This is a genomic window from Sutcliffiella horikoshii, from assembly GCF_020524325.1.
In the GTDB taxonomy this organism is placed as follows: domain Bacteria; phylum Bacillota; class Bacilli; order Bacillales; family Bacillaceae_I; genus Sutcliffiella_A; species Sutcliffiella_A horikoshii_D.
Map to the genome: position 1 here is coordinate 1 of NZ_JAIVKY010000011.1, position 57,671 is coordinate 57,671.

The following is a 57,671-nucleotide window of genomic DNA, read 5'->3' on the forward strand; positions in this document are numbered from 1 at the left end:
CGAGTTATGAAGACATCTCTGACTGTGAAAATCGAAAAGAGAAGTCTTCATCCGAGTTATGAAAACATCTATGACTGTGAAAATCGAAAAGAGAAGTCTTCATCGGTGTTATGAAGACATCTCTAACGTAAAAACTAAAAGGAGGAGGTCTTGAACCTCTCCAATGCCAGAACCTCCACGTTCCCTAAAGTTTGGTCATCTTAGTCATGAAATCCACTACACCGTGAAATCCAAAGGGAAATCTACCTCTTCCAAACTATTTGTTCCCTTCCAATCGACCCTCCAACCCCTCTAATAAAAAATCAGCAATATGAACGGCCCTCAGCACCCCGGTCAACCCTTCTCTTTCAATCCCAAGCTTCATCTGCAACAAGCATCCCGGATTTGCAGTCACAATGGTGGTTGCCATACTCTCAGCTACTTTCTCCATTTTATGGTCCAGTATCTGCATCGACATTTCGGACTCAACGATGTTGTAGATTCCCGCCGAGCCGCAGCAACGGTCGGCATCTTTCATCTCATAGAAGTCTGCACCAGCCACTGCCTGCAATAACATTCTTGGCTGAAGAAAGGTGCCCTGCACATTGCGAAGGTGGCAGGAGTCTTGATAAGTAACCCGTTGCGGTCGCACCGACAAATCTTTCTCGTGAAACTTCAATTCTACCAAAATAGCGGACATATCCTTGATTTTCTTTTTAAAAGCGACCGCCCTCATAAACCACTTGGGATCATCTTTCAACAGATGGTCGTAGTCCACAAGAAAGGCTCCGCATCCACCTGCGTTGGTGATGATATAATCCACTTCCAAGTCTTCAAACGCTGCTATATTCTGCTTTGCAAGCTCCTTGCCTTTATCCTTTTCCCCGCTATGACCGTGAAGCGCTCCACAGCAATTCTGCTGCTTTGGTATGACAATTTCACAACCTGCATGTTGAAGCAGTTTCATAGTGGCATCGTTTGTCTTAAGGAACATGGTATCCATCAGGCAACCGGAAAAGAATGCTACCCGTTTTTTCTGTGCTTGAAGCGCTGGTAGGTGAGAAGGGCGATTTTTCATTTCCTTCATAGTAGGAACTTTTGGCAGAACACGCTCCATGCTTGCCATACTATCCGGTAACAACCTTAGTAATCCAGAGTGATGAACGGCCTTTTGAAGTCCTGATCGCTGATAGATTCCCAGAAAGTTTGTTAAAACACGCATGCGACTTTGATGAGGGAATAGCCCGTCAAACGCAGTCTTCCTCAGTACCCTTACCGGAAGCGAGTGCTTTTTATTTTGATTGATGATGTCGCGCGCTTCCTCGAGCAGGTGGCCATATTTTACACCCGAAGGACAAACAGGCTCACAAGCTCTGCAGCCTAAGCAAAGGTCAAGGGTGCGTTCCACGTCTTCGTCTGGTTCGATGATGCCATCTACTACGGCTTTCATCAAAGCGATTCGTCCACGTGGGGAGTGGGATTCTTTGAAACCTGACTCTATATAGGTCGGACAGGAAGGAAGACAAAAGCCGCAACGCATACAGTTCAGCAGCTCATCTTCATCCATGCGACTTTTGAATTCGTTTTGAATGACTTGTTTTTCTTTAACCGAGGTCATCGTGACACCACCACCCGTTTTCTGGATTCCTTTGCAAAAACTTTACCGGGATTCATGATGTTGTTCGGATCGAAAGCCAATTTAATGGCCTTCATGGCCGCTATACCTTCTGCGCCTAACTTCCACTCCAGGTAAGGAGCTTTCATCATTCCGACACCGTGTTCTCCAGTGATGGTTCCGCCAAGATCGATAGCCTTAGCAAAAATGTCTTCGAATGCCGCTTCGACCCGTTCCATTTCTTCGTGGTCCCGAGCGTCTGTGGCTACTGTAGGGTGAAGATTGCCATCCCCTGCATGACCGAATGTACAGATTTTTACTTGGTGCTTAACAGCAATCTCATTGATAGCTTTAACCATCGTGGCAATTTCCGAGCGCGGGACTGTTGCGTCCTCAAGTATGGTTGTCGGCTTCAGTCTTGCCAGTGCAGATAAAGCGGATCGGCGGGCGGTCCGTAATGCTTCCGCTTCCAATTCAGATTGTGCGAGCTGAACGGAAACAGCCTTTTCTGCTAGACAAATCTCCTGTATTTTTTGCATATCCCTTGCGACCACTTCACGAGGGCCGTCTTGTTCGATGAGAAGTACTGCCTGCACATCTGTTGGGAGACCAATTTTAGCGAAATCCTCTACTACCTCAAGGGTTGGCTGATCTAAAAATTCAAGTGTAGCAGGAATGATTTTATTGGAAATGATGGTGGAAACCGTTTTGGCTGCGGCCTCGATATCTTGATAATGGGCAAGCATCGTTTGTTTTGTTTCAGGCATGGGCACAAGCTTCAACGTTGCTTCTGTGATGATGCAAAGCGTCCCTTCTGAACCGACGAACAGCCTAGTCAAATCATAACCGGCCACATCCTTGGCTAGTTTGCCGCCCGTCCGTATGATATCCCCATTCGGCATAACGGCTTCTAGTGCAAGAACATAGTCCCGCGTTACTCCGTATTTCAATCCGCGCAATCCACCTGAATTTTCATTAATGTTGCCGCCAATTGTAGATATTTTCATGGAGCTTGGATCTGGCGGATAAAATAAACCTTTCGCTTCTACAGCTTGAATCATGTCAAGGGTGATAAGACCAGGTTGAACGGTGACTGTTAAGTTCTCTTCATCCAACTCAAGGAGTTTGTTCATGTTGGTGAAAAGGAGGACGATACCGCCTTCTGTGGGACATGTCCCTGCACAGAGGTTGGTGCCAGAGCCTCTAGGGACGAGCGGAATGCCATACTCATTGCAAAGTTTGACGATTTGAGAGACTTCATCTGTGTTACTGGGAACAATGATAGCATCCGGCATAGATTGATAGTTTGGTGTGGCATCATAAGAATAGACAAGCTTTTCTGCCTTGCTATCCCGGTAATTTTCCGGTCCGACTATACTGATAAATTGCTTTTTTAAACGTTCACTTATCATAAAAAAACCTCCCAGTCTATAAAACATCTTATCTCTATTTTATAAAAAGGAAGGGAGGAACTCTATGTATATTTATCTAAAGTAGTTGCTGGTCTACTAGTGATTATTTGTAGAATCATCCAAAAGGATGCAGGCCAGATAAAGAGTAGTCAAATCATGTGGTTTTTTCAGTTCTAAGCCAGTCAACATTTCCACTTTACGCAAGCGGTAATGTAATGTATTTATATGAATGTGCATGGCTTTGGCCGTCTCTTTCAAGGATAGGTGGTGGGTAAAATAGATCTGAATCGTCTCAAATAATTCCTTCTCTGATATGACGGGAGATAGAAGACGTTGAGCAAACTCTTTTTTTACCTCAACAGGGATTGCTTGCAGAATCATTTCAAGGCGAAGGTCTTCTTCAAATGTAATTGGTTCATCCATAGAAGAGGCATTCAGTGCTCGTTCAGCCTCCAAATAGGACTCTTTTAACGAAGAGAAGTTGCCTGCTTTTCCAATTCCCATAAAAACAGGTGCACCGATATAGCTTTGAAGTTGGGATTGAAAATTTCTCAGCAACGTAAGGAGAGGTTCCCTACCCAAGCCTTTATAGATTGCCAGGAGTAATATCATTCTGTTCTGTCCCCATTGCACAAGAATATCTTCCTTCTTCAGTTCCATATCCAATTCGGAAAAACGCCATCTTTTTGTTTTCATGAGCGCTTCCTCACTCTGAAACTCAATTAAGATAACTTGTCGGCTCACTTCCATGTTTACACCTAGTACTTCCGCACGTTTTTGGATCGATGCGGATGGTCCATCCTTCAATAACCAATCAAACACAAACGTCTCAAGCGACCTTGCTTCCCATTCAAACTGATCCTGATAGTGATTTTCTTGGATCAGTAGCTCTGTCATTTTCTTGATCAATTCCCCGTAAGGAAGCACTTTTTCTGGTGTTCCAGTAATACCGATTACCCCCACAACCTTTTGCTGATGGAAAAGGGGAAGGGTGATACCGGCTTTTACACCCGATAGAGTCGTTTCATCTTGTTTAGATATCACACGCATTTGTTTATCCGCAGCTGCAAGATACGCCCCTTCATGAAAATTACCGAGTCTATCAGGGTCTGTACTTGCGATGATGATACCGGATGTATCCACCATAATTAAATCTTCTTCTATAAAATTCTTCACTTCTCGTATGATTTTTTTGGCAAGCGATGTTCGTAGCAAAGTGACACCTCCTATAAAAAAAGCGGCCTGTGAGGAAGGGCCGCTTTCTAGTCGTTATACTTAACTTACCATAAGTATAAGAAGGCTTCTACTACTGTTCCAACACTTCCGCTTCACTGCCGGCCTTCTCAAAATAGCGAATAACAGAAGGAGTCAATTTTAAAAGCAAATATTCCGGATCGTCTGGACTTTTAATCCATTCCGATAATTTTGCATCCCAGAATTTCTTTTTCAGTTCCGCATTATCCTCAAAGCTTGCTTCTGCCTCTATTTCTGCGTAAGGTTCCTTCCAACTTGTATCCTCCATCCCTAAAAGGATATGTACATGTGGGTTTGCTTTTATATCTTCAATTTTGTGGGTATGCTCATTTGTTGCACAATACAAGGTTAAATCTTCATTGAAAAATAACATAAAGCGGGAATATGGACGGTCGCCTCTAATGGTAGCAAGTGTTCCAATTTTATGGTTGCTGAACATCGAATTGATTTTGTTTTTTAAGTCAGAATTCATCGTTAGCCTCTACACCTTTCATTTAAAAAGTACTCTCCGTTAATGTGGCATATTTGATGAATTTTTAAACACTGTTGTCGTCAGGTTTTTACGATAAAAAGGAGTGGGCGGGGATATTATAATGGTAAATGTGGAAAGAGGGGGTAGGGCTGTACCTTTTTTATGGTGAATGAGGGTTTGGGAACGAACTCGGGTTGTTTTGGCATGAACTTGGCCCATTTTGGCACGAACTTGCTAGTTTTTCGCACGAACTCAGATGATTTTGGCACGAACTTTCGAAGTTATATAAAAAGACTCTGTGCGGTAGGCTGCACAGAGTCCCAAAGCATGTAGGGCTAACTCATCACATCTAAGTACCAAGGGGTTAAAGCTTTGAACTAAGGAATAAAAAGCTTTATATGTGCACTGTGTAGGTGTAAATCACTCCTTCACTCTAAGGTGACTGCGCTTTATTTCCCTCCTTCGTTTTAAGGTATTTCTAGTATATAAATTAAATGTTATAAATATTCTGATTTATTTAATCTTTTTTTATTTCTCATATTTTGATGATTCACGCTTACAATGATAAAGTAGGACAAGTGACAGTAAATTGTAGAGGAGTTATCAGATTGGTAATACGGACATTATATTATTTAATTGGCCTTTTTGTCTTATCCTTCGGGATCAGTTTAACGATAAAATCGGATTTGGGGGCCGGAGCGTGGGATGCACTTAATGTAGGACTTTCCACTACATTTGGACTGACAGTGGGAAGCTGGGTGTTTATTGTCGGGATCATCCTGATTGCCATCAACGCTTGGTTACATAAAAGCAAACCGGATTATCTGGCGGTCATTACGATTTTCCTTGTCGGAGTGTTTATCGATTTTTGGTTGATGCAGGTCTTTGGCACATGGATTCCAGTGGGGATGGTTTTACGTTTTGTTGTCCTTTTGGCTGGAATGGTCATCATGGCAGTGGGAATATCTGCATACCTGCAAGCAAAGTTCCCGGTTATTCCAATTGACAACTTGATGCTTGGGATTCAGAATCGATTCAAGGTGAAGATGATGACAGCAAAAACGATCGGGGAAGTGTTTGCCCTTATTTTTGCTCTAATTTTCAATGGGCCGATCGGGATCGGGACCTTTATCATCACATTTGGGATCGGACCATTAATTCAGATTTTCTACCCGCGTTTGGAAAACCTATATAAAAAATTACGACACGAGAGCTGAGATTAGCTTTCGTGTTTTTTAATTTGGTAAAAAGTTTCACCTTTCATGGATAATCTTAAATCGCTTCGAAAAAGATAACAGTACATAGATTTCAAGACGAATGAAAGGAGTAATTCACATCATGCGCATACTTCAAATTATGTTGGCAGTCTTTATTGCATTTGGTTTCACATTGAGCAGTGTTCAAGCTGAAGAGACAAAGGTGAAAGCCGCTAATAAAAAACTGGAGGTACCAAATTCTGTTTTAGACATTTCTAAAGACAACACGTATCCAAACCCGTCTCAGGACGTACCTTACCTGCAGCCAAGTGAGCTATCTCAAGAACTGATTGACTCTTCTAATGTGAAAATTGAAAACCCTAAGCTAATCAAGATACTAAATGAGTCGAACATATCTCCTTCACCAGTAGCAATAGGCTATCGTGCCACCATCTACCTTGGACAATGGCCGCTTTCTTACGAATCTACAGAAACGAGCGTAAACTGGGAATACCAAAAAATCAACACTAATTACACAGATAACCGTGGTGGAAAAGTCCCACAACAGCTTCACTATCGTCAGGAAGCACAAAAAAGTGTCAAAGGCGGCTTGACTTCTAAAGTGGAGGCTGCTGACGATGTGAAAGAAATGATGATGTTAAAAGCGATGTCTAAAACAAAGCTGCCTTTATCCTTCCAAACCATTGTTGGCGCAGGGACGAAAAAGGATCAGGTGTATAATATACCTGTGAAAAAATTAGGCTACCTGTATGCGTACTCCCCTGCTGTTAGTGAGAAAGGGAAAATTACGTACGGGGAGGTCTACCTTGTATTAAAAGGGAAAGAAATGAAGATTGTTGTGAAAAACGTGACTTCGCAAGGAATCGGGGCGTGGATTCCGGTTCAGGACCATGTGAGTTTCATTTTTGCAGCGTCCGATCGCCCGAGATAGTTCTTGTGCCTTACACCAGCCTAATTCTAAGGGCTGGTGTTTTCTTGTTGAAAGTTGTGATGATTTTACCAGTTTCGATTCTTTTATAAGCTGGGTAATAGAAGGTTACAGAACTTCCACTACCTTGTCGAACGAAAAGCAGCCGCAGACCGAAACTTTTTCCGCCTTCAAGCGTCTTAAAAAGTGAGAATAAAAAGGAGGTCATCAACACGATGATGCACCTGGTATTATTGGTCTTAAGTTTGTCTGTTTTGTTAGTTGTTGTTCGGACAATGGTCACAGTCGAATTGAGGCAAAAGCCATCTTATATAGAAAACGAAGATAAGCATCATGCGGTCTTACTGCTTTGGGGTATAGGGATTATTTTTCTATTATTGTTTATACCATATCAAGCATGGCAATTGGCAGGAAGCTCGCGCGGATGGGACGGAGCGTTAATTTTGGGTTCCAGCTTGATGGGGATTGTATTGATTAGTTTAGGGTTTTATTGCGGGGTAAAAGGCAAAAGACTTAAATCAAGAGTGCCAACCACGTGAGTTTCACACTAAAAGAAAGCCTGGGATTAGGTGTCCCAGGCTTTTGTTTATTTGGTCAATTTCGTTTGGCGCACAGTGAAATCCGTTGTAGGATAGTACGCATTCTTCACTAATATGTTAGGTCCAAGACAGGCAACAGCCGGACAATGGCAGTCTAATTCTTTTGCAATGGAGGTCTCTTTCCATTTCTCATAAGCCGTTGGCAAGTCTGTTGTTTGAATGTTTCCAAGAGGAGGCGTATCGCCAAAATCTGTGACAATGATATCTCCGTTAAAAATATTCACATTCAAACGAGAGCGACCGTCCGGGTCATTTCGAACCGTCACGTTCTTTGCCTCATATACACGTTTTAATAATTCGCGATCATCCGGATTATCACTGCAAGGATAGAACGGCAGCGTGCCAAACAGCATCCACGTATTTTCATCACGCATATCAAGTAGTCGATGAATCGCATCACGCATCTCATCAAGTGTCAGAACTTCCATACCACTAGCGAAATCGCTAGGATACATAGGGTGTACCTCGTGCCTTTGGCAGTTCATCTCCTCGACGATTTGCTTATGAATATGTTCAATATGAGGAAGCGTACGTTTGTTTAGCATCGTTTCAGCAGATACAATAACCCCAGCAGCAGTTAACGCCTTTGAATTTTCAATCATCCGCTCGAAATACTTTGCCCTCTGCTCATACGTCGGTTTGCGGTCCATCATCGCAAATCCGCCTTCCACAAAGTCATCCATCGTACCCCAGTTATGAGAAATATGTAACACATCCAGGTAAGGAATGATTTTCTCGTATCTGGCTAAATCTAACGTTAAGTTCGAATTGATCTGTGTACGCACACCGCGTTCATGCGCATACTTTAATAGCGGCACAACGTACTCGTTCACCGACTTCATGCTCATCATAGGCTCACCGCCAGTGATGCTGATTGAACGAAGTCGTGGGATTTCTTCCAGGCGTTGAATAAGCAATTCTATCGGCAAAGCTTTAGGGTCCTTTGGTTGTAACGTGTAACCGACGGCACAATGCTCACAACGCATATTGCAAAGTGTGGTTGTGGTAAACTCTACGTTCGTCAGTTCCATCTGGCCGTATTCTTTTACATCTAAATAAGCTTCCCATGGATCATAGGAAGGGGTGATTGGTGGTAGTATGGTTGTCTTCATCGTAAACTCCTTTATTAAAAAACCTTACCCTTCATTGTATCACGATTCATAGGATTACAGACCGGAAATTTCATGCCAAGGTTGCCGGAAGAGATTTAGTGCGGTAGTATAAAGAAAAACTTACAGGAATAACAGAAAGGTGCGATTTATAATGGGTAAAGCAACAGACAACAAAGATTCCCAAGTCGATTACTTGAAAAATAGATTGAATATGTTTTTAGAGGTCGTGGATTCCTTAGATCCGGAATCAACCGATGTGGAGGACATTGACCGTCTGATTCAGATGCTGGATGATTTGGAAGGGAAATATAATCAGTTTAAGAAGGATTGGTAAGAGGGATGGGACTTTTCTATGGAGAGATAAAGCCCTTTTGAAGGTTAGTGTGTGTGATGGTCTTCGTACAAGTTATGGAGGCCATTTTTTGTGAGAATATATGGAAAGAAGAGTTAATTGCGGTTATGAAGACACTTTGAATACCAAAAAGAAAGCGGAAAGGTCATCATAAGGTGTATGAAGACACTTTTGGGCTAAAAAGTTTTTACAGAAATGTCATCATAGGAGGCATGAAGACACTTTGGGACTTAAAAAACTTACAAAAGTGTCTTCATCGAATTACTCGACTTGCATTCCTCGAGAAATGCAGAATGGAATAAACCTTACTTTTTAACCATCCTATAAACCTCTAACAACTCCTCCACTGACACCCCATCAATTTTCATCCCAGAAATGTCGCAATCACTAATTTCCACATTGCCCATCTTACAATGGTTAAACCTCGTACCCATTAATTCACAGCGTTCAAAGCTAACTGGAGCATTTTCAATAGTGATATCGCGAAACTCCACACCACTCATTTCCACATGCTTCACCCTGCTCCCAGAAAAATTCAAGTCAGCAATCAACGTATCTCGAAAATTGATGTTCTGAAACTTAGAGCTGCTTAGATTTATATTGCTGAAATGTGCCCCTGCTAAAGTGCTATTACCGAAAGCGCTGTTTGCTAAATTTGTCTGATAAAAAGTCGCACCTTCCAAATTGCAGGATTCAAATTCATTCTCCACAGCGATTTCATTACCACGAAACCTTTTGATGTAACACACCTCATCCTCCGTTTCAAAGGTGCGTTTATAGCCCATTTTTTCATAAAAATGAAGGTTGCCCTTTTGCCTTGGGGAAGTTTCTAATTCCCAAGTCGTCACAGTTGGATGTGCTGTTTCCACTAATCTGATCACTTCAGAACCGAATCCCCGTCCTTGATATAAAGGAGCGATGAAAATACGATCAACCCGACCAAAGCGGCTACCGGTAAACGTCAAGATAATGCCACCAACAAGTTGCCCGTCCTCCATTATTTTATAGTATGTGTGCTCTTCTATCATGTAACGAGTTGTGTGCAAGGAATCGTAGCCTGGCGGTTGGATATTATAGTCCACGATATGTGAATCAACCCTACCAAGCCACGTTCGAGCTTCCTCATCAAAAGTTTTTTTCATTAATGAAGTCAATTGCTCTGCATCTTCTAGTTTTGCTTTTAAAAGTGTTATCTGTGCCATGTATGTTTCTCCCATCTCTAGTGTCTCTATTTTTCACTTTACCACAAAAATCCAACTAGCATTAGTGTTTTAGTGGAATCGGTTACAAAGTGCTTTATCCTTCTAATTAGAACAAGTATAATGAAGGATGTAAAAAAGAAACGTAGATAACTTTTCAACTGGGGATAGGAGAGGGAGTTAAAGATGAATAAATTATATGAGAGCATGTATGACTTGATCGTAGAAACCTCTACAAAACTGCCTAAAGATGTACGACGTGCGATTGCTAAAGCAAAGCTTAGCGAAAGTGCCGGCACACGTGCAGCAATGTCACTTGCTACAATTACCAATAATATTACGATGGCAGACGAAAAGGTGTCTCCAATTTGCCAAGACACAGGACTGCCTACTTTTAAAATAAAGACACCAGTTGGCGTAAACCAACTGGAAATAAAAAAGGTAATTAAAGAAGCAATTGTTCAGGCCACAAAGGATGGAAAACTGCGCCCGAATTCAGTGGATTCTTTAACTGGTGCAAACAGCGGGGACAACCTGGGCGATGGAGTACCTGTCATCAAATTTGAACAGTGGGATAAAGATTACATTGATGCTCGCCTTATTTTAAAAGGGGGCGGCTGTGAGAACAAGAATATTCAATATAGCTTGCCATGTGAGCTTGAAGGACTTGGCCGTGCGGGCCGTGACCTTGATGGAATCCGTAAATGTGTCATGCATTCTGTGTACCAGGCTCAAGGACAGGGCTGTAGTGCAGGCGTCATTGGGGTTGGAATCGGTGGCGACCGTACTTCTGGTTATGAGCTTGCGAAAGAACAGCTTTTCCGCAGTCTTGATGATGAGAACACAGTACCAGAGTTAAAAGAACTTGAAGAGTATGTGATGGAAAATGCAAATAAACTTGGTATCGGAACAATGGGCTTTGGTGGCGAAACAACATTGCTTGGCTGTAAGGTTGGTGTTGCACACCGTATTCCGGCAAGTTTCTTCGTCTCTGTTGCTTACAACTGTTGGGCATACCGCCGTTTAGGTGTGAAAATAAGTCCGGAAACCGGTGAGATTAACGAGTGGTTGTATCAAGAAGGAGAAATGATTGACTTCTTTAAAGAGTTGGCAGATCAGGAAGAAGTCGCAGCAACTTCTGAAGCGAGTGAAATTGTTTTGGAAGCACCGATTACAGAAGAGAAAATCCGTTCTTTAAAAGTGGGCGACGTGGTTCGCATCAACGGCAGAATGTACACAGGCCGTGACGCGATTCATAAACACTTAAGCGATAATGATGCGCCGGTTGATTTAGACGGCCAAATCATTTATCACTGTGGTCCGGTTATGCTGAAAGATGATGCAGGAAACTGGCATGTAAAAGCTGCCGGCCCAACGACAAGTATTCGCGAGGAGCCTTACCAAGGAGATATCATGAAGAAGTTCGGTATCCGCGCTGTCATGGGTAAGGGCGGAATGGGTGCGAAAACGTTAAAGGCATTGGAAGAGCACGGTGGCGTTTACTTGAATGCAATCGGTGGAGCGGCACAATATTATGCTGACTGTATCAAGGGTGTCGACGGTGTAGATTTGATGGAATTCGGTATTCCAGAAGCAATGTGGCATTTGAATGTAGAAGGTTTTACTGCGGTAGTAACGATGGATTCCCATGGGAACAGCTTGCATGCTGATGTAGAGAAATCTTCCTTAGAGAAGCTTGCACAGTTTAAGGATAGAGTGTTTAACTGATTTTTGAAGAGTTGGCGGTTCGGTGATCCAAAGGGTTGCCGAACTTTTTTTGCTTTAAGGGTGAGGAATCAAAAGGCTGGGGATGTGTCATTATTTCCCGGTAAATGTCGATTGGCATGTATTGAGGTTGTTTTGGACAGTATTTGGCAACTTTTCGCTTGTATTCATTGGTTTTCCGGTTGTATTTGCCTCAACTTGGACAGTATTTCTCCTTTTTTCGACAGTAAGCTAAATGGAACCTCCAATTGGAAAACAATACACCGTATCAATCCCTAAGTCCAAACGAAACATAATAGTAGCTAGAAATAATGGAAGGGAGGAAACATCATCATCATGCGAAAATTACTTAATATCCTAACCATAACTATTGTTGCACTATTCATCATTCCGCATTTAAGCCAAGCGGACACCTATTCGACTACCACCTTACATTGGGGGTTCAAAAAGAGTCAAAACCACGAGCCACCTGATGCAGGTCAAAAATACAAAGAACTTTTAAAGAAACATGATGCTTTTTATCTTGGAGATACAAGTAAAAAGGAAATTTACCTTACTTTTGATAATGGCTATGAAAATGGATACACCGAAAAAGTATTGGATGTTCTGAAGGAGAAAAAAGTACCTGCAGCTTTTTTTGTTACAGGGTATTACCTCAAAGATCAGCCTGAATTGGTCAAACGAATGGTCAACGAAGGTCATATTGTTGGCAATCACAGCTGGCACCATCCTGATATGACACAAGTAAACGATGTCCGTTTCAAGAAAGAGCTCGATATGATAAAAGAAGAATATAAAAACATCACCGGACTTGATAATATGACGTATTTACGGCCTCCGCGCGGTACGTTCAGTGACAGAACATTGGCACTTGCGAATCAAATGGGCTATCAGCACGTATTTTGGTCCTTGGCTTATGTTGACTGGTACACCGATCAGCAAAAAGGCTGGAGATATTCCTATGACAATATCATGGCTCAAATACATCCAGGAGCGATACTTTTACTGCACACTGTCTCCAAGGACAATGCAGAAGCGATGGAAAAGGTCATTGACGACCTTCGTAAACAAGGGTATGAATTCAAAAGTCTGGATGAAATTGCTGCACAACATACTATTCCCAATCCAATCTTGCTTATACAAGAAAACTGACTCCTTGCTTTTAAAGCAAAGGAGTTTTTCTGCATTTGGCAACACACCAGAAAGCCGTTATAATTGGGAAAGTATATGAAGGACGGTGGGGAAAGTGGTTAAGATAAAGATAAATGGACCATACGATTTTGACAGAGTGTTGCAACGGTTATCCATTGACCCTTTAATGGTCATCGATCAAAAAGAACGCACTGTGAAAGTCCCGATGTACCAACAAGATACACCGATTGTAGTTAAAGTAAATGCAACAGGTACAAAAGAGGAACCTTCATTCCAATTAACATGTACAGCAGAACTGTCAGAAACAGAACTCAATCAAATTAAAACCATTTTCCAATGGGACAAGCCGCTTCAAAACATCAGCAATCATTTTGCCAAAACTGATCTTGCCACGATATTCCAAGAGCACGAAGGAACGCCGCTCGTGCTCGATTTTGACCTGTATCACTGCTTAATGAAATGCATTATCCATCAGCAGGTCAACATGAAATTTGCACATACGTTGACAGAACGGTTTGTTCATACATTTGGTTTTGAAAAAGAGGGAGTATGGTTTTATCCAAAGCCCGAAGCTGTTGCTAAGCTTGATTATGAGCAGATTACAGAACTAAAAATGAGCCGCAGAAAAGCGGAATATATTTTAGACACCTCCCAACTGATTGCAAATGATGACTTGCCACTATACAGTTTGGACAGCCTGTCAGATGAAGAAATTCTGAAAAAGTTGATAAAAATAAGAGGGATTGGCCCTTGGACAGTCCAAAACCTGCTTCTGTTTGGACTCGGAAGGCCGAATCTTTTCCCTATCGCAGATATTGGCATCCAGAATGCCTTGAAAAAATTAAAAGGACTCGACCAAAAGCCTACTGTTTTACAAATGCAGGAGTGGGCGAAGGACTGGGAACCATATTTAAGCTATGCTTCCCTATACCTTTGGAGAAGTATCGAACCGCAAGCTGAGGAGTTAGTGAAATGAAAACGAAGAAACCATATAATAAGCAACAATCCAATATCGATATGAAAGTTGGCCAAACTTTTCCGTTAACGATTAAGCGTCTCGGAATCAACGGAGAAGGTGTGGGTTATTTTAAAAAGCAAGTTGTGTTTGTTCCGGGTGCACTGCCTGAAGAAGTAGTCGTAGCGGAAGTTACAGACGTGAAAAACAAGTTTGCGGAAGCGAAAATCAAAAAAATCCGTAGCAAATCCCCACATCGAACCACACCGCCATGCCCGATTTATGAGCAATGTGGGGGCTGTCAGCTGCAGCATCTTAAATACGATCAACAGCTGACCTTAAAGCGAGACATTGTCATTCAATCGTTGGAACGTCATACAAAGCTAAATGTGAGTAAACTCGACATTAAACCGACCATCGGTATGGAAGACCCGTGGTATTACCGAAATAAGAGTCAATTCCAAGTTGGCAAGCAAAAGGAAAAAGTGATCGCAGGCCTTTACGGTGCCAATTCGCACAAGCTAATTGATATCGATAATTGCATCGTCCAGCACAGTGCTACAACCGAAGTAACCAACACGGTTAAAAAAATTCTTCAAGACTTCAATATTCCTGTTCAGAATGAGAAAAAGGGGCAGCCTTCTGTTCGCACCATCATGACAAGAGTCGGTTTTTCCACAGGGGAAATTCAAGTGGTACTGATTACGACTGATGAGAAATTGCCGCGCAAACAGTTGGTAGTAGAAGAAATTCAAAAACGTTTGCCAAAGGTGAAAAGCATCATGCAAAACATAAACGGCAGAAAAACCTCTCTTATTTTCGGCGAAGAGACGATTCATTTAAGTGGAGAAAGAGTAATACAGGAAACGCTAGGAGATGTATCGTTTGAGCTGAGTGCACGTGCATTCTTTCAGCTCAACCCCGTACAAACTGTAAAATTGTATGATTTAGTGAAAGAAGCTGCACAATTGACCGGTAAAGAGAAAGTAGTAGACGCTTATTGCGGTGTCGGAACCATCGGACTTTGGCTGGCAGAAGGTGCCGGAGAAGTTCGCGGTATGGACACAATTGCAGAATCGATTGAGGACGCTAAAGAAAACGCCAATCGCCATGGCTATACCAACATGAAATATGTTGCAGGAAAAGCTGAAAAATGGCTTCCAAGATGGGTAAAAGAAGGCTGGAGACCGGATGCGATAGTTGTTGATCCACCACGTACGGGCTTGGACGAAACTTTCATGAAGACCGTTCTTGAGGTAGAACCGAAGAATTTTGTTTATGTTTCCTGTAATCCATCCACACTCGCTAAAGATATTCAGTTCTTAAGTAGGAAGTATAAAGTAGATTGGATCCAACCTGTGGATATGTTTCCACAAACAGCACACGTAGAAAGTGTTGTCCGGTTCATACGTAAATAAATGTAACTAACCTAAACAATTAAAGAAGTGATCGATTTAGTTCATCTAAAGTAAGTGGTTCCTTTTATATCACAGCCTGAATTCTTTAACGGGAATCAGGCTGTTTTCTATCATCCGTATGTTTTGGACATATCTCCTACTTCCCCACATAGATTGTAAAAAAGTGTATTGTGAGGGTGGGGATATGTGGTCGGAATTTAAAGAGTTTATCTCAAGAGGAAACGTTTTTGAGCTGGCGATTGCGGTGATCATTGGTGCGTCTTTTAATAATATTGTCAAATCCCTTGTAGAGGATATGATTATGCCTATTATCGGGATCATTGTCGGGGGAGTGAATCTCGAAGGCCTATATATCCGAGTTGGAGGGGCATTTGTCTTTTATGGGAAGTTCATCCAATCGATGATGGATTTTCTCCTGGTGTCGGTGGCTATCTTTACTGTCATTAAGATTTTTAATACATACCGGCGGAGAAAAGAGAAGAAAGAATACAAGGTTAAAGCCATCACAAATTTAGAATTGCTTACAGAGATCAGAGACATTTTAAAAAGTCAGGGGCAATTGGGGAAAGATGCAAAGCCTGAGGAGACTATTATACGACTTAGAAGAAAAGTGAAGTAATAATTGGAGGGGTGATTACACAAACCCAGTGGACTATATAGATAGTGTGAACTTTCATAATATATAAGCTTTAGTATTTCATATTGTGCAAAAGATCTTCCTCATGTTAAAGTGTCAAAATAAACTTCATACGAATTCCTTATATAAATATGGTGATATGGTCCATAAGTCTCTACCCGGCAGCCCTAAATTGCTGGACTATAAGGAAAGTCATTCTATGCATGAAAAGTGTATGGGGCTTTCTTTATTTTTTTGGAAGAAGGTCACATACGCTTTTTTATTTTTCTTTGGAGGAAGTCTGACATCATACGACGATATAGGAATTAAACATTCGTTGAAGAGAACACATCACTGGGAGGTATCTTGCATTGAGTTTTATTTACGGAGTTTTGTCTTTGATGGGGGTCCTGTTTTTGGCCTGGCTATATAGCAGCAAGCGTTCTGCGATTAATTGGCGCACGGTCATTGTTGGGATAATCCTTGAATTTTTGCTTGTATTGTTTGTTTTGAAGGTTCCTTTTGGACAAACCATTCTGAAGAAGGCTGCTATGGGTGTTCAAAAGGTCATCGATTATAGCACAGAAGGAATCATGTTCGTCTTCGGAGGTTTTTTTGGAGAAGGGACCAACATCACTTTCGTTTTTGCCATTAATGTCCTAGGCGCAATCATTTTTATTTCGGCACTCATATCTGCTCTCTACTATATGCGCATCATTCCCTTCTTTGTAAAATATATCGGGATTGGGCTTGGCAAGGTTTTAGGTACAACAAAGGTGGAATCGTTCAATGCGATCGGCAACTCCTTTTTGGGCTTGGCGGAAGCTCCGTTATTGATTAAGCCTTATCTAATCAAGCTTACCCGATCAGAGGTATTTGCTGTCATGGTTGGAGGAACCGCGTCGGCAAGCGGGGCGATACTAATAGGATATTCCTTAATGGGTATTGATATGAAGTTCCTGCTTCTTTCCGTTTTCAGTGTGCCAATCGTTTCCCTCGTTATTGCCAAAGTGATGGAGCCTGAAACAGAGGAATCGCAGACAAATGGCGATATTTCGCTAGGAAAGACTACGCATACCAATGTATTTGAAGCAATCGCAGATGGTGCATTGAATGGTACGAGGCTTGCCATCAATATTGGGGGACTCTTAATTGCTTTTATTGGTATTCTGGCACTGGTCAACGGCCTGCTTGGTCTGCTAGGCACAGAGCTTTCCACCGTTTTCGGCTATGTTTTCTATCCCTTAGCAGTGCTGATTGGCATTCCGATGGATGAAGCCTTCAGGGCAGCTTCCATTATAGGCACCAAGTTCTCTGTCAACGAGTTTGTCGCGTTCAACGAGCTTTCGGCAATCATGGATGACCTTTCACCAAAAACAGTGGCCATTTTATCTATTGCGCTTTGCAACTTTGCCAACCTGTCATCCATCGGACAACTGATTGTTGGATTAGGTTCCCTCGAGCCCACCCAACAAAAGACCGTATCCAAATTAAGCTTCAAGGCAATTGTGGCAGGAACCCTGGCAAGCTTTATTACAGCCATTATTGTTAGCATCTTTTTATAAAAATCATGACGATTGTGAACCTGCCCATATAACTTGCTACCGACTATAAGACGCCACTCATCTGAAAGAGTGGTGTCTTCTTTTATTCCCTCGTTCAATTGATGCAAGGATGGGCTTGTGATAGTGATTGAAAATTTATCCATGACATCATAATCATTCCTCTTTATAATTAAAATATAATATGTAGTTTAGAGGCTATTCAACTGGAGCGTCTCATCGGAAGGTTGTGCTGTGATGGATAAATATAAAAAGAAGTTAATCTCTACTATTTTAAATCAAATAGATCAGTGGGAAGTTCAGGCTAGCGATATTCCCCATGAAGAAGTTTATCGGTTTGTTCACTCTATTAAAGGAACTGCTAGGACAGTCGGGCTTGATGAGCTGGGAGATTTAACAGAAGCGCTATATGAACAGATAAGCGTGGTTGAAAAGAGTACGTGGCAGTTGGGAGAATGCCAATCCTTTTTGCAAGAAGTTATCGTCTATTGTAAAAAGAAAGACGCATCTACAGAGCAAACGAAAGATCAACCAAGGATCCTCATCGCAGATCGTGATCCAGCTTTACTTATAGAATGGAAAGAATACCTAGAGAGAAAGTCCTTGCATGTTTTGGTTAGTACAGATTTTGAAAAAACCATAGATACCTTCTATGACGTGAAACCGGATTGTCTAATAATGGACAAAGGGCTAAAAGATGATGAAGGGCTTTCGTTGTTAGAGAGACTTCAAGCAAGCGGTCAGCAAATGTTGACACCAGTTATGGTGATTGATGACAATCCAAACAGGGAAAGCCGATTAGACGCTTACCGCACGGGAGCAGATGATTTTATGTCCAAACCTTTGGACATAGAAGAGTTTGAAGTAAGGGTCTCAAGGCAAGTGGGAAGAAAAAAGCAATATGACGAATTGTTGTTGATGGATGAGCTCACAAAGGCTTATAACCGAAAGTACTTCCAGTCATATTTTTCGAAACAGCAGTCGATTCTTACAAGAGTAAAAGAGCCCTTTAGTGTAGGCGTCATTGATCTCGATTGTTTCAAACAGGTAAATGATACATATGGGCATGTGGTTGGGGACGAGGTATTGAAGCAGTTAGCATCCTTCATGAAGCAAAATATGCGATCTGGTGATGTTTTTGCCAGGTATGGAGGAGAAGAGTTTGCCTTGTTGCTGCCAAATACGACTATAGAACAGGCAAAAAAGCTGGTAGAACGGCTTCTGAATGGTTTTATGAAATTGAATTTCCAGGCAGATCAAGTATCTTTTAAATGTTCCTTTTCTGGAGGAGTTGTACAGGTAACAGATGGTGGCTTGGCATTGGAAACAGTAATGGAACGAGCAGACAAAGCTCTTTATGAAGCAAAAAAAGAAGGGAAAGCAAGAATTGAAGTATATGAGGGAGGCCAGGAGGTTGTTACTCAGAAGGTCAAAGTGGCAATTGTTGATGATGATGAAATTGTAAGAATGATGCTTTCTGAAGTGATTAGTAAGCTGCCTCTTCCTGCAAATAAGGTCATTGAAATTGAAACATTTTCAGATGGAAAAAGCTTTCTACATTCGGAGTGGCTACAAAGTGATGATCGGTATGTGGTCATTCTTGATGGGATGATGCCGAAAATGGATGGACTGGAAGTGTTACAGAGACTTCGCTCGGAAAGACGCCATGACCAGTTTAAAGTAATGATGTTAACTTCAAGGAAAAGCGAAAGGGACATACAAAAAGCGTTACAGCTTGGAGCGGATGACTATGTGACAAAGCCTTTTAAGCTCCTTGAGGTGGAAGCAAGACTTCAGCATCTGATAAAGCGGGGGATGTGACGTTGATAAGTAGTCTTGTATCTATTGTACTGGTAATCATTCTTTCTCTTTTTATTTTCCTCTCGGTGTTATTTATCTATATGCTTGTCACCAAATTGATGCAGAACAGCCTACGTCAAAAAATTAATCAACATAAAGAAGAATTAAGGACTAAAGTTTTTGAATACTTATACAGGCAAAACAAAGAGATTCTTGAACAGGATTGGAACGGAAAACAGGGCAAAGCAATGGAGGAACTGTTTAGTGATTTTGCAGATGTTGTCCAAGGGGATGAAGTGCAGGAGCGAATTACCCTTTTTGCAAACACTCATTTTTTGGAGAAGTATAAGCGGAACCTTCATCATCGTCGTTGGAGCATAAGGATGAATAGTCTGTATGCAATTGAGGATTTTCAACTAAAGAACATGGTTCCTTACCTTCTCAATACTTACGAAAAGAGAAGTCTTACTCAAGAAGAAAGAAGACAATTATTAAAAATATTAGTTCGATTTCAAACAAATCACTGGGAAGAATTAGTGAAAGAGCCAAAATGGCGACTTTCGGAATTTATGTACAGATCTTTATTTGGTGTGATGACAGAGAGTCAGTTTCAGGTGATGGTCTCAAACTTCGATGACTTTCCTGAATACATTCAACTTCCAGTGCTAGATATGATAGGAATTGAGGGGAAAAGGGAATTTTTGCCCTTTCTTGAGGACCTACTAAGTATTTCTTCTGGGGAAAAGAAAATAAGAATTCTAAAAGCAATGAATGAATTAGGATATTCAAGGATCCTGGAATGGATGGAACATGTAGATTTCAAAGAGAGCTCATGGGAAGAGCGATTAATGCTCAGTAAATTGCTTGGAAGAACTAACCGTAAGGAAAGCCTTCTTATTTTGACAGAGCTTTTAAGTGACACACATTATGATGTCAGAAATAACGCTGCCAAATCCATCTTATCCATTGAAAGTGGGACAGAACTTCTCCATCAAGTCCTTGAAACTTCAGAAGATCGCTTTGCAAGAGACATGGCGGAAGAATGGTTGCAGAGAGGAGGGCAAATCCGTGGACGGTAGTTTTATTTATTTGTTATTACAGGGAATTGGTTGGTTTGTTGTCGCTTATATGGGATTTGTCATTCTTTTTTATCTCTTTATGTTGCTGGTTTCCCTGTTCCAAGTTAGGAAAAACTTTCAATTGGACAATACAGAACCGTACGAGGACCTATTGGATGTGAGTTATTCTAAACCCTTATCTATATTGGTGCCGGCCTATAATGAATCACTTGGAATCGTTCCATCTGTTCGATCTCTACTTAGCATAGAGTACCCACAGTATGAAATCATTGTGATTAATGATGGATCTAAAGATGATACAATGGAAAAGCTCATTGAGGAATTTCAATTGAAAAAAATAAAGAAAATAGTGAAACAAAAGTTGAAGACAAAAGAAGTAAAAGGTATCTATCAGTCTTCTATTTATGACTATTTATATGTAATAGATAAGGAGAATGGCGGGAAATCGGATGCGTTAAACGTTGGAATCAACGTGTGCACTTATCCGTATTTCTGCTCAGTGGATGGCGATTCTATACTGGAAAGAGACGCTTTCTTAAAAGTAATGAAGCCTATCATAGATTCTGATGGAGACGTTATTGCCACAGGTGGAAGTGTAAGAATCGCTAACGGTTCTGCTATCGAAAACGGATCTATCATGAAGGTGGGCCTTTCCTCCAATCCACTGGTTATCATGCAGGTTATTGAATATTTGCGCGCATTTTTAGTGGGGAGAATCGGGTTAAGCAAGCACAATCTTTTATTGATTGTATCAGGTGCCTTTGGGGTTTTTTCTAAAAAGTGGGTAACGGATGCAGGGGGCTATTCTCATACCGTTGGAGAGGACATGGAATTAGTCGTAAGGTTGCACCGATTGATAAAGGAAAAGAAGTCAAACAAGAAAATTGTCTATGTTGCAGATCCTGTATGCTGGACAGAAGCTCCAGAAGAAATTACATTCTTAAAAAGACAGCGGAATCGTTGGCACAGGGGGCTATTTGAAAGTTTGTGGATGCACCGCTCTATGGCGTTCAATCCTAAATATGGATCTATTGGTATGGTATCCATGCCATATTTCATCTTAATAGAGTTTCTGGGGCCAGTGGTGGAATTAACAGGCTATTTATATATAATTCTCTCTTTTTTCCTTGGTGGGATGAATGAAGAAATAGCGCTGCTCCTATTCTTACTTTTCGTCATCTACGGTTCTATCTACTCCATGTTGGCCGTTTTGATGGAAGAGTGGAGCCTAAAACGATACCCTAAAGCAAGGCATATTGTTGTCTTATTCTTTTACTCCCTAACAGAAACCTTCTGGTACAGGCCTTTAACCATAATCTGGAGATGCCAAGGCATCTTAGATGTATTAAGGAAAAAGAGAGGTTGGGGAGAAATGCAACGAAAAGGTGTATCCCAATAATTTTCTAATCGAATGATAAATGGAGGAGTCAAAGATGGCAAATATATTACTTGCTGAGGACGAGAGTGTTCTTCGCATGCTCATAACAGATACACTAGAAGATGAAGGTCACCATGTTGTAGAGGCATGCAGCGGGAAAGAAGCGGTGGATATTTTGGAAGCGGGGAAAAGTTTTGATCTGGTGATCCTCGATTATATGATGCCTGTATACACAGGATTAGAGGTACTAACAAAGATGAATACAATGGGACTTAAGCCTGTGCCTCCTGTCCTAATGCTTACAGCAAAAAGTCAACAGTCCGTTCGTGATGAGGTCTTTGCCTCGGGTGCTTCAGGATTTATGTCCAAGCCGTTCAGTCCGATGGAGCTGGCAGAAAGAGTAGAGGCAATGCTGAATGAAGTGGAAAGATAGTATATCTACGAAATTTTTAACGATTAATGGAATCTTTTTTCTAGTTTTGGTCACAGGTATCGTAACACTGTTGGTTTACGAGTACTCCCTTTCTCAGGAGTTCAAGGAAAGGAATGAAGTACTTGAACAGAAAGAGGAAAAAATACAAAACATTGATGATAACATAAATAGCTCGTTCTTGAAGTATCGTGGATATGTAGCATTTTCCAATCGAGAGATGTTAAAAGAAGCAAAAGGATTTAAAGATAACATCAAAGATGATATTGAAAGTCTTGCTGAAATGGCTGAAAACAGGAACGACGAGCAGTTTGTGGATAAAGTAACAGATTTTCATACATTCTATTTCTCTATCTACCTTCCGAAAGTGGAGAATTTATATGAACAAGGGGATATGAATGCGCTTGAGGATTATCTGTTCAACCAGGGTACATCCGATGATATCTTTGATTTTATGGGTTACATGAAAGAATACCGGTATGAAGTAGATCGGGAAATAGAAAACAATGTGGATTTGATGTCAGATAAAATTCAAGCCAGTCAACTTTTGTTTTCCATGTACTTTCTGCTCGTGATTTCCCTACTGTTCATCATAACTTGGGTGCTTATTAAACAGGTGGGAAGACCGTTGCGTGAACTTTCAGAGGCTGCAGATAATATTACAAATGGAAAAATAACAGTACTGCCCTCTTATCAGAAAAGCTCGGATGAGATAGGTGTATTAACCAACGCTCTCCATACAATGGTTAATACCCTACAATACAAAGAAGAAGAGTTGATTGCTCAAAATGAAGAACTACTAGCGCAGCAGGACGAACTTCATGCACAACAGGACGAACTTCAAGCACAGCAAGTACAATTGGAAGAAAATATTTCGATAATAGAAGATAGTAATGAGCAACTTGAGGTAAGGAATAAGTTTATTCATGATATGGGAGAGACGTTAAGCAGAGAGCGTCTGTTAGAAAATGTTGTCCGTAATATGGGGAAAGTATTAGGGGCAGAAGTGGGTATCATGATGATGCTTAATGATAAAAAAACAGCTGCTTCAATTGGTCTGTCAAAGAACATGGTAGAACAGTTAAGGTCAGAAGAGAATAATGTATTTCTCCAACAATTATTGGATGTCCAAAAAGCATTTAAGGTGAATAGAAAATGCAGTCGCATGGAAGCAACCTACCATTCGGAAGATATGGCAGCCTTTGATTTATTCATACCCGTCCTTACATCTAACGGTATAATAGCGGCTTACATGCAGTTCACAAGATATGATGCCCCTTTTACTGAACGCGAAATTGAAACAGGGGAAGCGCTAGCGATGCAGGTCAGTATGGCTTTGGAAAAAGTTGATTTGTACGAGGATTCGGAAGAGAATCGCCTCTTTTACCAGGACATTCTAAACACCATACAAGAGGGTGTCCTATTAGTGGATGAAAGAGGTAGTGTACTTCAGGCCAATACCAAAATGAGTTCTTTATTGAACTTTCCAACGCCTAATCGATTGTTGCAATTATCGTTTGAAGAATGGACAACGGTTCTTGTTGAAATGGCAGTCGACAAAGAAAAACTGCGAACAGATCTACTCACTACTTTTAGTGAGAAAGAGTCTGCTGATGATGCCTTAATATTTGAGTTGTATCAAAGGCATGAGAGATGTGTCTTTAAAATGTATAAGGAAAAAGTCTCACGACAAGACCTTTCCTATGGCTACATCTTGGTGTTCCGTGATATGACAAAAGAGTATGAAGTAGACAGGATGAAATCGGAGTTTGTTAGTACCGTAAGTCATGAGCTAAGAACGCCATTAGCCAGTGTTCTAGGTTTTACAGAAAGAATGATTTACAAAGACTTGTCCGAAGAACGGAAAAAAACCTACCTGAAAACAATCTATCAGGAAGCAAAGCGTCTGACTGCGTTAATTAATGACTTTTTGGATGTGCAAAAAATGGAAGCAGGGAAGCAAATTTACCAGAAAAAAGCTGAAGATATCGTGGATATTATTCAGGAAGTAAGTGAGATTTTTCAGCATAACGCCACTACTCATCCAATTCTTCTTGAAGTAAAGACGGAACAGACAAAAGTGGAAGCGGACAGGGAGAAGCTGGCACAAGTAATAGCTAACTTGCTGAGCAACGCGATTAAATATTCTCCTGAGGGAGGTAAAATTCATATAGCAGTCACATCCGAGGCTGAGACGTTACAGGTAACAATAAGGGACCATGGTATTGGTATTCCAAAAGAAGCAATCCCTCATCTTTTTACAAAGTTTTATCGGGTTGACAACTCCGATCTGAGAAAAATTGGGGGAACAGGACTCGGCTTGTCCATTGTGAAAGAAATTGTCCACGCACATAATGGAGAAATCGGAATAACATCCGAGATGGAGGAAGGAACTGTCGTCACGATAGAGCTTCCCTTGTCAAAATAAATGCTAAAATTACTGGTAAATGGTAATAAATATAGGGAATGAGCAATACAAAAGGAGTTTATATATGACTAACAATGATATTCTAATCAGACTAAGATACGCACTAGATATTAAAGACAACGACATGGTCGAGATCTTCAAGCTTGGTGACATCGACGTGACGAAAGAAGAAGTCCAAATGATTCTCACCAAAGAGGTGGATAGCTATGACTATGACACCGAAGAAGAGTACGAGCAGGCGCTTGAGGAGGAAGAAATCCTTTCTATCAACAACAACAAGCTCGAATCGTTCCTAAACGGTTTGATTATTTTCAAAAGAGGCAGACAGGAACCAAAGCCCGGTCAGCCAGCAAAACCGCCATTTTCAAACGAACCGGCAAACAATATTCTTTTGAAAAAAGTTAAAATTGCCCTTACGTTAACAACCGAAGATATTATCGACATTATTGCAGAAGCCGGAGTGACAATAACGAAGGGTGAATTGGGAGCCTTTTTACGTAAGAAAGGGCACAAGAACTATAAAACATGCATGGATAAATACGCGAGAAACTTCTTAAAAGGTTTGGCGCTTAAATACCGTCATTAATAACCAATGTAAATCAGCACTTTCCTAAATAAAAGAGGAGAGTGCTGTTTTTTGTCGAAATGAAGAGAAAGACCAACTACTACATAAAAGGGGATTTGAATATGAAGAAAATAAGAGTAGGCATTATTGGTACAGGATTTGGAGCAAAAGTTCATGCACCTGTGATAAAAAGTCATCCAGGGTTTGAGGTAGTGTCAATTTCAAGTGTATCTCGTGGGAGACTGGATGATATTAAAGAGGAAACAGGAATTGAAAATGTTTATGGAAACTGGGAAGAAATGCTGGAAAAAGAAGATTTGGATTTGGTATCCGTTGCTTCTGCACCACTGTTACATCATGATATGGTGGTAAAGGCATTCGAGAGCGGCAAACACGTTCTATGTGAGAAACCTATGGCTTTTGATGCTCTTGAGGCAGAGAAGATGATACAGGCAAGAGATGCAGCTGGTAAAATGGGCTGGATTAATTTTGAGTATCGCTTTTTGCCGGCGAGACAAAAGATAAAGGAGATCATCTCAAGTGGGACAATTGGCAAGGTTTTGCATGTGAATTTCTCACTGAACATTGCAGGATACGAGAGATATGCTACAAGTAAACGTGGTTGGTTGAGCCAAAAGGATCAAGCAGGCGGAATGCTTGGAGCGGTGGGTTCTCATTTGATTGATTCTCTTCTTTGGTGGACAGATGCGAAGGTGGAATCAGTTTCAGGACAGCTGACCACTCATGTACCGGAATTTATTGATGAAAATGGTGAGAAGGAAGTCCGGACAGCGGATGATGCTTTCCAAGCGATGGGCAATTTTGTAGGTGGGGGCACTTTTAACATCGGCTCCAATATTGCTGTTCGTCATGCAGAAGGGTGGGAGCTAGAGGTTTACGGGACAGATGGTACAATCAAAATGTCTCAGGACAACAAAGTGCTTGTTGGAATTGGGAATGATCCTTTGGAAGAAGTGGAGCTAGAGGGCGCTTTGGAGATTCCGAAGGGAATGAATCCGGTTGCTGCTGGGTATTTCAATGCTTTTTATCGCTCGTTGGATGAGGTGTACAAATCTCTATTAGGAGACGAGGTTAACCCTGATTTACCTGTTTTAGAGGATGGGTTTAGAGTGCAGGTCGTTATGGATGCAATTCGCCGGTCAGCTGAAGAGAGAAGAACGGTAATAATTGATTAATAAATTTTTTGATTGGTGCAGCTACTGATTGGCGGCTGCACTTTTACATTTTATGGGTTCTATAAGACGTTAGGAGTTGTTTTGAAGTTGCTTCGGTCGTATAGAGGCGTTCTATAAGACGTTAGGAGCTGTTTTGAAGTTGCTTCGGTCGTATAGAGGCGTTCTATACGACATTTCGAGCTGAAAATGTGTTGCTTCGGGATTATAGAACCATTCTATAAGACATTAGAAGCTGAGTTGATGTTGCTTCGCTCATATAGACACAAAAAAACATGAAACCCCACCCAGGGATCTCATGTTTTTTCTTAATCATTCCTAATCAAAGTCCTCAACATTTCAACAAAGAAAATACCTTCATCAATTTCCGTCGCAATCCTGACGCAACCTGCACCTGTGCATTCTGGTACTCCCGGCCTGAAGTCTGCAATCGAAAGTCCCTCTGCATAACTTACCTTATATTCTACCTTTACCTCTTTACTTGTGTAGGTGAATAAACCAGGAATCTCTAGGCTAGCCATTACAGCTGCCATATCGTGTTGAGGTGTCCCGGCAATTCCAGGTTCTAGCTCTTGATAGGCTTCATAATAGAAATCAAGAATAGGTTTAATAATCTGCTGAAGGGGAGTAGTGGCAACACTATCAATAAAGTCCACAACTCTTGGGATAATGAGTGCTTTGCGAGTGACATTCAAAGGAATGATTGTGAGGTTAGGGGAATTTTGCGCAATGAAGTTTGCTGCAATAGGGTCTCCGAAAAAGTTGGCTTCTGCTACCTCCGTAACGTTTCCAGGCTCAATAAAAGCGCCTCCCATGATAAACGTTTCTTTTACCAATTCCATCACAGAAGGACTCAAGAACCAAGCCAAAGCAAGCGATGTACAACGGCCGACATTCACAATGGTTAGTTCATTCGGGTTCTCTTTAATGATACGGAATAAATGACTGAAATTTGTTCGATTCATAAAACGTTCTGCAGGGATAGGTGGTGCTATAGGGCCAAGTCCTTCTTCTCCATGAATTTCTGGGAAAAATTCCGGTAGCTCACCGCTTAATTTTCTTGTACTTCCATTAATGATGGGAATTCCCTCCTGACCCGCCAACTCTAATAGATACTCTGCATTTCTAGCACTTCGATCGCGATCCGTATTTCCGTATCCTGCAACAATCGCTTTCAACTCTACCTCAGGATTTTTCAATGCATAGATGACGGCAATCGCATCATCAATCCCCGTATCAGCAAACAAGATAATCTTTTTCATTTTATATCACCTCCTACTATTATTTATGAAAGATTAGTAGAAGGTGCTTGTATGAAAGTACTAGAGTTAGTAGAGAAATTACTTTCCTTCTGAAAATATTCCCAATTATTAAAAAAGTACAGACAATACCAAAAGAGTGCTAGTGATAACGCTTACACACCCCTGTCTGCCAGCCATATAATTAAGTTGTATTAAACGAAACAAGCCAAAACAAAGGGGGAGCAACAAATGAAGAAGACTTGGAAAGCTATGTCATTATTACTGGTTTTAATGCTTTTTACAGCTATGCTAGCAGCGTGTAACAGCAGTACAGGGGGAAGCGGCAGTGTAAGTGTAGGAATTGTTTTGCCAACAAAGGATGAGCCAAGATGGGTGCAGGATGAGCAACGCTTTAAAGATGCATTGAAGGACTCTGACTATACAACAGAAATCCTTTTTAGCCAAGGATCTTCCGCTAAGGAAAAAGAGAATGTTGAAACATTGATCAACAAAGGAATTGAAGTGCTAATCATTACTCCACAAGATGGAGATGCAGCAGCTGCAGCGGTGGAAGCGGCGAAAAAAGAAGGCATCACGGTTATCTCTTATGACCGTTTAATTACAAACACAGATGCAGTGGATTACTATGTAACATTTGATAGTGTGGCTGTAGGTGCTGCACAAGGGCAATATCTGATTGATAACGTTCAAGGTTCTGGTGTACCACTTTACCTATATGCAGGTGCTGCTTCTGACAATAACGCATTCTTGTTCTTTGAGGGAGCTTGGAAAACATTACAACCGAAAATTGCAGATGGTACGTTCAAGATTGCAAACTCCAGTGAAGCGGAAGCGTTAAAAGATACAGCGGAACTTACTCGTGATCAAATGAGTAAAATCCTAGGACAGGTAACAACAAACTGGGATCCAAACGAAGCAAAAAACAAAGCACAAACGCATCTGACAGCTGTTGGTGCAGATATGAAAGGTGATGTGGCAGTACTTGCTCCAAATGATGGTACAGCTCGTTCTATTGCAGATGTGTTCGCATCTGACGGAGAAGTTTCAAGTTTCTTGGTAACAGGTCAGGATGCCGAAAAAGCTTCCATCCAATACATTATCGATGGGCAGCAATCCATGACGGTATTCAAAGATGTGCGTACTTTAGTAAAGGATGCAATGGGAATCGCAGTAGAAATCCTAGATGGTAAAACTCCAAAAACAACAGGCTCTTACGATAATGGAGAAGTAGAAGTTAAAGCAAAACAAACAGATGTTATTGTAGTGGACGAAGAGAATGTTAAACAAGAACTAATCGACTCTGAATACTACCAAGCAAGCGAATTTACGGGATTATAATTTCTTTTCTAAAGAAACTTCGCGAAATAGTGATAGCAACCTTATCACTATTTCGCCATTGTCATTGCTTTTGTTAAGGGGGTAAAAGGATGAGCAGATTTATATTGGAGATGAACGACATCACCAAGGAATTTACAGGAGTCAAAGCGCTGAGTAATGTGAATTTCAAAGTAGAAGAAGGAGAAATTCACTGCTTAATCGGGGAGAATGGAGCAGGAAAATCCACGCTGATGAAGGTGCTGAGCGGAGTGTATCCTTATGGAACATACGATGGAGACATTGTATATGAAGGTCAGGTTCAGCAATTTAACAAAATCAGTGACAGTGTAAATACCGGCATCGCCATTATCTATCAGGAGCTGGCGTTGTTTCCAGATTTGACGGTGTATGAAAATATTTTTGCAGGAAATGAAATGAAGCTTGGGGGGGTAATCGATTGGAACAGGACAATTGTAGAAGCCAAGAGATTACTCCGGAAAGTGAAGCTTGACATAAATCCTGACACACTTGTAAAGGATTTGAGTGTGGGTAAACGCCAACTGGTGGAAATAGCAAAAGCATTAAGTAAAGAGGTTAAGCTCCTCATTTTGGATGAGCCGACTGCAGCACTTAACGAAGACGATAGCGAAAATTTGCTTTTGCTTTTGAAAGAACTGAAACAGCAGGGAATTACCTGCATTATGATTTCCCATAAGCTGAAAGAAGTAATTAGCATTGCTGACAAGGCAACCGTCATAAGGGATGGCAAGACGATTTGTACGCTCGAAGCTTCCAAAGGTGAAATCACAGAAAGTGTCATCATTAAAAACATGGTAGGTAGGGAAATTGAAGACATCTATCCGAAAAGAACAAAGAAAGTAGCGGGAGAAAACGTGCTGGAACTCCACAACTGGTCTGCCTACGATCCACAACTCGGAAGACAGGTAGTGAAGAATGTAAATCTTCATGTGAAAAAAGGAGAAATTGTTGGAATTGCCGGCCTTATGGGGTCAGGCAGAACAGAGCTTGCACTGAGCATTTTCGGCAATGCTAAATCCTATAAAATTGATGGCGATTTGATGTGGAATAACAACCTTACTACTCTTAAACATACAAGCGATGCGATTAAATCTGGAATCGCTTACGTGACGGAGGACCGAAAAGGGGATGGACTTTTCCTTTTGCAGGATATTAAAAGCAATATTTCTGCGGCGAACTTAAAAGGAATAGCTTCGCAAGGTGTTATAAACGACAATGAGGAAATCAAGGTCGCAGAACAATACAAACAATCTCTTCATATCAAAGCCTCCTCATTAGAACAACTTGTAGGGAATCTTAGTGGTGGAAACCAGCAGAAGGTGTCTATTGGAAAGTGGCTTTTTGTTGGTCCAAAGCTTCTCATATTAGACGAACCGACCCGCGGAATCGATGTTGGTGCCAAATTTGAGATTTACACCGTCATGAACAAGCTTATCGATGAGGGACTTAGTATCGTAATGATTTCTTCTGAACTTGGTGAGGTACTCGGCATGAGTGATAGGGTTTATGTCATGGCACAGGGAGAAATAAAAGGAGAATTGGAAATAAAAGAGGCCGACCAAGAAAAAATTATGGAGCTTGCTACGCAATAGGGGGTATTAGGATGAATGTTATACAAGAAGCCAGAGCACTGATACATGAAAACATCCGTGACTACGGAATGTATATTGCACTATTTGTAATCATATTAACTTTTACGTTTATGACAAACGGTTTGTTCATGTCATCCCGTAATATTAGTAATCTACTGGACTCTGCTGGTTATATCGCCGTGCTGGCAGTAGGGATGACGCTCGTTATCGTTATTCGTCACATTGATTTATCTGTTGGGTATGCTGCTGGGTTTCTTGGAGCGATTGCAGCTATCTTGCTTACACAAGCTGGGGTTTCTGTTTGGGTAACCATTCCGGTTATCTTGTTATTAGGTGTTGCTGTTGGGCTATTTAATGGAGTACTTATCGCCACGATTGGGATTCCCTCCTTTGTAGCCACTCTTGCCGGAATGCTTATTTTCCGTGGAGCTTTGCTACAGGTCACAGAAAAAACGGGTACTATCATCATCCAGGATGATGCTTTTAACGCAATTGGAAATGGCTATATCCCTTCACTTGTAGAAGTTAATGGTTTACATCTGCTATCCCTGTTAGTCGGGCTAGTTGGAATTTTGCTATACATCTTCAGTGAGATCTCGACCCGCAGGAATAAAATTAAGTATGATTTCGAAGTCGTATCAAAACCGATTTTTTCACTGAAGTTATTGTTTGTCTCCGCCATAATAGGTTATATTACTTGGATTCTCGCAGGTTATAATGGCTTCTCTTGGACTGTTATCATTATTTTATTAGTAGTTGTAGTCTATCATTTTCTGACAACTAAAACGGTTCTTGGCCGTCATATCTATGCGGTCGGAAGCAACCCGGAAGCGGCACATTTAAGCGGCATCAACGTGAAGAAGATTACTTATATTGTTTTCGGATCAATGGGGATGCTTGCTGCTCTTTCTGGAATCCTATTTACTGCACGCCTGCAATCTGCTACCACAACTGCTGGAACACTTTTTGAGCTTGATGCTATCGCTGCTGCATATGTAGGAGGAGTATCTTCTGCAGGTGGTGTGGGAAAAGTGACAGGCGCCATTATCGGTGCGGTTGTAATGGCATCCCTATCCAACGGGATGAACTTGCTTGGCGTAGGTATTTCCTATCAATATATGATTCGTGGAGGAGTCCTTGCCGGAGCCGTAATTTTTGATGTTATGACCCGTAAAAAAAGATAATGAATAAAAAAACTGCTATCCCTGTTGAGTCCCTTACTCAACAGGGATTGTACTATTTTCATTAGGTGCTATGATAAAAATAGTACACCTCAAGTTGGGGAGGGGGATATTAGTCTTGCGGAGAACAGGAATTCTAGCAATTTGCATCATTATTATTCTATTATGTCATCTTACTTTTTTATCCGCACAAAAAGTCTTCCAATCCGATTGGCAGTTGCCCCAAGCGCTAAGCTCGAGTAGAGAGGAACATCGTCTAGTTCTTATTACGCAGGATATGGAAACGCCGTTCTGGGACAAGGTGAGTGTTGGTGCCAGAAAACAAGCAGAACAAAGTGACATGAGCCTTGAAGTATGGGGCAGCTATGGTAAGAATCGAGAGGACTTTCTGAAAAATATAGAAATTGCCATTCAGTCTAAAGTGGATGGGATTATTATACAGGGACTGGATACAGAGGAATTCAAGGAATTGACGAAGGTGAAAGCCGCCTTTCACGGCATTCCCGTTATAACAGTAGCAAATGATGTGCCAATGGAGGAAAGTATCCGGCGTACTTATGTCGGTTCCGACCAGTATGAAGCAGGTAAAATGATTGCAAGACAACTATTGATTGATATGGGTAGAGTGGGGAATGTCGTACTCATGTATGATAAGAACCAGGAATACTATCAAAAGCGGCGGATGGAAGGGATTCAGGATATCTTGAAATTTTATGATACTATCCATATGATCCATGCCACTACGGAAGACACAAGAGAGCTAGTCATTGCAACTACACAAGATGTATTGAACAAAGAGCCAGATATTGACGCGTTCATCGCCATTAATGCTAATGTTGCCGGTGCGATGATTGGCGAGATAAGTAAGCGCTCTCAAGTGGAACCGTACCATATTTATTCTTTTGACGATGGAGCTGAGACATTAACTTTGTTAGAGCAAGGAAAGTTGGATGGGGTCATTGAACAATCTCCAGAAGAAATGGGTAGAAAAAGTGTCCAGCTCATGAAGGAATGGTTGACCGGAGAAACTGTCCCTCTTGATAAGGACGGGTATCTGACAGAAATCAGAATAAGGAAAGCAGCGGATATCCAATGACGAGCATCCAAAAGAAAATAATTGTTCTTACTACGGTAGTATTGGTGAGTATGTCAGCAATTTGGATAGCGCTTACATATTACAACCATAAAACTCATAAACAATATAACGATATTCTGCAACGGTATCTGAGCATGAATGAAGTGACAAAGGCAAGCCAACAGTTGATTACAGATTTGAATAACTATACCCTTGATCCAACTCAAGTCAGCCTTGACCAACTGACAGCAAGCAAGGAAAAGGTCCAGCAGGCAAAATATGGTGTTCATCATTTAAGAAACACGGAAAACGATTTTACTTTAACCAATTATATGAACTTGATTGATAGTTTGGTGGAAGCAACTGACAGGTCAATCATGTTTCAGTTGGAAAATGATACGGAGGCCTCCGCTCAGGAATTTGCAGAGGCCACGCGAATTACCACCTATATTTCTGAAATGACCTTAACCTTGATAGATACAGAATTGAATACATTTGACCGATTCTACAGGGGAATCATTGAACAATCAGGTGAAGTAATTAAGCTCGGAATTTGGAGCCTGCTGCTGATCACCTGTTTATTGATACTTGTCACCTACTGGTTCTCCCTTACGATTACTCGCCCTGTATTTCAGCTGACCAAAGCGGCCAATGAGCTGTCGAAAGGTAATTTTGATCAGCAAGTGAAAATAGAAACCAATGATGAAATCGCCTTTTTGGCAAGGACGTTCGATCGAATGCGAATCAATATAAACAACTTGATATCTGAGATTAAACAGAAGGCAGCGCTTGAGCGGGAGCTTCAGGAAAGTAAACTTCTTTTGCAAGAAAGCCAATTTCGAAGCCTGCAGAGTCAGATCAACCCGCATTTTCTTTTCAACACGCTAAATACCCTTTCAAAAAAAGCCTATTTGGAAGGGTCTGAAGAGACAAGCGATCTACTGGTTAGTGTTGCAGGGATATTGCGTTACAACTTAAAGCGTCAAGACCGAGCTGTAACCCTGCAAGATGAAATTCAAGTATTAAAGCAATATATGGACATACAGAAGGCACGTTTTACCGACCGGTTACAGTTGCACTGGGATATTGATGAATCTTGCCTTGACTTGAAGATTCCAGCCTTGACTCTTCAGCCAATTATTGAGAATGCTGTCATCCATGCGGTGGAGCCGAAGGAGGATGGAGGAAACATCTGGTTCCGAGTCAAAGTTGAAGATAGCCATGTAGTGATAGAAATTGAGGATGATGGCATGGGAATGCCAAAAGAAAAAATCCTGCAAATCCTAAACGAAGAATCCCCGCCACCTACAGAAGGTCATTCAACAGGTATCGGCTTCAGCAATGTTGTTAAACGACTCCGACTCTTTTACGGAAATGACGATGTTATTGATATAAAAGGAATACAACGCCAAGGAACAAAAGTTATTTTGAAAATAAATTACTGAATACAAAATCCACCTGTAGATTGTAGTGCAAGGTGTGAGACTCCTGCGGGGGATTAAAGATAGGTTGAGACCCCGCAGGCGAAGCCGAGGAGGCTCCAGCAGCGCCCCTAGGAAAGCGAAGCCTTTTTCGGAAATCAACAGCGGTGTTTATACAACATCTTAATTCATAGGCTTTTTCAGTGGCGTCGATGAAGCCGAGGAGGCTCAAGCACCGTCCTCTGGATAAGCGAACACCTGGAACGGAAATCTACAGGAGTTAAATAAGTTACCTAAATAATGAAAGGAGTCGAACTGAATGATCAAACTCCTCATTGTAGATGATGAACAAATTGAACGACAAGGCATGCAAACTATTCTAGAAAGAAACTATCCTGACCTACTAATTAAACAGGCCAAAAATGGAAAAATGGCAGTTGAGATGGCAGACAACTACACCCCTGACCTAATTTTGATGGACATCAAGATGCCAGGTTTGAATGGGCTAGAAGCTATTGAACAAATCAGTGCCAAGCATCCAAATACAAAATTCATCATGGTCACCGCCTACGATACATTCGGATATGTCAAACAGGCAATCAAACTCGGGGTCAAAGATTATATTTTAAAGCCAAGTAAAATAAGTGAAATTAAAACGACAGTCGGAAAAGTCCTAGACCAAATCGAGAATGAGAAAGCTCAGGAGGCCAAAAACAAGCTTCAGGAAGCGGCATTTGAAAAAACACTGACTCTTGTTGAGACAGATGTTGTGACACAACTCCTCTTCGATCACGTGCATGAAGTTCATATAGACATGTTGATGGAAATGCTTGATATCCCTTCCACGAATGAAATGTTTGCCATGATTGTACTATTACCTCCAGGATCCGAATCAAATTATTCTATGATCAAGGATAAGGTAAGACAGACCAAGAGCGGATGGGTAGGTGCACTATATGGAAATCAACTGCCAATTATCGTGTTCCGGCAACCAGATAAGACCTTCAGATCTCAAGCTAGTTCACTTGCACGAGATATTCTAGCAATCTCTAAAAAAGGACAAACTATCGATTGGTTTATTGGGATTGGGGAGGTTTGCAGCTCTCTGGAACAGGTTCGCCAATCCTATCAAGACGCTCTCGTGGCTACAATGGATACCAAGACTTTAACCAATTATCGTTTCTACACAGACATTCATACAAGTGTGGTTGCCCGCAATAGTAGCTTGGATAGGAATCAGCAACAGGAACTTGCTGATCTAATCCGACTTGGCCAGTGGGATGAGGTACAAATGTATGTCATGAACATTCTTCAATGCTATGAAAAAGAAGGAACCAATTTACTGCATACACAGCAACGGATGCTGGAGATCCTTTGGATTACTTCTCGAGTGATGAATGAATTAGGAGTGGAAAATAAAACTCCGCTCTATTCTGTACAAACTACAAATTATCGTCAGCTTCGTTCAGAAACAAAGCAGCTCCTTGAGGGGATGAAACAATCTTATGACGCCCACTGCAACCACTTGGAGGCAGACACCATGCAGCAAATAAAACAATACATCATGGAACATTCTCATCAAGATATATCGCTTGATATGCTGGCGGGAAAAGTGGGGTTAAGCCCCATTTATATCAGTAAAATGTTCAAGGAAAAGCAGGGCATCAACTTTATCGATTTCCTCACAGAATGCAGAATGGAGAAAGCGAAACGACTTATGAATGATTCAGAAAAGAGTATAAAGGAAATTACCTTTGAAGTGGGTTACCATGACCCAAATTATTTTAGTAAGGTATTCAAAAAAATGACTAACTTTTCTCCAAAAGAGTATCGTAAAACACTCTTACGAAATAAGGCGAACTAGGCAGAGAGGGTGGAGGAAATGGAGCTTAGAATGCGTAGATTATTAACTTGGTTTGTTATGCTGGCTCTGTTTTATGTAGCCTCTGGCTGTGAAAAGATGGATAATTCCCTTCAAAAGGAAGTGGAATCTGTAAAGAATACGCCCCTTTTGCAGAATGAAGAAGTGGCTTCTGAGGAGAAAAAAATAAAAATTGGTTTTTCTATGGACACGTTGGAGGAGGAAAGGTGGCTGAGAGACCGTGCTCTTTTTAAGTCAGCAGTTGAGACCTTGGGAGCGGAAGTTGAGATACTTGCAGCAAACGGGGATGACGCGTTGCAGGTTCTACAGGCGGAAACTCTAATTAGCCAAGGTGTTGATCTTCTTGTAGTAGTCCCGCATAACGCAGAAGCAGCAGCCACGATTGTGAAAAAAGCACATCTTGCGGGAATCAAGGTACTTTCTTATGACAGACTTATCAAAAATGCAAAAATCGATCTTTATGTTTCTTTTGACAACGAACGTGTGGGAGAGATGCAGGCAGAGGCAATTACAAAGATTGTCCCAAAAGGAAAATATGTTTATATTGGCGGAGCGGATACGGACAATAATGCCCACCTATTCAAAAAGGGAGTCTTCCATGTCCTACAACCACTGATTGATAAAGGGGATATCACTGTAGTTTATGATCAGTGGACGAAAAATTGGCTACCAAGCAATGCTTATGCAAACATGAAGGAAGCACTCATTGCAAATGGTGGAAAAATTGATGCTGTCATCGCAGCAAACGATGCAACAGCCGGGATGGCAATTGAAGCCCTTCAGGAAGTGGGACTAGCTGGAAAAATCCCTGTTGCAGGTCAGGACGCAGAACTAGCAGCCGCTCAGCGGATTGTGGTAGGTACTCAGACAATGACGGTGTACAAACCGATACCAACTCTTGCTGAAGAAGCGGCAAGACTAGCAGTGGCAATGGCCAGGGGAGAGTTTATTGACACGGGTCGCAAAGTGAACAATGGGAAAGTGGAAGTGCCTTCTGTGTTGTTGCCGCCAATTGCGGTGAACAAGTCGAATATGGATGAAACAGTCATTTCTGATGGATTTCATTCAAAGGAGGATGTGTATAAAGGGGATAAACAATAACTGGTGTGTTATAAAATCTCAGAGGAACTCTGTTTATTAGAGCATCTCTGAGATTTTTTATTCTGCATAATAGACCTTTTTTTCTAAAGCCTCCAAACAATACAAGCGTCCTCCATAAGCACAACCGCCATCAATCCCGATAATATTATTCTCACCGAAGTAAACCTCTGGCTTTTTATGAAGGTACTTTGTTGGCGTATGTCCAAAGACTACTATCTTCTCCCCTTGATATCCTTTATGAAATTCTTCTCTGATCCACACTAGGGTGTGAGGTTCCGTAAGTTCCAATGCTGTCTCAGGGTGTACTCCTGCATGGACGAAGATATGAGTATCTGTTTCATAATAGAAGGGGAGTGTTTTTAGAAAGTTTATATGAGGGCGAATTTGCTCATTGATGACAAGCGCTTTCGGTATCTCCTCTGTCGTGTACCAGTATTTCGCGTCGTCTTTTTCAATTTCGTATCCATAATTCTGTAGGGTTTTGATGCCTCCGTTATAATACCACCTTTTCAAGTGAAGGGGATCTTCAGTGTATTCAAACGCGTCAATCATCATCTTATCGTGATTTCCCATCAGGGCAATGGCCCCTTCAGCAGTCAATTCAATCACCTTGTCTAAAACCTGACGTGACTGTGGGCCGCGATCCACATAATCGCCAAGCAACACGAGCTGATCCTGCTTGCTGTCATAGTTAATTATCTCAAGTAGTCTATCAAATTTTTCTATATCGCCATGTATATCACTTACTGCAAGAATACGCCTCATTGTCACTCATTCCTTTACTAACAATTATTTTAATTTTATCACAATTTCCGAAAAGCGAAATATTCTATGCAATTTTCCATTATAATGATGGAAACGATAAGTCCGAAGGAAGGATGTTTTCCGTGAAAGCAATTTTAATCGGGGTAGTAGCCTCCATGTTCTTTGCTGTCACCTTTATACTAAACCGTTCCATGGAACTGTCTGGCGGTAGCTGGCTATGGAGTTCGTCCTTGCGCTTCTTTTTTATGGTGCCGTTTTTGCTTTTGATTGTATGGATGAGAGGAAACCTTGGACCTCTATTACGTGAAATGCGATTGGCCCCATTTTCTTGGTTTCTATGGAGTTTTACTGGGTTTGTACTTTTCTACGGACCAATAACATTTGCTGCCGCATATGGACCGGGCTGGCTTGTTGCCGGAACGTGGCAGCTGACCATCATCGCTGGTGTTCTTTTAGGTCCTTTCTTCTATAAAATAGTGCAGGGAGTAAAGGTGAGTGAGCGTATTCCCATGCGAGGGCTTCTTATTTCCATGGTCATTTTTGCAGGTGTACTGTTAATTCAGACTCAACAAGGAGGAGGTCTAACTGGATCAATGATTATATATGGAGTTCTTCCCGTAGCAGTCGCTTCCTTTGCCTATCCGCTTGGTAACCGGAAGATGATGGAGGTGTGCGGTGGTAGGCTGGATACGTTTCAAAGGGTGCTTGGAATGACTTTGTCCACTATACCTGTGTGGTTGCTTGTTGCTCTAACGGGATCTATAACAGTGGGTGCTCCAACGCAGGAACAGGTTCTCCAAACATTAATAGTCGCAATCAGTTCTGGCGTCATTGCAACTACCTTGTTTTTCATTGCAACAGATATGGTGAGAAACAGCCAGGAAAAACTCGCCGCAGTAGAAGCGACTCAATCAACCCAAGTTTTGTTTGTTTTATTTGGAGAAGTACTACTCTTATCCACACCATTGCCGAATGGGATAGGGAAGCTTGGTTTATTTATCATCATAATTGGTATGCTCCTGCACAGTTTTTTTACGAAAAGAAGGGTTAAGCCAAAGCAACTTGCTGCTTAAAGAGTGAACATCCATGTGGATTCACTCTTTTTTTAATTTTTTTCATAATAATATTTACCTTTTTCCCTAAACAAGATCCCAGGTCTGACAAGGAATTTTAAGAGGTCTGACAATCCCTTACAAAAACTATATGACATTTGTCATACTCTACATATGACACCTGCTACTAACTAATTTTTTTTAATTGGATATAATAAATTTTATCAACTCAACAACGAAGGGATTTAATAAAATGTCAATTCAAAATGAAATGAAAAACCTTAAAAAACAAGTTGCTCCTTTCGAAAAATCGCAAACTAAAAAGAGTATCTGGCAGTTGATCAATACGCTAACGCCATTTTTCCTGTTATGGTATCTCACTTATATAAGCCTATCTGTTTCTTACTGGTTGGCATTGGTACCAGCAATTTTTGCAGCGGGATTCATGACGCGTATCTTCATTATCTTTCACGATTGTACGCATCACTCCTTCTTCAAAAATCGCAAGTGGAACCGTGCAGTAGGGACTTTGACAGGTGTATTAACATTATTTCCATTCGATCAATGGGGACATGACCACTCCGTTCACCATGCAACAAGCGGAAATTTAGACAAGCGTGGTGTTGGTGATATCTGGACACTGACTGTGGAAGAGTATAAAGCAGCATCTTTTAAAACTCGTTTATCATATAGATTATACCGCAATCCGTTGGTAATGTTTGGATTAGGACCAATTTACACTTTCTTAATCAGAAACCGTTTCAACCGTAAAGAAGCAAGACAAAAAGAGCGCAACAACTTATACCTGACAAATGTACTAATTGTCGCTGTAGCCGTACTATTGAGTTTAGCAATCGGCTGGCAGGCATTCCTGATTGTACATGGCACGATCTTTATGATCGCCGGAAGTGTAGGAATTTGGTTGTTTTATGTACAACATACTTTTGAAGATTCCTATTTCGAAACGGATAAAGATTGGGAATACGTATTAGCGGCAGTAGAAGGAAGTTCTTTTTACAAGCTGCCAAAAGTATTACAATTTCTAACAGGAAATATTGGTTACCACCATATTCACCATTTAAGTCCAAGAGTACCAAACTACGAGTTGGAAAAATGCCATCATAGCACACCGCCACTTCAACATGTACCAACTATTACGCTGGCTACAAGTTTAAAATCTCTGAAATTCCGTTTGTGGGATGAAAAGAGTAAGAACTTTGTGACGTTCAGAGAAGCGAAGAAACTGGTCCACAACACTGTTTCTAGAACAGAAATGAAACCTGAAGTATAAGATACAAAAAACCAATCCCAATTATTCTAAGGGGTTGGTTTTTTTATTTTGTAAAATAAAGGATGGAATTGTCTCTATAAATAGTCTTGAGTTGACCGATATAATGATTAAGGCATGTAAGAAAAAACAAAATATTACAAAAAAATATAGATTTAAGCATATGTAACTTGTATAATTATGGTGATATATAGGAAAAAAGCACGAAATTACATAACGTTACTACAGGAGAAAGTCACAGATCACACCGAGAGAAATATATATAAAATTTTGAGGGGGATTACAGTGAAGAGATTAGGTATGTTAGCTTTCTTTACCATTTTGTTTTTAGGAGTTTCGTTAGGGTTATCAACAAATGCACAAGCAGCAAGTGATGCAGATGTTGAAAAAGCATTAGAAATTATTGACGCAGCAAATATTGAAATGGATCAAATCATTGAAACTGGTGTTCAAGATGCGGACGCTTTATGGGCTGTGTACCTTGAAGAATTAGCAGTATTAGAAGGTGATTTAGCAGAACTAAACAATCAGATAGAAGAAGTAGATGCGGCACTGTTAACATCTACTGATAGTGTACAGCAAGCTGAACTTGGACAAGCACTTGCAGATTTGCAAGCTGAAAAGGGACTTTTGGAGGAGCGTATCGCTCAAAGAACCGCTCAATTCGATCAAGAGGTTGATGCAATTATCAGCTACGTATTTGATATTACTTTGCAAATGACACAGGACACGATTGATGAAGTTGCAGAATACGGTGTCGTAGCAGAGTGTTTCTGGAAGTATGTGAGATTTGCAGATCGTTGGGCTTGGATTGATCCTGTAAGATTAGTAGGATATTAAAAGATTGTAAGAGAAAAGCGGTTACTTTTCATAAAAAAGTAGTCGCTTTTCAAAATATAAGAGGTGAACAAAAGGTGGCTTTTACTATAGGGAAGAAAGATCAAAACATCGAAAAGGTAAATATGGAAAATTTTGAATTAAGTCTTCTATCCAAGGGTGAAGGTATAGAAGTAATGGTTCAAACAATTAAGAAAGATAATATTTTTTATATTTATCCTGCAGAAAGTCCAAAAGTAGTAGAATTCTTTTATATTCTCGAAGGTAAAATACTGTGTGAAAGCAATGGGGAAAAGATTGAGTTAGGTCCATATGATTATTTTTCTTGTAGTGACTTAGAAGATACCATTCATTTTACGGCTTTGACAAATGTGAAGTATTTGTGGGTAATAAACGAACCCACTTTTTTCCAATTAAGCGATAATGTTAAAGAGCTAAGCCAAATAGTAGAACGAGTTGAAGAAAGAGACCCATATACTTATAAACATAATGAAAGAGTTGCAAAATACTCTATAAAAATCGCGAAAAAGCTTTCACTTTCTAAATCAAACTTAGAAAGACTTTATATTTCCGCTATCCTACACGATATTGGAAAAATAAACATTCCATCAGAAATACTTAACAAACCAGCAAAACTCACAGATGAAGAGTTTGCATTAATTAAGAAACATCCTGGAGATGGTGCAGAAATGGTTAAAGAGCTATATTATGACGACACCATCGCACTCATCATTGAACAGCACCATGAACGTTTAAACGGTCGAGGATATCCAAAAGGACTTAAGGAGGAAGAGATTGTACTCGAAGCCCGCATCATCGCAGTCAGCGATACTTTTGACGCGATGACTGAAGATAGAGCTTATCGCGGTGCCTTTACTCCAGAATTCGCAATAGACGAACTACTAAGGCTCTCTCCATCACAATATGATCTTGACGTAGTAAACGCACTAATTGAAGTCCTTCAAGAAGAAGGCAAACTAAATGAAACAAGCCCTAAAGCATAAACCTTTGCTTCAGGGCTTGTTTTTTATTTTTCCGTTTTTTGTGCTTCTTCAGCAAAAATAACACTCGCCACTTTCATTGCTTGTACAGCTTTAGGGAAACCCGCATAGCCTGAGCATTGAATGATGACTTCTTTAATTTGGTGTTCTGTTAGGCCAACTCGTAATGAGGCTCTTATATGAACATCTAATTGTTCGAACGCGCCTTGTGTTATCAAGGAACTAAGTGTGACAAGTTCTCTTTCTGCCAAATTTAGTCCTTCGCGGGGGTAGAGCTCTCCGTATCCAAATCCGACAATCATTTCCCAGAAGTCAGGAGAGATTTCTTTCATTTTTTTCATTCCTTCTAAAGCTTCCGCTGGGAACATTTTTTCAAGAGTTTCTATTCCTAATTCAAATCGATTCTTTTCCAAGTTTATTGCCTCCCCATAGTAGGTGGTATTTCATCAGGGTCAACGATGACCTCGATTACAAAAGGTGTTTTCTTTGTTTCTAAAGTGGTTAATCCTAGTACAATGGCATTTTTTAAGTCTAGAGGATTGTAGCATTTATATGAATCAAGACCCATAGAGTTTGCAAAGGCAGCAATATCAAGTGGAGAGTTGTATATGGCTCCGATTGACTTTCCGTTCATTTTTTTCATGCCTTTTTCCACCATATCAAGCCTTCCATTATTCAATACGATAAATAGGACAGGCGATTGGTAGTTTAACGCTGTGGAAATTTCGGTTCCATGCATGAACATGCAACCATCCCCAACAAGGCAAACAATTGGTTTGTGCGGTGCAGCAATTTTTGCTCCTATGGAATAACCTATTCCATGGCCCATCGCACCGAATATATCATCGAAAATAAAACTGCCTGGCTGATAGATGTCAAAATGCCTGATTCCATAAAACGTGTGGCTGCCATCATCTCCAAATACGATGCTGTCTTCTGGAAGTTCATTACGTAATACTTTTATCGTTGTTTCAGCTGACATGTATTCAGAGGGTTTATTAAATGGCACTTCTTTTATTTGCTTAGGTTGCAAAAACTTAGAGCTCTCGGTACTTATTACTTCTGCGAGATCTAATAAATGTTGTAGATTGGAGCGAATATCCCCCATGACTGGTGTGGTTGGCACCTTAATGCTTTTTCCGATGAATGTGGAATCATAGTCAAAATGTATCAAGTGATCAGGGTACATATCCGGAGTGAACCCTGCTGTGGACATGTCACTTAATTTCGATCCAATGACGATTAGGAGATCTACTCCTTTCCGTAAGTAATCAGATGCTTCCTTTGTTCCACCTAAACCGAATGCTCCAAGTGAAAGAGAGTGGTTCGTTTTAAACGCCCCTTTGCCTCCTGGGGTAGTCATTACGGGAATAGTCCAATGTTCTGCTAAGAGTTGGATTTCTTTATAAGCCTTACTAGAATGAACACCTTTTCCTAGAAATAGTAAGGGCCTTGTTGCATTTTGTAATTCCAATTTCACCCTATCGAGGTTGGTGGAAATCATTTCGATTGGCTTGGGTAAATCAAGTTCAAACGGGTCAATCTCTTCTAGTAAAATATCAAAAGGGATGGATAGATGGACAGGGCCTTTTACGCCTGATAAAGCCTTTTCCAACGCATGTTGGAGCAGGGGTTGTAGCATATCTCCCCGTTCCACTCGGGCACTGAATTTGGTGACATGGCGAAACATTTCAACAAGATCAGTACCAAATAAAGATGAATCCTGTCCCATTCCTTTTCCTGTGTCCTTCATGGAAGGATGTCCCGTAATAATCAAGACAGGAATATGAGAAGCTTTTGCTTGTCCGGCAGCAGTTAATAAATTTGTTCCTCCTGGCCCTGAAGTCCCGATTGCAACACCTATTTTTCCGCTCATAAAAGAGTAGCCTGCTGCTGCAAAGCCTGCACCTGTTTCATGTTTACATAATACAAATTCAATATCTTCTTTATCAGATGCGTAAATGATGGGTGAAATAGCCTTTCCAGGTATGCCAAATATATGTTGTACATCCCACTTTTTAAAGAGTTTTGCTAATACGGCGGCAGCAGTATCCATTTTCAACATTGTCGCAGAAGTATTCATTTGTACATTCGATCCCCTTATACGTATATTTTCTCTATCTCTTTTAATAGCATTGGGTGTAATTGCTCGAATTGTTCTACTGAGATTGGCTTACTAAAAAGATAGCCTTGTATGGTGTCGCAATCATATTTCTTTAAAAAGTCTAGTTGTTCAATCGTCTCAACACCCTCAGCTATAACTCGTAAACCAAGGTTGTGAGCGAGAGTAATAATAGCTTTCACAATATTTACATCATGATTATCTTTCAGTACATCTCTTACAAAGGAGCGGTCAATTTTCAGATAGTCAATTGGAAAGCTTTTTAAGTAACTCAATGAGCTGTAGCCTGTCCCAAAGTCATCAATACTGATATAAATACCAAGGCCTTTTAATTGCTGAAGTACTTTCAAGGAATAGTCGAAGTCCATCGCCATAGATTCCGTTATTTCTACCACCAAAAACTGTGGATCAAGGCCAGTTTGCTCTAGAACACTTTGAACATGGCTTACAAGATTCAATTTAAAAAATTGTTGGGTAGAAAGGTTGACGGCCACTTTAAATGGTGTCATGCCGGCATCAATCCATTTTTTGTTTTGTGCACATGCTTCTTCAATCACCCATTCACCTATGTTAGTAATTAGTCCGGTTTCTTCTGCAAGGCCGATAAATTTATCCGGATAAATTAGACCAAGAGTAGGGTGGTTCCATCTAATCAATGCTTCTACACCAATTAATTCCCCGCTCTTATTACAAATCTGAGGTTGATAATGAAGAATAAATTCATTTCGCTCTAAAGCTTTGCGTAAATCTGTTTCTAGTTGTAATTCCTCTATCGAATTGTGCAACATATCAGAGGCGTACACCACATACCGGTTCTTACCTTGTGATTTCGCTTTATACATGGCATTATCGGCATAGACCATGAAATCTTCAAGTGTAATTGAATTATTTGGGTAAATAGCAACACCAATACTGACCGTGGTGTGAAATTCATGGGAAGTGACGTTGAATGGCTGATTGAATTGCTTTAATACTTTGGTTGCCATTTCGGTTACATAAGTTTCCGAATCGAAATCCCGCAATAGGAAAATAAATTCATCCCCTCCCATACGTGCAAGTGTATCTTTTTCCCCAAGGCACCCAACCAACCTTTTTGTCACCTCTGCTAGTAAAAGGTCGCCATTGGAGTGGCCGAAGGTATCGTTAATAATCTTAAATCGATCAAGGTCAAGAAATAAAATGGCCATCTTCGTTTCTTTTCCTAAACGATTGTCTTGGATAAGCGATTCAATTTCCTTTTGTATGTAACGTCTGTTTGGCAGTCCTGTTAAGTCATCATGGTACGCCAAGTAATTAAATTTTTCTTCTATAAAATAACGATCGGTAATATCCCGGAATTGACCAAAGGCACCAACCAATTTGTCCTCTTCATAAATAGGTTGTGCATCAAAAAGACAGACCACCGGGTCGCCACTTGGGTTAATAAACTTTATTTCAACATTCTCGTATTTCTTCTCATTTTTAATTACTTCTTTAAAATACTTACCTGTCAGCTCTGATTCAAAAATGGTTCTTCCTATCACTGACTCTCTTGTGCGATTTGAAATTTGTTGGGCAAACTCATTAAATTCCGTTGTGACACCTTTTTCATCTGTAATGACAATCCCGTTTCTCGTCCTGCTCAACATAATTTGGTTCATGATATTCAGTTTTCTGTTTTGTTTTCTCAGCAGGAGTTCGCGCTCTATAGAGTCCACGACTTGTGACAACATCGTTAAGAAAAGCGGGTTCTCAAATTGGATCGGCATCATAATACATACGCTGCCGAGTAGATCATTATCATCTGTATAATGTAATGCCGCACCGTAACAGGCGATCTGATGAAATGTTTTGTGATAATGTTGGTCTCCAATTAGGCTGATGGGATGATTTTGTTGCAACGCTAAACTGATTACATTAGTTCCTGTATCCTCTTGCGTAAATTGGCTCCCCTTTTTTATGCCAAACCGTTCGATAGTCGATTTGATCATCTCATCTCCAGCAATTTCTAGTAAAAACCCTTCAGCGTCAGAGATTACGACAAGGATGGGTGTTCCTTTTAACGAGTTCAACAATTTATTGGAAAAAAAACTAACAACAGATAAAATTTCTCCATAAGCTCGTCTCTTTTCTTCCAATTCTTCATTTGTCATAAATTTTTTCGGACTTGGAATCTCGTCAGGATCCATACCGCTTTCCAAACATCTTCTTTTAGAAGTAGCAATAAAGTACGGTTCTTTTTCACTCATTTTCCAACACCTCAAATAATTAACAATTACGTATAATCTCATATTAAGTGTATTAAGGGTAGATAGCAAAGAATAAATTACACAAATCGACACAAATTGTCGAGTGGGTATATAGAAATAGGTAATTAAGACTAGTTTTCTAGACCGATTTTGTTCTATTGATGAAATGTTAAAAATCTTAAAAATGGGTAATGTAAAAGAGAGAGGAGAGTGGATACGTATAAATTTATTTATACATAAAATAAAATTAACTAATTTGTATTATGGGTAGTCAGGTACTACAATGAAAACTGTAAGGAATACAAACAACATTTAGGAGGAAATTAATTATGACTAAACATATATTAATGGTAGTAACTACAGCAGATAAAATGAAAGACGGTCACGAAACAGGACTATGGCTTTCCGAATTCGGTGAAGCGTATGTTGAATTCGCGAACAAAGGTTATGAAGTTACAGTAGCAAGCCCACTAGGCGGAAAAGCTCCTGTCGATGCTAGAAGCTTAGAGGGTGGAGAAACTCCTCAAGAAATCTTAGACACAGCTAAATACCTAGAAAACACAATTAAGTTAGATGAAGTTACAGACCTATCTAAATTTGATGCGATCTTCTTACCAGGTGGTCATGGTACCATGTTTGACCTTCCTGATAACGAGAAATTACACCAAGTGATTCGCGACCTTTATGAAGCGGACAAGCTAGTTGCAGCAGTGTGCCATGGTCCTGCGGGTCTTGTGGGAGTGAAACTTTCCGATGGGACTCCACTTGTAGCTGGAAAAACAGTAACAGCTTTTACGGATGATGAGGAAAGAGAAACTACATTAGATAAATATATGCCATTCCTTTTAGAAACGCGCTTACGTGAATTAGGAGCGGAAGTTATTGTGGCAGATAACTGGGCAGACCATATGCAAGCAGATGGAAACTTAATCACAGGCCAAAACCCTCAATCCACTATTAGCGTAGCAAAAGAAGTAGTAAAACAATTAGGCTAAACACTTTCATCCTGTAAGCAAGAAGGTCTTGCTTGCAGGAATTTTTTTGGCAAACTTTCACAAAGAGGAGATAATGATGGAAAACTTTCAATATCACAACCCTACGAAATTAATTTTCGGTAGAGGACAGTTAGAAGCTTTAAAAACTGAAATCCCCCAATATGGAAAACGCATCTTACTAGTATATGGTGGAGGAAGTGTCAAACGGACTGGATTATATGACCGTGTAATGACCATCCTCAATGAAATGGGAGCACATGTTGAAGAATTAGGCGGTGTAGAACCAAACCCCCGTCTTACAACTGTTAACAAAGGAATTAAACTTATCAAAGAGAATAAACTTGATTTTATCTTAGCAGTAGGTGGCGGGAGTGTTATTGACTGCTCCAAAGCGATTGCAGCAGGAGCAAAGTATGAAGGAGACGTATGGGACATTGTCATGAAAAAGCATGTGCCAACTTCGGCTACTCCAATTGGTACGGTGCTGACTTTAGCTGCTACTGGTTCGGAAATGAATGGTGGGGCAGTTATTACGAATTGGGAGGATAATGACAAGCGTTCATTCGGTTCCATTCATACTTATCCACGCTTCAGTGTGCTTGATCCCGAATTGACATACTCTGTTCCCCGTGATCAAACGGTTTACGGAATTGTGGATATTATGTCTCATGTATTTGAGCAGTATTTCCATACAACGGAAAATGCACCTTTGCAGGATCGTATCGGTGAATCTATTTTACGAACGATGATGGAAACCGCTCCTAAATTACTAGATAATCTGGAAAGTTACGAGCATCGTGAAGTAATGCTTCTTAATGGAACGTTTGCCCTTAACGGAACGTTATCTATGGGGGTTAAAACAGACTGGGCGACGCATATGATGGAGCATGCGGTGTCAGCTGTATACGATATTCCTCACGGAGGAGGGCTAGCTATACTATTCCCGCATTGGATGGCTTATGTGGCAGAACAAAAGCCGGAAAAAGTGGCGCAGCTTGGCGTAAGGGTTTTTGATATAGAAGCAAAAGGCAAACCGTTAGAAGAAGTTGCGAAGGAGACAATTAGGTCTTTACGCGAATTCTGGACAAGCATTGGTGCTCCAGTGTCATTGGCTGACTATGATATTACAGATGATCAGCTTGATTTAATGGCTGAGCGTGCCATGGTTAGAGAAACAATTGGAGGATACGTACCGCTTGAAAAAGAAGATGTGAAAACCATTCTACGAAATGCTTTATAATTTAGGAGGAAGGTGAATTTTGTTGATGAAACCTATTACAATTAATGCCATTATGACTGCCAAACCCGGTATGGAAGATGATCTGTTTCAGGAAATGCAGAGAATGGTGACACCATCTCGTGCAGAAAAAGGCTGTGAAGAATATACGCTACATCAGTCAGTCGAGCAGGAAGGTGTGTTTGTTTTCTATGAAACTTGGCAGGATGAACAGGCACTAAAGGAACATATCGAAACGGAACACTACCAAAACTATCGACAGAAAATTGAAAGTTTAGTGGAAAAACGGGAAGTATATAGACTAACTAAGGTCTAATTTTATGTATGAAATTGCACCGTTCTTCTTAGCGAAGTGCGGTGCTTTCATATAAGAAAAGGAATGCAAACAGCATGATTGATTTTGAATGGTATCGTAGTTTTATAAGTATATACAAACATGGGTCCGTATCGGCAGCGGCCAAAGCACGAATCTTGACACAACCTGCTATGAGCCAGCACTTGGCCGCATTAGAAGCGGAGATTGGAGATTCTCTATTTGTTCGAGCACCTAGAAAAATGATTCCAACAGAAAAGGGAAAGGAACTCTATACAAAAATTGTCCCTCTAATTGAAAAGTTGGAGAGTACCAGTATGGAGTTGAGAAATGGTGCCACTCAACCTGCTCTTGCACCTTTAGTGAAGCTTGGTTCACCTGCGGATTATTTTACAAAAGCAGCACTTGGTAAGTTAAGTGATATGGAAATAAGGCTATCTGTCCAATTTGGCTTAGCACATGAATTGCAGGAAAAGCTTAGTGCAGGGGAGGTAGATCTGATTATTACCACGCAAAAGACACCCATCGCTGGCGTAGAGTATAAGAAAATTGAGGACGAAGTGTTTGTGGTTGTGGCAGCGGCAGATGGTGATCTTGATTCTAAAGCTGTGGGGATGGATGATGTAGAAGGGTGGCTGAATGAACAGACTTGGTTGAGTTATGGAACGGAGCTGCCGATTGTAAGAAGATACTGGCGTGAGCACTTTAATAAACGACCGGAAATTCAACCGTCTCATGTGATTCCTGATTTAAGGGCGGTTCTGGAAGCAATAGAGAATAACATGGGAATTAGTGTGCTGCCTACCTATCTGGTAAGAGATTCAATTGAGGCTGGAAGAACAAAGATATTGTTCCCGCAACTCTCGGTAGAAAACACTATTTACCTGGCTTATAAAATGGAAAACCGTGATCATTCACATGTTCGGGAGATTTTGAGAAGGTTAAAGCGGTAGGGGAAAGGCGGACGGAAAATAGGGTAGGCGTCTCAAGGCCCGAAGTGTGGTTTGAAAGCGGAAAATGGTAATAGAGAAGGCGTCTCAAGGCCCGAAACGTCATGGGAAAGTGGCAAACGGTAACAGAGAAGGCGTCTCAAGGCCCGAAGCGTGGTTGGAAAGTGGCAAACGGTAACAGAGAAGATGTCTCAAGGCCCAAAGCGTGGTTGGAAAGTGGCAAACGGTAACAGAGAAGATGTCTCAAGGCCCAAAGCTAAGTGAAATGTAGGGAACTTGTCTAATAGAATCCATATTTTACTAAATGCATACCTCATTTCCCTAGTTTAGTCTCAAAATCCATAAAAAAAAGTGGCCACATAGATAACTTCTATGTGACCACCAACATGAACTACTAAATCAATTCAACCAATCAATACCTAACCCCAGTCCGCGTATGTGTCTTCTTAAACTCATCTGGGTTTGGATCAAAATAGTCCTCATTATAAGCTGCAATAAACTTATCATCACGATCGATATATCCTGAACCCCATGTTGGGTCCATCTCGATCCACTCACCATCCAAGTTTGCTTCGACCCAGGCATGATTCCCCGGCCACGGAGAGCCAGCACGCCCTTCTACATATCTAGCCTCGATCCCGCTCGCACGCATTAGAGCAATTGCAAGGTATGCATAATCCTGACAAACACCTGTCATGGAATCCAAAGTCTTCAGTGCACTGTCGTCCCACTCAAACTCATCGTTTTTGTATTTTTGCACATCATAGCTAACGTTCTTGGCAACATATTCGTATATTGCTTTAGCTTTAGCACGTTCAGAATCCTTATCAACAGTTAGCTCTTCAGCAAGTTTAATGATTTCAGGCGCATCGGACTGAACTCCTCGGGAAGGTAATAGATCTCGTTTATCTTCAGCAGATGCGGTCACATCAAATTTGGCAAAGCCATAATAACGGAAAAAATCACTGTTTTCTTCTTTAATTTCTGGAACACTTAATGTTACTTCATATTCACCAGGTCCGAAACGCAAGTAAAAGGAACCGTTAAACTGATAGTTTTCCACAGGAATCACATCAAGTGCCTCATCATCACCCTTTTTGGTCGTTACATAAATATGGGTGGTCTCCGGTCCAAACTCAGCTTCAGGATCAATTGATCCTTTTACGGAATAGGTTCCTTCCGCTTCGTCCCCTCCATATTGCGGAGATTCAAGTGTCACCCCGCGCTCTTTATAGGCAGTATAATATTCTAGAGGTTGCATCACTCGTTCAGAGGCATTGTCTATATAAAAGGTAGATGCAAGTTGGTAGTAGTCTTCGTGTTCACCATCCGGGACCATGACTTCCAACTGGTGAAGTCCTTTTCCATAGAACAGTGGGATGTCCGTGGCAAACTGTCCATCTTCAACAGTGACCATATGCTTCCAAAGGTCAGAGTCCTTTTTCAACTGAAGCATAATAGTATCTCCGTCCGAAAGCCCAGAAGCTTTCCCACTGAAAGAGAATAGCTCGTTTTCCTTTAAGAATGAAGAATCTACATTGAACTGAAGGCCTGCATTATGTCCAAAAGGAGTTAAGGAAATATCATAGGTTGATTCCGGATTTACATTATGGACGGTAAAACTCGCAGTATCGTAATAGTAGTTTTCACGGTCTGTATCAGGAAGTTGAACGGTGACGCGATATTCTCCTTCGCCATTAAAAAAAGAAATGTTCTCTTTAAACTTGCCATCTTTTATTGGTGCATAATATTCCATTACATTCCCTGTAGGCCCCTCCTCATCAGAGCGCACCTTAATCCAAATGTACTCACTTTTTAATTCAGCGTGTTTTTCCACGGTTCCAGCAATCTCTACTTGACCGTTTGCACTGAATTCCTTGTACTCAGGTGTACTAAAAGTCGCTTGTATTTCTTCTGCATAAGTAGTTAGCTCAAGTGCTTCAAGCTCCAACTCCTCATTCTTTTTATCCACAAGTTGTTCATACTTGTCTTTCGCTGTTTCTTGCTCAGCAGGCTGATTTTCTTTCACGCTTGTATCTTTATCTGAACAAGCAGCGAGAATTAAACTGCTGCTCAAAAGCAATGCCGTCATATATCGATGTTTTACTACCATTATATCCTCCTCGGGACGGGTCTTTTTCGTCCATTTATGTTGTATCTTTTAGTTACGTATGGACGAGCTAGAAAGTTTCTGATGCTATCTTACTATTAAATTGGAAAACTTTGAATAGTAACGGCAAAACAATGGAGTGGTAGAATTAGCCATTTGAAGGTGGTATAGTAAAGCTATAGGTAAAATATTCCTTGGGGGTTAAACTATGATTGGAAAATTAAAGGAGACTATTGAACAGCTACCTGAAAAGGATGCAAAACCATGGCTGCACTTAATTCTGATTCGATTAGATCAATTAACGAAAATAGACGTTCCAAAAGAAGATATGATAGAAGAGATACAGCATATAGTACAAATGATTGACCACCAGCCACCACCTCAAACAGACTTTGACATGATTCATATTGCCGGGAGCGAATCTACAGCTGGATCGCTAAAGGTCGGATTGGAACGAAACCATATGGTGATAGGTTTTTGGGAGATGTTTGATATCGGTCCCTTAGGGGATTCAGCTGTTAGGCAAGAATGGCTTCAAGATAATATTAATATTTTCGAAGAATCTATAGAGGAAGAGTTTAGTAGGGTTTTTAAAAAAGCGATAGAAGAATTAAATCAAATTCCTCCACATATTCCTGTAGTTCTGTGGACAGCTGATAACGCGCATGAACAAATTTTCCATCGCTACATTCTTCACCACTTGCGTAACATTGAAAATGAAGTGGTTCTGATCAATGCAACCAAAGGTTATGGAAAACTTCAGCAATCCAAGCAATTCCAACCTGCCCATTCAGGTCAAATCATGCCGGAAACGTTGAAAGTTATTTTTGAAAATGATTCGAAAAATATTTTGTCCCTACATGCTAGAAACCAATTATCAGACGAGTGGCTTCAATTAAAAGAAACAAAAGATCTGCTTCGTCTTTGGAGGAGCGGGGAGATACAAGGGGTTCGAGAAGACTATATTGACCAAGAATTACTTCATTGTGCCCAAAATGTCCAAAAGGATTTTGCCAATAATGAGTTTGTAAAGGCAGCACGTATTATTGGTGAAATGTATGGTGAGTTAGAGGGAAGATTCAATACTGCGTTTTTAGAATATCGCCTTCGAACTCTTGCTTATAAAGGTTATTTCAATCTAAAGGGAATCCCGAAATCGATGCGTCACTATAGCGTCAGGTTAAAAGATAGAGAGGGGGAAAAGGCATGAAAAAAGCATTATCCTTTTTGTTTGTGCTTATTTTATTAGCAATTGGGGCAACAGTGGTGTTTGGTCAATTCAAAGAAACCTTTAGTTTTAATTTCAATACTACCCCAATTAAACTAGAAGAAACAGTGAGCGGCAGTGAAGCAAACAATATAGAAATCCGTGCTACATCTGCGGATATCAAAGTGGTTTCTGTGGAAAGGGAAGACATCAATGTGAAATTATCCGGAGATGTTAGTGAGAAAAACATGGACAAATATAAAACTTAAAGTTAAGGAAATCGACGGAACTATACAAATTGAAGTCGAACAACCCAACATGGAATTTCAAATTGGTACCAACATCACAAACTTAAAACTCGAAATAGAAGTACCGGAAAAAACTTATACAGAGTTATCCACTTATTCCACATCAAGTGATATTCAAATGTCAGGGTTACACGTGGATTCCTTGAGAACAGAGGTGACTTCTGGGGATATTATGGTGGAAGGCATTACCATAACAGATAGTTATTCAATTGATCTGACAAGTGGTGATGTTCGCATTGAGAACACCAAAGCCAAGTCCATAACTATTGAAGGAACAAGCGGTGATATCACCTTCAAAGAAGTTCTTTCCGATGTTCAAGTGGATACGACATCAGGAGATATCAATGTCTGGGGTGTTGAAGGGAATGTAGACGTCGAGACTACATCTGGGGATATTGATATAGATAATGAACGAGTAACAGGTAATATCGAGGTGGAGGTGACAAGTGGAGACGTGAGAGTACAGTTCGACGAAAATCCTACCTCACTTGTAGTTGACTTTAAAGGACAATCAGGAAAAGGTACAGTGAACTTAAATGGAATGCTTTATAAAGAGAAAAGTGAGAGGAATATAGAAGGGCAAATTGGCGACGAGGAATTTTTGCTAAAAGTAAGAACAACTTCAGGGGATTTTAGATTAAATTAATTAAGTGTTAAGGTGCAGATGAAGGCAGGTTGCATGCCTGTTTGAAGGTGCACCTTTTATATTACCTTGTCTGTCTTTACTTATCTGTTATCATGTATACTAAGCTGATAGATGCCATAACCGAAAGGGGCTAACACCTGATGAAATATTTTAAATCACAAATGAAGCAGCTTCTTAAAGACAATGATGAATTGCAGCAACGTTTAAGAGAATTGATGGACGAGCACGGCTTAGAGAAAAACTTTGCCTTAAAAGCTCTCTATCACTCAGAAGTCGCAGAAGGCGGAAAGTATCAAACAGATTACCAAGCGCTTGACGAACCGAAAAACTAAAGTGAAAAATTGATCAGAGCAGGCCCTATATTGGGATTGCTCTATTGTTCATTAAGTGAAAGTAAGATTAAAATAGAAGGAACTTATAAAATGGAAAGGTGTTTGGTACCAATGAACGCGGAATCTTTTTTTCCAAATAACATAAAAGCAGCCCTACAAAATGATCCTCCCGGTGAATGGATTCCGTCCGTTCCAGTTAACTCAATCCGATTGCATTCTGGCTATCCTGCACCTCAATTAGTACCTTCCAAGGAATTAAAAGAAGCAGTAACTCAATTGCTTGAAGAAGAAAAGGACCTTCCGCTACATTACATAGGAAGTCCGAGAATCGATACGCTGAAAGACTGGGTACGGCAGAGACAGGATGTACGAGGTATGTATGCAAAAAATGAAGAGCTTTTAATCACAGCAGGCGCATGCCAGGCTATAGACCTTATTGCTCGTATTTTTCTAGATAAAGATGCAGTCGTAGTAGTAGAGTCACCAACTTACATGGAGGCACTGGAGATTTTTCAAAATTACACAGATAAGATTTTAACCATTCCGATTGATAAAGACGGTCTTCAAACGGAACAATTAGCAGAATTGCTTGCGGAGAGAAAGAAAAAAGGGCTTACTATGCCAACTTTCTTATATACAATTCCAACCTTTCATAATCCAACTGGTACCACAATGACAGAAGGTCGAAGAAAACAAGTTTTAGAACTAGCAGAGGAATACGATTTCTTGGTGCTAGAAGACGATGCATATGGTGAGCTTGGTTTTAACAATAATCCGAAGACACTTAAGTCCATGGATTCAAATGAGAGGGTTCTTTACGTCGGATCTTTATCAAAAGTGGTGGCTCCAGGCATGCGAATCGGGTGGGTACATGCGACAGAAAAATTCATCCAAGCATTATTCTGGTTCAAAAAAGATTTGGAGCATCCTTTCGCACAAGCAACCATGGCTACACTCTTGGAAAATACAGATTTTATATTACGATTGCGAAATTTAAGCGAGACATATCAAAAAAAATGCCAAGTGATGCTGGCTGCCCTCGAAAAGCACCTTCCAAGAAATGCATCCTGGTTTGTACCAGAAGGCGGTTATTTTGTCTGGGTGAATATCCCGGGTGTAGACACAGAGAAGCTACTTTCAAAAGCAACCGAAGAAGGGGTATCATTCCTTCCTGGCAAGTATTTTTTTCTGAATCAGACAGAAGGGGCGGAATACCTCCGTTTGTCATTCAGTTATGAGAGTGAGGAGAATATTGCAAAAGGTATTGAGAAGTTGGGGAATGTGATTGTTTCCAAGCTGTAATAAATTTGTTTAAGGGACGGCTCGATTGCTTACGAAGCACCGGAGTCGTCCCTTAATATATAATTCTGCACGATTTTTTGTATGAAGACAATTCCAGAGAGGAAATCGATTCAAAACTGTCTTCATAGCAAGGATGAAGACAATTCCAACGTTAAAATCCGCGTGAAACTGTCTTCATAGTAGGTATGATGACAATTCTAACGAGAAAAACACTCTGAAAAGGTCTTCATAACATTTTTATTATTTAAAAAAGGAACCTTATTTAGCCCACAAACGTAGACAATAGCAGATAACCTATTAAAATGTAAGAAGGTGGACCATTGGCGAAAGTAAAGTGGTTAATGTACACAGCTGCAGGATTGTTGATTGCTATTCCAACCATGTATGTTATTATATCGGATATTTCTTTTAGCTCTGTGACTAGTAACATTCTAATCTCCATAGCAATACTGTTGGTGATACTGGGTAAGTTTATTAGTGTAGTAGATAAGAAGAAAGAGAAAAAAAGATACGCGGTTGATATGGGGGCAATTATTGGACTTTCAATTGTATTAATTATTCGCTTCATTTAAACTTTGTTAAATATTCTTATTACAGAGGAGATGTCTAGATGAGCTAAGGGGGAGGATATTAATCTCCCCGTATTTCCCTCAACAACTGAAATATCTGCCCCCGGTGATGTGCCTCATGCTCTACTAGGTGATAAATGACCCACTCCGGTGTCACTTCATATTCATCAAGCAACCTAGCCCTACGCCAATCTTCCAAATTCATAGAACGAAAGTGCGAAAGCAAGGTCCCTCTCACTTTATTTAAACGGTGAAGATGCGTTTCAATAGAGTCTCCAACTACATGTACCAATTTCCCGTCAGGCCATCCATCCAATGGGAAATGTTCTTCTATTTCTGAGTCCCACGCGTCTTTTTCCATTACTTCCCCAAATAGCCAACCAGCTTCTACATAAGCAATGTGGTATAACAAAGATCCGATGGAATGTCTAGATTCTATTTTTCTATCAAGCTCACTTTGGCTAATTCCTTTTAATTTCTTAGTAAGGTTGCGGCGTACATCTTCTAAACACCATAGAGCACGACCAATCTCTTGTTCGTAGCCTGATAAAGATGTGATTTGCAATATTGTTTTGGTGGTCAATTTATCCTCTCCTTAATTATTTTATTTGCAAAGCTTTACCTTTGCCAAAACAGGATAATGATCTGACGGATATCCACCATCAGTACTATCTCTAATAATGCGGACAGTTAGAAACTCTACCCCGTTAGTACCAAATATGTAATCAATGGGATCCCCTTTTATTCCGCCCTCAAAAGCATGAAAAGTGAGGCTGCGTTCCTTTTCTTCTGCCGTAAAACAAGAATAGCAGCTTTCCATGGATGAAACTTCCGCTAATGGTTCACTATCCGGTACATCATTGAAATCTCCGGTTAAAATAACAGGCAAGCTTTTCGTGTTATCTTTACTACGAATCTCGTCACGGATTAGTTTCAATCCTTCTTTCCTCGCAAGTTTTCCCATGTGGTCAAGATGCGTATTAAAAAAGCGCAATACTGGTTGGGTTTCTCCTGTTGGAATAAGCTCCAGCCAAGAACAAATTCTTTCACAGTGTGCATCCCAACCCATACTTCCGATAATATCTGGTGTTTCTGATAG

General features: G+C 40.6%; 53 protein-coding genes and 1 riboswitch (1 of these 54 running past the window's edge). Of the genes, 39 read left to right on the forward strand and 14 right to left on the reverse strand.

The annotated features are described in order from the left end of the window. Nucleotides 1-256: 256 nt before the first annotated feature. The 4 genes from LC091_RS16585 to LC091_RS16600 form a co-directional block, all read right to left on the reverse strand. Nucleotides 257-1,597, reverse strand: a complete 1,341-nt coding sequence (locus LC091_RS16585; protein ID WP_226683143.1) for a (Fe-S)-binding protein — start codon at nt 1,595-1,597, stop codon at nt 257-259. After that, nucleotides 1,594-3,006, reverse strand: a complete 1,413-nt coding sequence (gene glcD, locus LC091_RS16590; protein WP_226683144.1) for a glycolate oxidase subunit GlcD — start codon at nt 3,004-3,006, stop codon at nt 1,594-1,596. Before glcD ends, LC091_RS16585 begins: the two co-directional genes overlap by 4 nt. A gap of 96 nt (nt 3,007-3,102) precedes the next feature. Then, on the reverse strand, nt 3,103-4,221 hold the full coding sequence (locus LC091_RS16595) for a CdaR family transcriptional regulator (RefSeq protein WP_226683145.1): 1,119 nt from the start codon (nt 4,219-4,221) through the stop codon (nt 3,103-3,105). Between the two features lie 91 nt (nt 4,222-4,312). Then, the gene (locus LC091_RS16600) at nt 4,313-4,732 is read right to left on the reverse strand and encodes a pyridoxamine 5'-phosphate oxidase family protein (protein ID WP_226683146.1); all 420 of its coding nucleotides are present in this window, start codon (nt 4,730-4,732) and stop codon (nt 4,313-4,315) included. Nucleotides 4,733-5,340: 608 nt separating this feature from the next. Between LC091_RS16600 and LC091_RS16605 the strand changes: the two genes are divergently transcribed. The 3 genes from LC091_RS16605 to LC091_RS16615 all read left to right on the forward strand — a co-directional run bounded on the left by LC091_RS16605 (nt 5,341) and on the right by LC091_RS16615 (nt 7,416). After that, entirely contained in the window at nt 5,341-5,949 is a 609-nt protein-coding gene (locus LC091_RS16605) for a YczE/YyaS/YitT family protein (protein ID WP_226683147.1), read from the forward strand. A gap of 121 nt (nt 5,950-6,070) precedes the next feature. Beyond that, nucleotides 6,071-6,880: a YfkD famly protein gene (locus LC091_RS16610; protein ID WP_226683148.1), complete on the forward strand. Its 810-nt coding sequence runs from the start codon at nt 6,071-6,073 to the stop codon at nt 6,878-6,880. 212 nt (nt 6,881-7,092) lie between these two features. Further along, nucleotides 7,093-7,416, forward strand: coding sequence for a hypothetical protein (locus LC091_RS16615; RefSeq protein ID WP_226683149.1), 324 nt, complete (start codon nt 7,093-7,095; stop codon nt 7,414-7,416). 47 nt (nt 7,417-7,463) lie between these two features. Here LC091_RS16615 and yfkAB read toward each other — a convergent pair whose 3' ends face one another. Beyond that, complete coding sequence (gene yfkAB, locus LC091_RS16620; RefSeq protein ID WP_226683150.1) at nt 7,464-8,588, reverse strand: radical SAM/CxCxxxxC motif protein YfkAB; 1,125 nt, start codon at nt 8,586-8,588, stop codon at nt 7,464-7,466. A gap of 151 nt (nt 8,589-8,739) precedes the next feature. Between yfkAB and LC091_RS16625 the strand changes: the two genes are divergently transcribed. Continuing rightward, the gene (locus LC091_RS16625; protein ID WP_148988634.1) at nt 8,740-8,922 is read left to right on the forward strand and encodes an SE1561 family protein; all 183 of its coding nucleotides are present in this window, start codon (nt 8,740-8,742) and stop codon (nt 8,920-8,922) included. A gap of 323 nt (nt 8,923-9,245) precedes the next feature. On the opposite strand, the gene LC091_RS16630 is transcribed toward LC091_RS16625, so the two are convergent. Then, complete coding sequence (locus LC091_RS16630; RefSeq protein ID WP_226683151.1) at nt 9,246-10,142, reverse strand: GNAT family N-acetyltransferase; 897 nt, start codon at nt 10,140-10,142, stop codon at nt 9,246-9,248. A 183-nt stretch (nt 10,143-10,325) separates the two neighbouring features. Between LC091_RS16630 and LC091_RS16635 the strand changes: the two genes are divergently transcribed. The 13 genes from LC091_RS16635 (at nt 10,326) to LC091_RS16695 (ending at nt 26,443) form a co-directional block, all read left to right on the forward strand. Beyond that, complete coding sequence (locus tag LC091_RS16635; RefSeq protein WP_226683152.1) at nt 10,326-11,867, forward strand: fumarate hydratase; 1,542 nt, start codon at nt 10,326-10,328, stop codon at nt 11,865-11,867. A gap of 333 nt (nt 11,868-12,200) precedes the next feature. Then, entirely contained in the window at nt 12,201-13,016 is an 816-nt protein-coding gene (gene pdaA, locus LC091_RS16640; protein WP_226683153.1) for a delta-lactam-biosynthetic de-N-acetylase, read from the forward strand. A 94-nt stretch (nt 13,017-13,110) separates the two neighbouring features. Further along, a complete protein-coding gene (locus LC091_RS16645) occupies nt 13,111-13,992 on the forward strand; it encodes a DNA-3-methyladenine glycosylase family protein (protein WP_226683307.1) in 882 nt (293 codons plus the stop codon). Continuing rightward, the gene (gene rlmD / locus LC091_RS16650) at nt 13,989-15,389 is read left to right on the forward strand and encodes a 23S rRNA (uracil(1939)-C(5))-methyltransferase RlmD (protein ID WP_226683154.1); all 1,401 of its coding nucleotides are present in this window, start codon (nt 13,989-13,991) and stop codon (nt 15,387-15,389) included. The genes LC091_RS16645 and rlmD overlap by 4 nt, the downstream gene beginning before the upstream one ends. A gap of 184 nt (nt 15,390-15,573) precedes the next feature. Next, on the forward strand, nt 15,574-16,008 hold the full coding sequence (gene mscL / locus LC091_RS16655) for a large conductance mechanosensitive channel protein MscL (RefSeq protein WP_226683155.1): 435 nt from the start codon (nt 15,574-15,576) through the stop codon (nt 16,006-16,008). Nucleotides 16,009-16,127: 119 nt separating this feature from the next. After that, nucleotides 16,128-16,229: riboswitch (purine riboswitch) on the forward strand. Nucleotides 16,230-16,376: 147 nt separating this feature from the next. Next, nucleotides 16,377-17,570 (forward strand): NupC/NupG family nucleoside CNT transporter, encoded by a 1,194-nt coding sequence (locus LC091_RS16660; protein ID WP_226683156.1) that lies wholly within the window; start codon nt 16,377-16,379, stop codon nt 17,568-17,570. A 234-nt stretch (nt 17,571-17,804) separates the two neighbouring features. Continuing rightward, nucleotides 17,805-19,388: a diguanylate cyclase gene (locus LC091_RS16665; RefSeq protein WP_226683157.1), complete on the forward strand. Its 1,584-nt coding sequence runs from the start codon at nt 17,805-17,807 to the stop codon at nt 19,386-19,388. 2 nt (nt 19,389-19,390) lie between these two features. Continuing rightward, nucleotides 19,391-20,446: a HEAT repeat domain-containing protein gene (locus tag LC091_RS16670; protein ID WP_226683158.1), complete on the forward strand. Its 1,056-nt coding sequence runs from the start codon at nt 19,391-19,393 to the stop codon at nt 20,444-20,446. A gap of 49 nt (nt 20,447-20,495) precedes the next feature. After that, nucleotides 20,496-21,845 (forward strand): glycosyltransferase family 2 protein, encoded by a 1,350-nt coding sequence (locus LC091_RS16675; RefSeq protein WP_226683308.1) that lies wholly within the window; start codon nt 20,496-20,498, stop codon nt 21,843-21,845. Nucleotides 21,846-21,879: 34 nt separating this feature from the next. Further along, the gene (locus LC091_RS16680) at nt 21,880-22,257 is read left to right on the forward strand and encodes a response regulator transcription factor (protein ID WP_226683159.1); all 378 of its coding nucleotides are present in this window, start codon (nt 21,880-21,882) and stop codon (nt 22,255-22,257) included. Further along, a complete protein-coding gene (locus tag LC091_RS16685; protein ID WP_226683160.1) occupies nt 22,241-24,682 on the forward strand; it encodes a HAMP domain-containing sensor histidine kinase in 2,442 nt (813 codons plus the stop codon). Before LC091_RS16680 ends, LC091_RS16685 begins: the two co-directional genes overlap by 17 nt. A 64-nt stretch (nt 24,683-24,746) precedes the next feature. Then, nucleotides 24,747-25,268, forward strand: a complete 522-nt coding sequence (locus tag LC091_RS16690) for a YehS family protein (protein WP_226683161.1) — start codon at nt 24,747-24,749, stop codon at nt 25,266-25,268. Nucleotides 25,269-25,327: 59 nt separating this feature from the next. Next, nucleotides 25,328-26,443 carry a Gfo/Idh/MocA family protein gene (locus LC091_RS16695; protein ID WP_226683162.1) on the forward strand — a complete coding sequence of 372 codons (1,116 nt, stop codon included), beginning with the start codon at nt 25,328-25,330 and terminating at the stop codon, nt 26,441-26,443. 305 nt (nt 26,444-26,748) lie between these two features. On the opposite strand, the gene LC091_RS16700 is transcribed toward LC091_RS16695, so the two are convergent. After that, nucleotides 26,749-27,702 (reverse strand): nucleoside hydrolase, encoded by a 954-nt coding sequence (locus LC091_RS16700; protein WP_226683163.1) that lies wholly within the window; start codon nt 27,700-27,702, stop codon nt 26,749-26,751. 228 nt (nt 27,703-27,930) lie between these two features. Here LC091_RS16700 and LC091_RS16705 point away from each other — a divergent pair, with 228 nt between their 5' ends. From LC091_RS16705 to LC091_RS16735, 7 genes are all read left to right on the forward strand, one after another. Next, entirely contained in the window at nt 27,931-29,040 is a 1,110-nt protein-coding gene (locus tag LC091_RS16705; RefSeq protein ID WP_226683164.1) for a sugar ABC transporter substrate-binding protein, read from the forward strand. Nucleotides 29,041-29,129: 89 nt separating this feature from the next. Further along, nucleotides 29,130-30,650, forward strand: a complete 1,521-nt coding sequence (locus LC091_RS16710; RefSeq protein ID WP_226683165.1) for a sugar ABC transporter ATP-binding protein — start codon at nt 29,130-29,132, stop codon at nt 30,648-30,650. Nucleotides 30,651-30,661: 11 nt separating this feature from the next. Next, nucleotides 30,662-31,834 (forward strand): sugar ABC transporter permease, encoded by a 1,173-nt coding sequence (locus LC091_RS16715; protein WP_226683166.1) that lies wholly within the window; start codon nt 30,662-30,664, stop codon nt 31,832-31,834. Between the two features lie 115 nt (nt 31,835-31,949). Further along, the gene (locus tag LC091_RS16720; protein ID WP_226683167.1) at nt 31,950-32,927 is read left to right on the forward strand and encodes a sugar ABC transporter substrate-binding protein; all 978 of its coding nucleotides are present in this window, start codon (nt 31,950-31,952) and stop codon (nt 32,925-32,927) included. Continuing rightward, the gene (locus LC091_RS16725) at nt 32,924-34,351 is read left to right on the forward strand and encodes a sensor histidine kinase (RefSeq protein ID WP_226683168.1); all 1,428 of its coding nucleotides are present in this window, start codon (nt 32,924-32,926) and stop codon (nt 34,349-34,351) included. Before LC091_RS16720 ends, LC091_RS16725 begins: the two co-directional genes overlap by 4 nt. A gap of 295 nt (nt 34,352-34,646) precedes the next feature. Next, complete coding sequence (locus LC091_RS16730) at nt 34,647-36,191, forward strand: response regulator transcription factor (RefSeq protein ID WP_226683169.1); 1,545 nt, start codon at nt 34,647-34,649, stop codon at nt 36,189-36,191. 18 nt (nt 36,192-36,209) lie between these two features. Then, a complete protein-coding gene (locus LC091_RS16735) occupies nt 36,210-37,310 on the forward strand; it encodes a sugar ABC transporter substrate-binding protein (protein WP_226683170.1) in 1,101 nt (366 codons plus the stop codon). Between the two features lie 57 nt (nt 37,311-37,367). Here the strand turns inward: LC091_RS16735 and LC091_RS16740 are convergent, their stop codons facing one another. Further along, nucleotides 37,368-38,075 (reverse strand): metallophosphoesterase family protein, encoded by a 708-nt coding sequence (locus LC091_RS16740; protein WP_226683171.1) that lies wholly within the window; start codon nt 38,073-38,075, stop codon nt 37,368-37,370. Between the two features lie 122 nt (nt 38,076-38,197). On the opposite strand from LC091_RS16740, the gene LC091_RS16745 reads away from it, so the two are divergent. The 4 genes from LC091_RS16745 (at nt 38,198) to LC091_RS16760 (ending at nt 42,256) form a co-directional block, all read left to right on the forward strand. After that, nucleotides 38,198-39,148, forward strand: a complete 951-nt coding sequence (locus LC091_RS16745) for a DMT family transporter (RefSeq protein ID WP_226683172.1) — start codon at nt 38,198-38,200, stop codon at nt 39,146-39,148. Between the two features lie 232 nt (nt 39,149-39,380). Then, complete coding sequence (locus LC091_RS16750) at nt 39,381-40,418, forward strand: fatty acid desaturase (RefSeq protein ID WP_226683173.1); 1,038 nt, start codon at nt 39,381-39,383, stop codon at nt 40,416-40,418. A gap of 282 nt (nt 40,419-40,700) precedes the next feature. Beyond that, nucleotides 40,701-41,255 (forward strand): hypothetical protein, encoded by a 555-nt coding sequence (locus tag LC091_RS16755; RefSeq protein WP_226683174.1) that lies wholly within the window; start codon nt 40,701-40,703, stop codon nt 41,253-41,255. 74 nt (nt 41,256-41,329) lie between these two features. Further along, a complete protein-coding gene (locus tag LC091_RS16760; protein ID WP_226683175.1) occupies nt 41,330-42,256 on the forward strand; it encodes an HD domain-containing phosphohydrolase in 927 nt (308 codons plus the stop codon). 23 nt (nt 42,257-42,279) lie between these two features. On the opposite strand, the gene LC091_RS16765 is transcribed toward LC091_RS16760, so the two are convergent. From LC091_RS16765 to LC091_RS16775, 3 genes are read right to left on the reverse strand one after another with little or no spacing between them, the layout of a single operon-like run. Then, complete coding sequence (locus LC091_RS16765; RefSeq protein ID WP_226683176.1) at nt 42,280-42,666, reverse strand: carboxymuconolactone decarboxylase family protein; 387 nt, start codon at nt 42,664-42,666, stop codon at nt 42,280-42,282. Nucleotides 42,667-42,668: 2 nt separating this feature from the next. Beyond that, nucleotides 42,669-44,336, reverse strand: a complete 1,668-nt coding sequence (locus LC091_RS16770; RefSeq protein WP_226683177.1) for a thiamine pyrophosphate-binding protein — start codon at nt 44,334-44,336, stop codon at nt 42,669-42,671. 17 nt (nt 44,337-44,353) lie between these two features. After that, nucleotides 44,354-46,603 carry an EAL domain-containing protein gene (locus LC091_RS16775; RefSeq protein ID WP_226683178.1) on the reverse strand — a complete coding sequence of 750 codons (2,250 nt, stop codon included), beginning with the start codon at nt 46,601-46,603 and terminating at the stop codon, nt 44,354-44,356. Nucleotides 46,604-46,932: 329 nt separating this feature from the next. Here LC091_RS16775 and LC091_RS16780 point away from each other — a divergent pair, with 329 nt between their 5' ends. The 5 genes from LC091_RS16780 to LC091_RS20445 all read left to right on the forward strand — a co-directional run bounded on the left by LC091_RS16780 (nt 46,933) and on the right by LC091_RS20445 (nt 50,328). Next, the gene (locus LC091_RS16780; protein ID WP_226683179.1) at nt 46,933-47,598 is read left to right on the forward strand and encodes a type 1 glutamine amidotransferase domain-containing protein; all 666 of its coding nucleotides are present in this window, start codon (nt 46,933-46,935) and stop codon (nt 47,596-47,598) included. Nucleotides 47,599-47,674: 76 nt separating this feature from the next. After that, the gene (locus tag LC091_RS16785) at nt 47,675-48,838 is read left to right on the forward strand and encodes an iron-containing alcohol dehydrogenase (RefSeq protein ID WP_226683309.1); all 1,164 of its coding nucleotides are present in this window, start codon (nt 47,675-47,677) and stop codon (nt 48,836-48,838) included. A gap of 25 nt (nt 48,839-48,863) precedes the next feature. Continuing rightward, a complete protein-coding gene (locus tag LC091_RS16790) occupies nt 48,864-49,151 on the forward strand; it encodes a putative quinol monooxygenase (protein WP_226683180.1) in 288 nt (95 codons plus the stop codon). A gap of 74 nt (nt 49,152-49,225) precedes the next feature. Further along, nucleotides 49,226-50,101, forward strand: coding sequence for a LysR family transcriptional regulator (locus tag LC091_RS16795; protein WP_226683181.1), 876 nt, complete (start codon nt 49,226-49,228; stop codon nt 50,099-50,101). Between the two features lie 101 nt (nt 50,102-50,202). After that, nucleotides 50,203-50,328, forward strand: a complete 126-nt coding sequence (locus LC091_RS20445; protein ID WP_264179367.1) for a hypothetical protein — start codon at nt 50,203-50,205, stop codon at nt 50,326-50,328. 182 nt (nt 50,329-50,510) lie between these two features. Here LC091_RS20445 and LC091_RS16800 read toward each other — a convergent pair whose 3' ends face one another. Further along, nucleotides 50,511-52,211 carry a transglutaminase domain-containing protein gene (locus LC091_RS16800; RefSeq protein ID WP_226683182.1) on the reverse strand — a complete coding sequence of 567 codons (1,701 nt, stop codon included), beginning with the start codon at nt 52,209-52,211 and terminating at the stop codon, nt 50,511-50,513. 205 nt (nt 52,212-52,416) lie between these two features. On the opposite strand from LC091_RS16800, the gene LC091_RS16805 reads away from it, so the two are divergent. The 6 genes from LC091_RS16805 (at nt 52,417) to LC091_RS16830 (ending at nt 56,575) form a co-directional block, all read left to right on the forward strand. After that, entirely contained in the window at nt 52,417-53,418 is a 1,002-nt protein-coding gene (locus tag LC091_RS16805; RefSeq protein ID WP_226683183.1) for a DUF1835 domain-containing protein, read from the forward strand. After that, the gene (locus LC091_RS16810; RefSeq protein ID WP_226683184.1) at nt 53,415-53,684 is read left to right on the forward strand and encodes a hypothetical protein; all 270 of its coding nucleotides are present in this window, start codon (nt 53,415-53,417) and stop codon (nt 53,682-53,684) included. Before LC091_RS16805 ends, LC091_RS16810 begins: the two co-directional genes overlap by 4 nt. Continuing rightward, on the forward strand, nt 53,653-54,369 hold the full coding sequence (locus tag LC091_RS16815) for a DUF4097 family beta strand repeat-containing protein (protein WP_226683185.1): 717 nt from the start codon (nt 53,653-53,655) through the stop codon (nt 54,367-54,369). Before LC091_RS16810 ends, LC091_RS16815 begins: the two co-directional genes overlap by 32 nt. 140 nt (nt 54,370-54,509) lie before the next feature. After that, on the forward strand, nt 54,510-54,701 hold the full coding sequence (locus LC091_RS16820) for a hypothetical protein (RefSeq protein WP_226683186.1): 192 nt from the start codon (nt 54,510-54,512) through the stop codon (nt 54,699-54,701). A 111-nt stretch (nt 54,702-54,812) separates the two neighbouring features. Next, entirely contained in the window at nt 54,813-56,003 is a 1,191-nt protein-coding gene (locus LC091_RS16825) for an aminotransferase-like domain-containing protein (protein WP_226683187.1), read from the forward strand. A 320-nt stretch (nt 56,004-56,323) separates the two neighbouring features. Continuing rightward, nucleotides 56,324-56,575, forward strand: a complete 252-nt coding sequence (locus LC091_RS16830) for a histidine kinase (protein ID WP_226683188.1) — start codon at nt 56,324-56,326, stop codon at nt 56,573-56,575. A 58-nt stretch (nt 56,576-56,633) separates the two neighbouring features. Here LC091_RS16830 and LC091_RS16835 read toward each other — a convergent pair whose 3' ends face one another. After that, nucleotides 56,634-57,155 (reverse strand): DinB family protein, encoded by a 522-nt coding sequence (locus tag LC091_RS16835; protein WP_226683189.1) that lies wholly within the window; start codon nt 57,153-57,155, stop codon nt 56,634-56,636. Nucleotides 57,156-57,176: 21 nt separating this feature from the next. After that, nucleotides 57,177-57,671, reverse strand: partial view of an endonuclease/exonuclease/phosphatase family protein gene (locus LC091_RS16840; RefSeq protein ID WP_226683190.1) — the 3' portion only. 294 nt of this gene lie beyond the right edge of the window; 495 of the gene's 789 nt are visible here — the last part of the coding sequence; its start codon lies beyond the right edge, outside the window; it ends in the stop codon at nt 57,177-57,179.

Bases quoted from the DNA above. Each gene is read 5' to 3' on its own strand.
- LC091_RS16585 (WP_226683143.1), bottom strand. From the start codon at position 1,597: ATGACCTCGGTTAAAGAAAAACAAGTCATTCAAAACGAATTCAAAAGT.
- glcD (WP_226683144.1), bottom strand. From the start codon at position 3,006: ATGATAAGTGAACGTTTAAAAAAGCAATTTATCAGTATAGTCGGACCG.
- LC091_RS16600 (WP_226683146.1), bottom strand. From the start codon at position 4,732: ATGAATTCTGACTTAAAAAACAAAATCAATTCGATGTTCAGCAACCAT.
- LC091_RS16610 (WP_226683148.1), top strand. From the start codon at position 6,071: ATGCGCATACTTCAAATTATGTTGGCAGTCTTTATTGCATTTGGTTTC.
- LC091_RS16615 (WP_226683149.1), top strand. From the start codon at position 7,093: ATGATGCACCTGGTATTATTGGTCTTAAGTTTGTCTGTTTTGTTAGTT.
- yfkAB (WP_226683150.1), bottom strand. From the start codon at position 8,588: ATGAAGACAACCATACTACCACCAATCACCCCTTCCTATGATCCATGG.
- LC091_RS16625 (WP_148988634.1), top strand. From the start codon at position 8,740: ATGGGTAAAGCAACAGACAACAAAGATTCCCAAGTCGATTACTTGAAA.
- LC091_RS16630 (WP_226683151.1), bottom strand. From the start codon at position 10,142: ATGGCACAGATAACACTTTTAAAAGCAAAACTAGAAGATGCAGAGCAA.
- LC091_RS16635 (WP_226683152.1), top strand. From the start codon at position 10,326: ATGAATAAATTATATGAGAGCATGTATGACTTGATCGTAGAAACCTCT.
- pdaA (WP_226683153.1), top strand. From the start codon at position 12,201: ATGCGAAAATTACTTAATATCCTAACCATAACTATTGTTGCACTATTC.
- rlmD (WP_226683154.1), top strand. From the start codon at position 13,989: ATGAAAACGAAGAAACCATATAATAAGCAACAATCCAATATCGATATG.
- mscL (WP_226683155.1), top strand. From the start codon at position 15,574: ATGTGGTCGGAATTTAAAGAGTTTATCTCAAGAGGAAACGTTTTTGAG.
- LC091_RS16665 (WP_226683157.1), top strand. From the start codon at position 17,805: ATGGATAAATATAAAAAGAAGTTAATCTCTACTATTTTAAATCAAATA.
- LC091_RS16675 (WP_226683308.1), top strand. From the start codon at position 20,496: ATGGGATTTGTCATTCTTTTTTATCTCTTTATGTTGCTGGTTTCCCTG.
- LC091_RS16680 (WP_226683159.1), top strand. From the start codon at position 21,880: ATGGCAAATATATTACTTGCTGAGGACGAGAGTGTTCTTCGCATGCTC.
- LC091_RS16685 (WP_226683160.1), top strand. From the start codon at position 22,241: ATGAAGTGGAAAGATAGTATATCTACGAAATTTTTAACGATTAATGGA.
- LC091_RS16690 (WP_226683161.1), top strand. From the start codon at position 24,747: ATGACTAACAATGATATTCTAATCAGACTAAGATACGCACTAGATATT.
- LC091_RS16695 (WP_226683162.1), top strand. From the start codon at position 25,328: ATGAAGAGAAAGACCAACTACTACATAAAAGGGGATTTGAATATGAAG.
- LC091_RS16700 (WP_226683163.1), bottom strand. From the start codon at position 27,702: ATGAAAAAGATTATCTTGTTTGCTGATACGGGGATTGATGATGCGATT.
- LC091_RS16705 (WP_226683164.1), top strand. From the start codon at position 27,931: ATGAAGAAGACTTGGAAAGCTATGTCATTATTACTGGTTTTAATGCTT.
- LC091_RS16710 (WP_226683165.1), top strand. From the start codon at position 29,130: ATGAGCAGATTTATATTGGAGATGAACGACATCACCAAGGAATTTACA.
- LC091_RS16715 (WP_226683166.1), top strand. From the start codon at position 30,662: ATGAATGTTATACAAGAAGCCAGAGCACTGATACATGAAAACATCCGT.
- LC091_RS16725 (WP_226683168.1), top strand. From the start codon at position 32,924: ATGACGAGCATCCAAAAGAAAATAATTGTTCTTACTACGGTAGTATTG.
- LC091_RS16730 (WP_226683169.1), top strand. From the start codon at position 34,647: ATGATCAAACTCCTCATTGTAGATGATGAACAAATTGAACGACAAGGC.
- LC091_RS16735 (WP_226683170.1), top strand. From the start codon at position 36,210: ATGGAGCTTAGAATGCGTAGATTATTAACTTGGTTTGTTATGCTGGCT.
- LC091_RS16740 (WP_226683171.1), bottom strand. From the start codon at position 38,075: ATGAGGCGTATTCTTGCAGTAAGTGATATACATGGCGATATAGAAAAA.
- LC091_RS16750 (WP_226683173.1), top strand. From the start codon at position 39,381: ATGTCAATTCAAAATGAAATGAAAAACCTTAAAAAACAAGTTGCTCCT.
- LC091_RS16770 (WP_226683177.1), bottom strand. From the start codon at position 44,336: ATGAATACTTCTGCGACAATGTTGAAAATGGATACTGCTGCCGCCGTA.
- LC091_RS16775 (WP_226683178.1), bottom strand. From the start codon at position 46,603: ATGAGTGAAAAAGAACCGTACTTTATTGCTACTTCTAAAAGAAGATGT.
- LC091_RS16780 (WP_226683179.1), top strand. From the start codon at position 46,933: ATGACTAAACATATATTAATGGTAGTAACTACAGCAGATAAAATGAAA.
- LC091_RS16785 (WP_226683309.1), top strand. From the start codon at position 47,675: ATGGAAAACTTTCAATATCACAACCCTACGAAATTAATTTTCGGTAGA.
- LC091_RS16790 (WP_226683180.1), top strand. From the start codon at position 48,864: ATGAAACCTATTACAATTAATGCCATTATGACTGCCAAACCCGGTATG.
- LC091_RS16795 (WP_226683181.1), top strand. From the start codon at position 49,226: ATGATTGATTTTGAATGGTATCGTAGTTTTATAAGTATATACAAACAT.
- LC091_RS20445 (WP_264179367.1), top strand. From the start codon at position 50,203: ATGGGAAAGTGGCAAACGGTAACAGAGAAGGCGTCTCAAGGCCCGAAG.
- LC091_RS16800 (WP_226683182.1), bottom strand. From the start codon at position 52,211: ATGGTAGTAAAACATCGATATATGACGGCATTGCTTTTGAGCAGCAGT.
- LC091_RS16805 (WP_226683183.1), top strand. From the start codon at position 52,417: ATGATTGGAAAATTAAAGGAGACTATTGAACAGCTACCTGAAAAGGAT.
- LC091_RS16810 (WP_226683184.1), top strand. From the start codon at position 53,415: ATGAAAAAAGCATTATCCTTTTTGTTTGTGCTTATTTTATTAGCAATT.
- LC091_RS16820 (WP_226683186.1), top strand. From the start codon at position 54,510: ATGAAATATTTTAAATCACAAATGAAGCAGCTTCTTAAAGACAATGAT.
- LC091_RS16825 (WP_226683187.1), top strand. From the start codon at position 54,813: ATGAACGCGGAATCTTTTTTTCCAAATAACATAAAAGCAGCCCTACAA.